At 53.5% G+C, this 56503-nt stretch carries 60 protein-coding genes; 24 read left to right on the forward strand and 36 right to left on the reverse strand.

Features of this window, described 5'->3' with window-relative positions; genetic code table 11:
* Nucleotides 1-145: 145 nt before the first annotated feature.
* On the reverse strand, nucleotides 146-487 hold the full coding sequence (locus MELB17_RS03550; RefSeq protein WP_007348762.1) for a DUF86 domain-containing protein: 342 nt from the start codon (nucleotides 485-487) through the stop codon (nucleotides 146-148).
* On the reverse strand, nucleotides 477-800 hold the full coding sequence (locus MELB17_RS03555; protein WP_007348763.1) for a nucleotidyltransferase family protein: 324 nt from the start codon (nucleotides 798-800) through the stop codon (nucleotides 477-479). Before MELB17_RS03555 ends, MELB17_RS03550 begins: the two co-directional genes overlap by 11 nt.
* A gap of 170 nt (nucleotides 801-970) precedes the next feature.
* On the opposite strand from MELB17_RS03555, the gene MELB17_RS03560 reads away from it, so the two are divergent.
* Both MELB17_RS03560 and MELB17_RS03565 read left to right on the forward strand, forming a co-directional pair.
* Complete coding sequence (locus MELB17_RS03560; protein ID WP_007348764.1) at nucleotides 971-1252, forward strand: type II toxin-antitoxin system ParD family antitoxin; 282 nt, start codon at nucleotides 971-973, stop codon at nucleotides 1250-1252.
* A 5-nt stretch (nucleotides 1253-1257) separates the two neighbouring features.
* Nucleotides 1258-1596: a type II toxin-antitoxin system RelE/ParE family toxin gene (locus MELB17_RS03565; protein WP_007348765.1), complete on the forward strand. Its 339-nt coding sequence runs from the start codon at nucleotides 1258-1260 to the stop codon at nucleotides 1594-1596.
* A 225-nt stretch (nucleotides 1597-1821) separates the two neighbouring features.
* On the opposite strand, the gene MELB17_RS03570 is transcribed toward MELB17_RS03565, so the two are convergent.
* The 5 genes from MELB17_RS03570 to MELB17_RS03585 all read right to left on the reverse strand — a co-directional run bounded on the left by MELB17_RS03570 (nucleotide 1822) and on the right by MELB17_RS03585 (nucleotide 4459).
* Nucleotides 1822-3231: a plasmid pRiA4b ORF-3 family protein gene (locus tag MELB17_RS03570; RefSeq protein ID WP_007348766.1), complete on the reverse strand. Its 1410-nt coding sequence runs from the start codon at nucleotides 3229-3231 to the stop codon at nucleotides 1822-1824.
* A gap of 81 nt (nucleotides 3232-3312) precedes the next feature.
* On the reverse strand, nucleotides 3313-3441 hold the full coding sequence (locus tag MELB17_RS26050; protein ID WP_007348767.1) for a hypothetical protein: 129 nt from the start codon (nucleotides 3439-3441) through the stop codon (nucleotides 3313-3315).
* Nucleotides 3438-3662, reverse strand: a complete 225-nt coding sequence (locus MELB17_RS03575; protein ID WP_007348768.1) for an addiction module protein — start codon at nucleotides 3660-3662, stop codon at nucleotides 3438-3440. Before MELB17_RS03575 ends, MELB17_RS26050 begins: the two co-directional genes overlap by 4 nt.
* A 186-nt stretch (nucleotides 3663-3848) precedes the next feature.
* Nucleotides 3849-4139 (reverse strand): helix-turn-helix domain-containing protein, encoded by a 291-nt coding sequence (locus MELB17_RS03580; protein ID WP_007348769.1) that lies wholly within the window; start codon nucleotides 4137-4139, stop codon nucleotides 3849-3851.
* Nucleotides 4136-4459, reverse strand: a complete 324-nt coding sequence (locus MELB17_RS03585) for a type II toxin-antitoxin system RelE/ParE family toxin (RefSeq protein ID WP_007348770.1) — start codon at nucleotides 4457-4459, stop codon at nucleotides 4136-4138. Before MELB17_RS03585 ends, MELB17_RS03580 begins: the two co-directional genes overlap by 4 nt.
* Nucleotides 4460-4649: 190 nt before the next feature.
* Here MELB17_RS03585 and MELB17_RS03590 point away from each other — a divergent pair, with 190 nt between their 5' ends.
* Nucleotides 4650-4883 (forward strand): DUF2281 domain-containing protein, encoded by a 234-nt coding sequence (locus tag MELB17_RS03590; RefSeq protein WP_007348771.1) that lies wholly within the window; start codon nucleotides 4650-4652, stop codon nucleotides 4881-4883.
* Nucleotides 4880-5212 carry a type II toxin-antitoxin system PemK/MazF family toxin gene (locus tag MELB17_RS03595; protein WP_007348772.1) on the forward strand — a complete coding sequence of 111 codons (333 nt, stop codon included), beginning with the start codon at nucleotides 4880-4882 and terminating at the stop codon, nucleotides 5210-5212. The genes MELB17_RS03590 and MELB17_RS03595 overlap by 4 nt, the downstream gene beginning before the upstream one ends.
* A 186-nt stretch (nucleotides 5213-5398) precedes the next feature.
* On the opposite strand, the gene MELB17_RS03600 is transcribed toward MELB17_RS03595, so the two are convergent.
* From MELB17_RS03600 to ffh, 12 genes are all read right to left on the reverse strand, one after another.
* Nucleotides 5399-5653 (reverse strand): Txe/YoeB family addiction module toxin, encoded by a 255-nt coding sequence (locus MELB17_RS03600; RefSeq protein WP_007348773.1) that lies wholly within the window; start codon nucleotides 5651-5653, stop codon nucleotides 5399-5401.
* On the reverse strand, nucleotides 5650-5901 hold the full coding sequence (locus tag MELB17_RS03605; protein ID WP_007348774.1) for a type II toxin-antitoxin system Phd/YefM family antitoxin: 252 nt from the start codon (nucleotides 5899-5901) through the stop codon (nucleotides 5650-5652). The genes MELB17_RS03600 and MELB17_RS03605 overlap by 4 nt, the downstream gene beginning before the upstream one ends.
* Nucleotides 5902-6060: 159 nt before the next feature.
* Nucleotides 6061-7791 carry a single-stranded-DNA-specific exonuclease RecJ gene (gene recJ, locus MELB17_RS03610; protein WP_036183419.1) on the reverse strand — a complete coding sequence of 577 codons (1731 nt, stop codon included), beginning with the start codon at nucleotides 7789-7791 and terminating at the stop codon, nucleotides 6061-6063.
* Nucleotides 7792-7796: 5 nt separating this feature from the next.
* Nucleotides 7797-9197 (reverse strand): threonine synthase, encoded by a 1401-nt coding sequence (gene thrC, locus MELB17_RS03615; protein WP_007348776.1) that lies wholly within the window; start codon nucleotides 9195-9197, stop codon nucleotides 7797-7799.
* A 26-nt stretch (nucleotides 9198-9223) separates the two neighbouring features.
* Nucleotides 9224-10525, reverse strand: a complete 1302-nt coding sequence (locus MELB17_RS03620; RefSeq protein ID WP_007348777.1) for a homoserine dehydrogenase — start codon at nucleotides 10523-10525, stop codon at nucleotides 9224-9226.
* Between the two features lie 120 nt (nucleotides 10526-10645).
* Nucleotides 10646-11395, reverse strand: a complete 750-nt coding sequence (locus MELB17_RS03625) for a thioredoxin fold domain-containing protein (protein WP_007348778.1) — start codon at nucleotides 11393-11395, stop codon at nucleotides 10646-10648.
* A 142-nt stretch (nucleotides 11396-11537) separates the two neighbouring features.
* Nucleotides 11538-12482: a site-specific tyrosine recombinase XerD gene (gene xerD, locus MELB17_RS03630; RefSeq protein ID WP_007348779.1), complete on the reverse strand. Its 945-nt coding sequence runs from the start codon at nucleotides 12480-12482 to the stop codon at nucleotides 11538-11540.
* Between the two features lie 13 nt (nucleotides 12483-12495).
* On the reverse strand, nucleotides 12496-12852 hold the full coding sequence (gene rplS, locus MELB17_RS03635; RefSeq protein WP_007348780.1) for a 50S ribosomal protein L19: 357 nt from the start codon (nucleotides 12850-12852) through the stop codon (nucleotides 12496-12498).
* 25 nt (nucleotides 12853-12877) lie between these two features.
* The gene (gene trmD / locus MELB17_RS03640) at nucleotides 12878-13636 is read right to left on the reverse strand and encodes a tRNA (guanosine(37)-N1)-methyltransferase TrmD (RefSeq protein ID WP_007348781.1); all 759 of its coding nucleotides are present in this window, start codon (nucleotides 13634-13636) and stop codon (nucleotides 12878-12880) included.
* A gap of 1 nt (nucleotide 13637) precedes the next feature.
* Complete coding sequence (gene rimM / locus MELB17_RS03645; RefSeq protein WP_007348782.1) at nucleotides 13638-14165, reverse strand: ribosome maturation factor RimM; 528 nt, start codon at nucleotides 14163-14165, stop codon at nucleotides 13638-13640.
* Between the two features lie 50 nt (nucleotides 14166-14215).
* Complete coding sequence (gene rpsP / locus MELB17_RS03650; protein ID WP_007348783.1) at nucleotides 14216-14455, reverse strand: 30S ribosomal protein S16; 240 nt, start codon at nucleotides 14453-14455, stop codon at nucleotides 14216-14218.
* A 162-nt stretch (nucleotides 14456-14617) separates the two neighbouring features.
* Nucleotides 14618-16003, reverse strand: coding sequence for a signal recognition particle protein (gene ffh, locus MELB17_RS03655; protein ID WP_007348784.1), 1386 nt, complete (start codon nucleotides 16001-16003; stop codon nucleotides 14618-14620).
* A gap of 192 nt (nucleotides 16004-16195) precedes the next feature.
* On the opposite strand from ffh, the gene MELB17_RS03660 reads away from it, so the two are divergent.
* From MELB17_RS03660 to MELB17_RS03670, 3 genes are all read left to right on the forward strand, one after another.
* A complete protein-coding gene (locus MELB17_RS03660; protein WP_007348785.1) occupies nucleotides 16196-17002 on the forward strand; it encodes an inner membrane protein YpjD in 807 nt (268 codons plus the stop codon).
* A gap of 47 nt (nucleotides 17003-17049) precedes the next feature.
* Nucleotides 17050-18330 (forward strand): HlyC/CorC family transporter, encoded by a 1281-nt coding sequence (locus tag MELB17_RS03665; RefSeq protein WP_007348786.1) that lies wholly within the window; start codon nucleotides 17050-17052, stop codon nucleotides 18328-18330.
* A gap of 177 nt (nucleotides 18331-18507) precedes the next feature.
* Nucleotides 18508-20709, forward strand: a complete 2202-nt coding sequence (locus MELB17_RS03670) for a DUF1631 domain-containing protein (protein WP_007348787.1) — start codon at nucleotides 18508-18510, stop codon at nucleotides 20707-20709.
* Nucleotides 20710-20855: 146 nt separating this feature from the next.
* Here MELB17_RS03670 and grxD read toward each other — a convergent pair whose 3' ends face one another.
* On the reverse strand, nucleotides 20856-21182 hold the full coding sequence (gene grxD, locus MELB17_RS03675; protein WP_007348788.1) for a Grx4 family monothiol glutaredoxin: 327 nt from the start codon (nucleotides 21180-21182) through the stop codon (nucleotides 20856-20858).
* Between the two features lie 350 nt (nucleotides 21183-21532).
* Here grxD and argF point away from each other — a divergent pair, with 350 nt between their 5' ends.
* The gene (gene argF, locus MELB17_RS03680) at nucleotides 21533-22447 is read left to right on the forward strand and encodes an ornithine carbamoyltransferase (RefSeq protein WP_007348789.1); all 915 of its coding nucleotides are present in this window, start codon (nucleotides 21533-21535) and stop codon (nucleotides 22445-22447) included.
* A 2-nt stretch (nucleotides 22448-22449) separates the two neighbouring features.
* Nucleotides 22450-23529: an ABC transporter ATP-binding protein gene (locus tag MELB17_RS03685; protein ID WP_007348790.1), complete on the forward strand. Its 1080-nt coding sequence runs from the start codon at nucleotides 22450-22452 to the stop codon at nucleotides 23527-23529.
* On the opposite strand, the gene MELB17_RS03690 is transcribed toward MELB17_RS03685, so the two are convergent.
* The 6 genes from MELB17_RS03690 to dinB all read right to left on the reverse strand — a co-directional run bounded on the left by MELB17_RS03690 (nucleotide 23450) and on the right by dinB (nucleotide 30220).
* On the reverse strand, nucleotides 23450-25057 hold the full coding sequence (locus MELB17_RS03690; protein ID WP_007348792.1) for an ATP-binding protein: 1608 nt from the start codon (nucleotides 25055-25057) through the stop codon (nucleotides 23450-23452). The genes MELB17_RS03685 and MELB17_RS03690 overlap by 80 nt on opposite strands.
* Before the next feature lie 63 nt (nucleotides 25058-25120).
* Nucleotides 25121-25852 (reverse strand): response regulator, encoded by a 732-nt coding sequence (locus MELB17_RS03695; RefSeq protein ID WP_007348793.1) that lies wholly within the window; start codon nucleotides 25850-25852, stop codon nucleotides 25121-25123.
* 22 nt (nucleotides 25853-25874) lie between these two features.
* The gene (locus MELB17_RS03700; protein WP_007348794.1) at nucleotides 25875-26345 is read right to left on the reverse strand and encodes an FKBP-type peptidyl-prolyl cis-trans isomerase; all 471 of its coding nucleotides are present in this window, start codon (nucleotides 26343-26345) and stop codon (nucleotides 25875-25877) included.
* Between the two features lie 17 nt (nucleotides 26346-26362).
* On the reverse strand, nucleotides 26363-28555 hold the full coding sequence (locus MELB17_RS03705; RefSeq protein WP_007348795.1) for an acetyl-CoA hydrolase/transferase C-terminal domain-containing protein: 2193 nt from the start codon (nucleotides 28553-28555) through the stop codon (nucleotides 26363-26365).
* A gap of 131 nt (nucleotides 28556-28686) precedes the next feature.
* A complete protein-coding gene (locus MELB17_RS03710; RefSeq protein ID WP_007348796.1) occupies nucleotides 28687-29037 on the reverse strand; it encodes a hypothetical protein in 351 nt (116 codons plus the stop codon).
* Between the two features lie 118 nt (nucleotides 29038-29155).
* Complete coding sequence (gene dinB / locus MELB17_RS03715) at nucleotides 29156-30220, reverse strand: DNA polymerase IV (RefSeq protein ID WP_036183522.1); 1065 nt, start codon at nucleotides 30218-30220, stop codon at nucleotides 29156-29158.
* 158 nt (nucleotides 30221-30378) lie between these two features.
* Here dinB and MELB17_RS03720 point away from each other — a divergent pair, with 158 nt between their 5' ends.
* From MELB17_RS03720 to proX, 7 genes are all read left to right on the forward strand, one after another.
* On the forward strand, nucleotides 30379-30657 hold the full coding sequence (locus MELB17_RS03720) for a DUF1244 domain-containing protein (RefSeq protein ID WP_007348798.1): 279 nt from the start codon (nucleotides 30379-30381) through the stop codon (nucleotides 30655-30657).
* Entirely contained in the window at nucleotides 30657-31415 is a 759-nt protein-coding gene (minC, locus tag MELB17_RS03725; protein ID WP_007348799.1) for a septum site-determining protein MinC, read from the forward strand. Before MELB17_RS03720 ends, minC begins: the two co-directional genes overlap by 1 nt.
* A gap of 76 nt (nucleotides 31416-31491) precedes the next feature.
* Entirely contained in the window at nucleotides 31492-32304 is an 813-nt protein-coding gene (gene minD, locus MELB17_RS03730) for a septum site-determining protein MinD (RefSeq protein WP_007348800.1), read from the forward strand.
* A gap of 3 nt (nucleotides 32305-32307) precedes the next feature.
* Nucleotides 32308-32559 (forward strand): cell division topological specificity factor MinE, encoded by a 252-nt coding sequence (gene minE / locus MELB17_RS03735; protein WP_007348801.1) that lies wholly within the window; start codon nucleotides 32308-32310, stop codon nucleotides 32557-32559.
* A 58-nt stretch (nucleotides 32560-32617) separates the two neighbouring features.
* Nucleotides 32618-33109: an HPP family protein gene (locus tag MELB17_RS03740; protein WP_007348802.1), complete on the forward strand. Its 492-nt coding sequence runs from the start codon at nucleotides 32618-32620 to the stop codon at nucleotides 33107-33109.
* Between the two features lie 85 nt (nucleotides 33110-33194).
* Complete coding sequence (locus tag MELB17_RS03745; protein WP_007348803.1) at nucleotides 33195-34550, forward strand: PhoH family protein; 1356 nt, start codon at nucleotides 33195-33197, stop codon at nucleotides 34548-34550.
* 35 nt (nucleotides 34551-34585) lie between these two features.
* The gene (proX, locus tag MELB17_RS03750) at nucleotides 34586-35599 is read left to right on the forward strand and encodes a glycine betaine/L-proline ABC transporter substrate-binding protein ProX (RefSeq protein WP_050774895.1); all 1014 of its coding nucleotides are present in this window, start codon (nucleotides 34586-34588) and stop codon (nucleotides 35597-35599) included.
* Between the two features lie 70 nt (nucleotides 35600-35669).
* Here proX and MELB17_RS03755 read toward each other — a convergent pair whose 3' ends face one another.
* On the reverse strand, nucleotides 35670-36419 hold the full coding sequence (locus MELB17_RS03755) for a ZIP family metal transporter (RefSeq protein ID WP_007348805.1): 750 nt from the start codon (nucleotides 36417-36419) through the stop codon (nucleotides 35670-35672).
* Nucleotides 36420-36595: 176 nt separating this feature from the next.
* On the opposite strand from MELB17_RS03755, the gene MELB17_RS03760 reads away from it, so the two are divergent.
* A complete protein-coding gene (locus tag MELB17_RS03760; protein WP_007348806.1) occupies nucleotides 36596-36817 on the forward strand; it encodes a hypothetical protein in 222 nt (73 codons plus the stop codon).
* 88 nt (nucleotides 36818-36905) lie between these two features.
* On the opposite strand, the gene MELB17_RS24930 is transcribed toward MELB17_RS03760, so the two are convergent.
* From MELB17_RS24930 to MELB17_RS03780, 5 genes are all read right to left on the reverse strand, one after another.
* On the reverse strand, nucleotides 36906-37349 hold the full coding sequence (locus MELB17_RS24930; protein ID WP_083796339.1) for an anion permease: 444 nt from the start codon (nucleotides 37347-37349) through the stop codon (nucleotides 36906-36908).
* A gap of 46 nt (nucleotides 37350-37395) precedes the next feature.
* Nucleotides 37396-37650 (reverse strand): anion permease, encoded by a 255-nt coding sequence (locus tag MELB17_RS24935; protein ID WP_007348808.1) that lies wholly within the window; start codon nucleotides 37648-37650, stop codon nucleotides 37396-37398.
* Between the two features lie 88 nt (nucleotides 37651-37738).
* A complete protein-coding gene (locus tag MELB17_RS03770; RefSeq protein WP_007348809.1) occupies nucleotides 37739-38347 on the reverse strand; it encodes a Yip1 family protein in 609 nt (202 codons plus the stop codon).
* A 210-nt stretch (nucleotides 38348-38557) separates the two neighbouring features.
* Nucleotides 38558-40234, reverse strand: a complete 1677-nt coding sequence (locus tag MELB17_RS03775; RefSeq protein ID WP_036183432.1) for a methyl-accepting chemotaxis protein — start codon at nucleotides 40232-40234, stop codon at nucleotides 38558-38560.
* Nucleotides 40235-40656: 422 nt separating this feature from the next.
* Nucleotides 40657-42036, reverse strand: a complete 1380-nt coding sequence (locus MELB17_RS03780) for an NAD-dependent succinate-semialdehyde dehydrogenase (protein WP_007348812.1) — start codon at nucleotides 42034-42036, stop codon at nucleotides 40657-40659.
* A 321-nt stretch (nucleotides 42037-42357) separates the two neighbouring features.
* Here MELB17_RS03780 and MELB17_RS26055 point away from each other — a divergent pair, with 321 nt between their 5' ends.
* The 3 genes from MELB17_RS26055 to MELB17_RS03790 all read left to right on the forward strand — a co-directional run bounded on the left by MELB17_RS26055 (nucleotide 42358) and on the right by MELB17_RS03790 (nucleotide 46705).
* A complete protein-coding gene (locus MELB17_RS26055; protein ID WP_264673208.1) occupies nucleotides 42358-42489 on the forward strand; it encodes a hypothetical protein in 132 nt (43 codons plus the stop codon).
* 311 nt (nucleotides 42490-42800) lie between these two features.
* The gene (locus MELB17_RS03785) at nucleotides 42801-45479 is read left to right on the forward strand and encodes a mechanosensitive ion channel domain-containing protein (protein WP_007348814.1); all 2679 of its coding nucleotides are present in this window, start codon (nucleotides 42801-42803) and stop codon (nucleotides 45477-45479) included.
* A 212-nt stretch (nucleotides 45480-45691) separates the two neighbouring features.
* Nucleotides 45692-46705: a class I fructose-bisphosphate aldolase gene (locus MELB17_RS03790; RefSeq protein ID WP_007348815.1), complete on the forward strand. Its 1014-nt coding sequence runs from the start codon at nucleotides 45692-45694 to the stop codon at nucleotides 46703-46705.
* A 120-nt stretch (nucleotides 46706-46825) separates the two neighbouring features.
* Here the strand turns inward: MELB17_RS03790 and MELB17_RS03795 are convergent, their stop codons facing one another.
* On the reverse strand, nucleotides 46826-47005 hold the full coding sequence (locus tag MELB17_RS03795) for a hypothetical protein (RefSeq protein ID WP_007348816.1): 180 nt from the start codon (nucleotides 47003-47005) through the stop codon (nucleotides 46826-46828).
* A 100-nt stretch (nucleotides 47006-47105) separates the two neighbouring features.
* Here MELB17_RS03795 and nspC point away from each other — a divergent pair, with 100 nt between their 5' ends.
* From nspC to MELB17_RS03810, 3 genes are all read left to right on the forward strand, one after another.
* Entirely contained in the window at nucleotides 47106-48203 is a 1098-nt protein-coding gene (nspC, locus tag MELB17_RS03800) for a carboxynorspermidine decarboxylase (RefSeq protein WP_007348817.1), read from the forward strand.
* 83 nt (nucleotides 48204-48286) lie between these two features.
* A complete protein-coding gene (locus tag MELB17_RS03805; RefSeq protein WP_007348818.1) occupies nucleotides 48287-49528 on the forward strand; it encodes a saccharopine dehydrogenase family protein in 1242 nt (413 codons plus the stop codon).
* Nucleotides 49529-49699: 171 nt separating this feature from the next.
* Nucleotides 49700-50752, forward strand: coding sequence for a hypothetical protein (locus MELB17_RS03810; RefSeq protein ID WP_007348819.1), 1053 nt, complete (start codon nucleotides 49700-49702; stop codon nucleotides 50750-50752).
* 94 nt (nucleotides 50753-50846) lie between these two features.
* On the opposite strand, the gene MELB17_RS03815 is transcribed toward MELB17_RS03810, so the two are convergent.
* From MELB17_RS03815 to MELB17_RS03825, 3 genes are all read right to left on the reverse strand, one after another.
* Nucleotides 50847-51182: a c-type cytochrome gene (locus MELB17_RS03815; RefSeq protein ID WP_007348820.1), complete on the reverse strand. Its 336-nt coding sequence runs from the start codon at nucleotides 51180-51182 to the stop codon at nucleotides 50847-50849.
* Nucleotides 51183-51263: 81 nt separating this feature from the next.
* The gene (locus MELB17_RS03820) at nucleotides 51264-52523 is read right to left on the reverse strand and encodes a PQQ-dependent sugar dehydrogenase (RefSeq protein ID WP_007348821.1); all 1260 of its coding nucleotides are present in this window, start codon (nucleotides 52521-52523) and stop codon (nucleotides 51264-51266) included.
* Nucleotides 52524-52671: 148 nt separating this feature from the next.
* Nucleotides 52672-54531, reverse strand: coding sequence for a methyl-accepting chemotaxis protein (locus MELB17_RS03825; RefSeq protein WP_007348822.1), 1860 nt, complete (start codon nucleotides 54529-54531; stop codon nucleotides 52672-52674).
* Between the two features lie 467 nt (nucleotides 54532-54998).
* Between MELB17_RS03825 and MELB17_RS03830 the strand changes: the two genes are divergently transcribed.
* Nucleotides 54999-56312, forward strand: a complete 1314-nt coding sequence (locus tag MELB17_RS03830) for an MATE family efflux transporter (RefSeq protein WP_050774896.1) — start codon at nucleotides 54999-55001, stop codon at nucleotides 56310-56312.
* Nucleotides 56313-56503 lie beyond the last annotated feature (191 nt).

The raw sequence follows: 56503 nt of genomic DNA on the forward strand, positions 1-56503 counted from the left end.
CGAGGGATAAGAGCAGGGACAGATTTGAAATCTGTCCCGAAGGGTACGCAGAGTTGGGCGATCAGAGCGGGGACAGATTTCAAATCTGTCCCCCTTGTTTCAGCGCTTAGTAACCTGACTCTCCATGTAGTGCCTCTGAAAGAACTCATACGTCATCAAGAATCGCAGTCGTCTGCTTGATCAGGTTTTCAAGATTGCTCTCAATTACACCCCATACAATCAGCGGGTCGATAGTCGCATAGCCGTGAATCAACACATTACGGAATGCGATCATCTTCTTGTAATCGGCAATACTCTCAGCCACACCCGGATCCGCTTTATGCAATGTCCCCATTGCCTCACCAATGACTTCGAACTGTCGTTCTACGGCTGATTGCAAGAGTTCGCTGGCAAGATATTCAGCTTCTGACTTGTCGGCAATGAATCGTTGGATCTTTTCTGCAGCAGCTTTCATATCGTAAACATACTTCAAAGCTTTACGCTGCATAGAGTGGCTGCCTTTCTTCCATTACCGCGCTGCGGAAATACGGATTGGTTAATGAAGACGCAGTAACCAAATCTACTGGCAGAGAAAACATGGATTCCAAATCTTCTTTGAGACCGAAAAAAGCAGAGGCTCTTCTTGTTGCTGTAAGTGATGATTCAAACTCTACGAGAAAATCCAAATCGCTGTGAGCAGTGAATTTCCCAGTAGCTGCTGACCCGAATATGGCCAAATCACTGACGCTGTGCTTTTCGCAAAGCAGGCGAATTTCATCTTGCTTGCTACGCAGCACCTGCAGCATATCTAAGTCAGGCATGGTGTTCTCGCTTTACCGATTCAATAGCTGAAGTTTACCCCAATCTGACACACAATAGATAAATTCGGAATCACGCCCGCACCCCGCTCAAATCACACCGATTAGTGCAGGCTTGGCGAGCAGGCAAGCAAATGGCATTATATGCCAGTGGACACACTGGAGACTTGCGCATGGCAACAAGGAATATTGTTCTAACCAATCACCAAGAGCAGCTGCTTGGCACTCTTATCAAGGTCGGTCGCTATCAGAATGCCAGTGAGGTTCTTCGGGAAGGGCTTCGCTTGGTTGAAGAAAAGGAACTGCAATATCAGCAAAAGCTTCTAGCTTTACGGGATGCCGTGGCTGAAGGTCTTCAAGATATCGAAGCAGGCCGCACGGTCAGCCTCGGCGTTGGCGAGGAGATTACCGATTACCTCTATCGTCGGGCCGCTGAACTCACTAAAAAGGACTGACTTTTATGCATCCACTATGGAAGGTGGAATTTTCGCAAAAAGCATCTTCTGATTTCGACGATATTATTCTTCATACCGCTGAAAACTTTGGCCAGCATCAGGCCGAGCGTTACAGCCGATTAATCGCGAATTGCATCAAGGAATTATCTGAGTATGGCCCACTTCATCCTCTGGCAAGGAATCGTCCTGAATTAATCGCTTGCGCTCAAAGCATGCGTATTCAAAGACAGGGACAGAGGGCTAAGCATATTGTTTTCTTCACAGCAGTTACCGCCCCCACAACTCAAAAAATCTTGATTCTGCGGTTACTTCACGAATCCATGGATTTTGGTGAGCATCTATAACCCCACAAAGTCATTGATCATGGACAGGCACACCAGAAAAGCCGAGACGGAAAAGCCGGGACAGATTTGAAATCTGTCCCGTAAGCGAAACGCGGAGTTCGGCGATCATAGCGGACAGACAAGAGTCAGAGCGGACAGACCGGGGACGGATTTGAAATCCGTCCCGGGGGATATGCAGAGTTGGGCAATCAGAGCGGGGACGGATTTCAAATCCGTCCCCTTTTTTTATGCCCGCGCAAACAGCATTTCAAACAACGCCGTTCGTCGCATCGTTTGTTTATCTGCTTCCTGGAACTCGGCCTGCTCCGGGTTTCGCTCTATAAGGCCGAGTATTCGGTAAAGGGTCAGCATTCTGGCGTCTAGCGCCCAGTTGGCCTGCTTTTCCTCGCTTATGTAAGCGAGAGGCTGGGCACCTTGGGGCAACTGCGGAAAGGCTCGAAGCATGTCAGTCAGGTATTCTTGCACCGGCTGCCACTGGCTACCTTTTTCTGACAGCAACCAGAAACAGAACGGGGCCACGTATTGAACTCCTTCCATGCCTTCACGGTTATCTATCCAGGCCCAATTCAACTGTGACAGCGCTGTGGAGAAGATGTCCCGATAAAGTGTCAGCCAGCCTTTTTTCGCCAAGCGGGTTTGCGCTGTTTTTTTCAGCAGCAGGTGGCCTTTTTGGGTTTTGGTAAAACCGGCAAGTTCCAGCAACACGCGGGTAAGGTGGACGGCCAGAACGTGTTCCTCTGAACGTGCTTTACGAAACCTGGCCATGGGAAAAACAATCTCTTCGCCGCCGGCCTGAATCATGGCTTGAACTTGCTTCAAAGGCAGGTTGCCTTTGCTGGTCAGGCGAATGCCTTTTCCTTCCATCGCGGCCACCAGAACCTTGGCCATGCGGATTATCGGGGCGGTATCGAGCACCTGGTTCACGGCTTCTGCATTGAAAAGAGGTTTGAATACTGAGGGGCAGTTAAAAGGGCTCTGCAATAATTCATGCATCTGGTTAGGGCTAAGGCCGCAGAAATCGATGGCGGCCATCGGCAGTTCGTCATTCGCGTATTCGGCAAACAGGGCATGGCGTTCAAGCAGGTCTTCGTTGATCTGATCCAGATTCACATACTCGGGGTCAAACCACTCGCCGCCACGCCATTCCCGCGCCGTATCATGCTCTGGGTGGGCAGCATCTTCCATGGCTTCGAGAAAATTATAGAAGCCAGGCAGCCCGCCTACATCCTCTGGTGGGCATTGCTCCACGGCTTTTATACAGCGGGGCAGCGGCTGTTCTTGGTTGCCCGGCAGGATTTTTTCCAGCTTTACTTCATGCTCCCAACTGTCGCCAAAGTCATACTCGTACTTCAGCACCTGCCCTTCTTTGATTAGCAGGCTCGATACCGCTACAGCGGATTCGTCCTCAACGTTCAGCATGCTGTCTTCGTCTTCGGCCAGGTCGCCTAACAGCCTGCCATCTTGGGCCTGGAATAAATGCAGGTGCGAAACCTGCCAGCCCATGGCCATCTGGATGATGCGGTGGAGGTCTTGAAAGGTTGTGTCTGGTTCGATCAGTAATCGGCGCCAGATGGGAGGCTTTGCGCCGATGAGTGATACTTTGATTTGGTAGGGATTGTTACTTGTTTTCGTCATGAAACCTCCACAGTGATGGAAAGAAAGCCGGGACAGATTTGCAATCTGTCCCCCTGCCTCAGCGCGGTATAACTGTAGTGATCAACTAAATTCGGCCAGGGCCTCAAATTCCGCTATAAAAGCACCACCCAATCCTGGAACCTTCGATTCGTAATAACCGACTGATTCCAAAAACTCGGCTTCCGCTGCCGGGTGAAAAAAATAGTTCATTTGATCAGTGCCCGAGCCTTTGTCATAACATCGGCACCGGGTACCGCTTGAACCGACCCATTATCGAGCTCTTCCGCTCTCCTGCGAGCCTCAAGCAACCAGTCAGATTTAAGCTCTTCCTCCGACGGAGATTCCAGACTCAAGACCAATCGCTGGATCAGCTGAGCTCGTTCCTCTTTCGGCAGGTGGAGTGCCTCATCTTCAATTCTTTGGAGATTCATGGGTGAGACCTCTCGTTCATGTACCCGTCAATTTTGACACGGATGGGTAACGGCTACCATGCCTCGGTTTTTACCGGAACAAGATATTCAGGAGCACTGGCTGGTGAAAACGGGGATATAACGGGGACATAACGGGGACAGATTTGAAATCTGTCCCCTTTGTATCAGCCTCATGTAACCTGACGATCACGCAGACAAGAGCTTGTCCAAAACAGCTTGCAGCTTCACTTGATAGCCGCAGGCGTTGGCATACTTTTCCAGTGTCGCCCAACTAGGGTTTCCTTTACCGCGTTCGAGCCTTGAAATGTTGCCTTTTGCAGTCCCAATTCGCTTGGCCAACTGTTCTTGAGTTAAGCCGGCGCTGGTTCGCATGGTGATTAATTGATTCATAAGATCAAACTCACCCGCCAGCTTTTCATATTCAGTGCGAACCAATTCGTTCTGGAGCGCTTTCTGTTTCAGTGCTTTTAAGCTCATGATTGTTTAACCTCCCGCAATCTATCCAGTGCTAGCTTCAACTCTTTTTTCGGGATTTTCTGATCCTTCTTCACAAAGGCATGCAAAACGGTTACTGCCTCATTGTCCATATGACAGAAAATCCCTCGGCCAATACCCTCCTTGGCCTTGGCGCGTATCTCGAAGAGCCCAGCTCCTATTGATTTGGTGTGCGGTTCCCCAAGATTGGCACCGTGCATTTCAATCATTTCCAGGAGCCTGATCATCCGCGCCTGTATCTTCGGTGGCATTGCAAGAATGCCGCCCTGCACTCCCGCGTAGAATTGAATTTCCCAAGTCATACTATTGCCCTTCCTTAGCAAAGGTTATCATAATTGATAACTAAAGCCCTTTCAAGCAGAGGGGAGCAGTGGCTGATGGTCCGAAAATGCTACCCGCTTTGGTCCATCACCACAGAGTTCGAATCGCTTCAGGGAAAACGTTGGTTGTGTGATAACTTAATTCAAAATAGATGGAAAAGGCCCTTCTAAAATGCAACTCGAAAAGCTTATTCACGTGGTCAGCCGCTTGTCGCCGGCTAGACAACAAGAAGTGATGGATTTTGCCGCTTTCTTAGAACATCGCTATGGTGAAAAAAAGCAAACGGCGTTGGCTGGCTGGACAGACCATGAGTTCCAGTCGATGAGCGTTGAGCAGGCTATGCGTGGCATCGAAGACGAGCCCGAGCTCTATTCAGAAACAGATGTCCAGGAGCACTGGCGGTGAAGAATGCAGGCGATGTCGTTTTAATGCCGTTCCCTTTCACGAATCTGGAAAGCAGTAAAAAGCGACCTGTTTTGCTCTTGCGAAAATTGGATAATAGCCATGATGACTGGCTCGTCTGCATGATTTCTTCGCAGTTACGTCAACTCGATCCAGATTTGGATTGGGTGTTGTCAGACTCCGATCCAGAGTTCAATAACTCAGGCTTAAAGACGTCCAGCGTATTTCGCCTATCAAGAATTGCGGTTCTGGATGGTTCCCTGCTTATCGGCAAGCTTGGCGAAATACCTGAAAATCAGCTTAGCAGTCTGCGACATCGTATTGCAGACTGAATCACTGGGGCTTGAATAAACTGGCAAGCCGGGGAGTTTGGGCGGACTCGGGACGGATTGGGGACAGATTTCAAATCTGTCCCCTCGAGCGGAGTTTGGGCGGACTCGGGACGGACTGGGGACAGATTTCAAATCTGTCCCCTCGGAGCAGAAAGCGGGGACAGGCACACCGGCTCCCACGCTAAATCAGTAATGATACCGGAGCTGAATGATAAGCAGAGCGTCATCCGTGACTTTGTAGACCATGCGATCTTCTTCATTGATTCGACGCGACCAGTAGCCAGCCAAACTATGCTTTAGGGGTTCTGGTTTACCAATGCCTTCGAACGGTTCGCGTTTGGTTTCTTTAATCAACTTGTTGATTCGGGTGAGAACCTTTTTGTCGGTTTTTTGCCAATACAGATAATCTTCCCAGGCGTTCTCGGAGAAGATGAGTTTCATTCAAGAAGTTCCTTTTCCTGCCCGCCGCCTTGCTCCAATTCGGCAACGGATTCCAATAAGCGGCGGGCATTCTTTGGCGAACGCAGAAGGTAGGCGGTCTCTTGCAGCGCTTCGTAGTCTTCAAGAGAAATCATTACCACGGATTGCGATTTGCTCCGGGTGATAATGATTGGCGAGCGGTCTTCACAGACCTGATCCATCGTTTTCGCTAAATTGGTTCTGGCCGCTGTGTAGCTGATTGCATCCATAATATTGCTCCTGTACAGGATGTTGTTACTGTACAGGATATCGTACGCAAAAAAAATTGACAATCAGGCGCATAGCGATCGATTTTAGAAACCGGGGAGTTTGAACGGATCGGGGACGGGATCGGGGACGGATTTGAAATCCGTCCCCGGTCTTACTTCTCAGCGCGGTTCCAGGTAATCGATCATCAGTTGCAAGTTGGTTCTGCCGCGGAAGGTATTGGCGTCTGGTTTGTACACCACCCTCACACCTGTGTGGGTGTAGTCAGGCACTTCGGAGCCGGTATTGAAGGCGATGCCGTCGATGATATTGCCACCTTCGGTAGGCTGCAGAACCAGCTTCAGGTGGTTCTGGCCAACGATGCGCTGGCTGACTACGCTGAATTCGCCGTCAAAAAGCGGTTCGGGGAAGTGCTGGCCCCAGGGGCCGGCGCGTTTTAACAGGGCTGCGGTGTCCAGGTTGAGTTCGCTGGCGCTTAGGGGGCCGTCGGTGGTGATGGCGGCTTCCAGGTCTGCGGCTGTTAGTTTGTCACGCACGGCTTTGTCGAAGGCGTTGGAAAAGGCCTCCAGGTCGCCGGCGGCCAGAGTCATGCCGGCGGCCATGGCGTGGCCACCGTATTTTTTCAGCAGGCCGGGGTGGCGGGCGTCGACGACGGCCAGAGCATCACGAATGTGCAGGCCGGGAATGGAGCGGGCGGAGCCTTTTATGTCTTCGCCGTTTTCATCTGACGCGAAAGCCACCGTGGGGCGATTGGTTTGCTCACGGATGCGGGCGGCCAGTATGCCGATCACGCCTTGGTGCCAGTCCGGGTCGAACAGCGCCAGGCCCCAGGGCAAGCCTTCCAAATCCAGTGACATAGACGCCAGCAAATCCTGGGCCTGGACTTTCATGTCTTTTTCGATGGTGCGGCGTTCGCGGTTGAAGGTGTCCAACTCTTGCGCCAAACGGCGGGCTTCGTCTGGGCTTGACGCCAGCAGGCAGGCGATGCCCACGCTCATATCATCCAGGCGGCCGGCGGCGTTCAGGCGCGGGCCTACTACGAAGCCTAAATCGGTGCTGCTGATGGCCGTGTGGTCGCGGCCCGCTACTTCCAGCAGCGCCAGTATACCGGGGCGAGTTTTGCCCTGACGTATGCGGCGCAAGCCCTGTTCTACAAATATGCGGTTGTTGTGGTCTAGCGGCACTACGTCGGCCACGGTTCCCAGCGCCACCAAGTCCAGCAAGGTGCCAAGGTTGGGTTCGGGGTCTGGCAACCGGCCCTGTTCGCGCAGGTGTTTGCGCAGGGCGGTTAGCACGTAGAACATCACGCCTACGCCGGCGGCGTTTTTGCTGATGAACTCACAACCTGGCTGATTGGGATTCACAATGGCGTCGGCCTGGGGCAGTTCGTCGCCCGCCAGGTGGTGGTCGGTGACGACCACCAGCATGCCCAGTTCGCGGGCGGCGCGCACGCCTTCCACGGCGGCTATGCCGTTATCCACCGTCACTATCAAATCTGGCAGCGGGCCGTCTTCTTGCAAGCGGTAAATAATGCCGGGGGTTAACCCGTAACCGTCCGAAAACCGGCTTGGAACTTTAAAATCCACGTGCTTTAAGCCCAGCATGCCCAGGCCCAATAGGGCGACGGCGGTGCTGGTGGCGCCGTCGGCGTCAAAATCCCCGAGTATCAGCACCCGCTGCTGTTTTTCGATGGCTTCGGCAAGCAATTCTACGGCACGGTCTATGCCCCGTAACTGAAGCGGCGATGCAAGGTGGCGCAGAGTGTAGCTGAGTTGGTCGTCAGAGGTAACACCGCGGGCGGCGTACAGGCGGCGTAATATGGGCGGTAAATCTTGCCCCCAGCCGGGCACATTGGCTGGCTGGGGGCGACGCAGGATTTTTTTGGGGGTCATGCCGCTCAGGTGTTTTTCCAATGTTTGGCAATAAAGGCCTGAACGTCAGCGATGTTGTTGTCCAGCACGGTGTATTTCTCTTCCCGCTCGAACAGGTCGGCCAGGTGCGCCGGCAGTTCGGGCCTGGCGCTCACGCCGGATTCGGCTATGGCATCAGGGAATTTCGCCGGGTGGGCGGTGCCCAGGGTAATCATCGGTATGCTGGCATCGCGGCGGCAGTTGCGGGCGGCGCGCACGCCAATGGCGGTGTGCGGGTCTAGCAGATATGCGTTCTGCTGGAACACGTCGCGGATGGTGTCGCAGGTGTCTTTGTCGTCTACAGCACTGCTGTCAAACAGACTGCGGGCCTGCTTCCAACGGAAGTCGTCGATGCTGACCGGGCCTTTGGAGGCGTCTTCCAACAGCGTTTTCACGGCATGGCCATCACGGCCGTGCAGATCAAACAGCAGGCGCTCGAAGTTGCTGGACACCATAATGTCCATACTTGGCGAAAGGGTATGCTCCAGATGGTGCTGTTCGTATTTGTTGCCGCTCATAAAGCGATGCAGTATGTCGTTGCGGTTGGTGGCAATCACCAGCTGGGAAATGGGCAGGCCCATTTTCCGCGCCAGGTAACCGGCGAAGATATCGCCAAAGTTGCCGGTGGGCACCGAGAACGCCATGCTGCGATCTGGCCCACCCAGGGCCAGAGAGGCATGAAAATAATACACAATCTGGGCCATGATGCGGGCCCAGTTGATGGAGTTCACCGCCGCCAGCTGAGTTTTGCCACCCAGGAATGACTGGTCGCCAAAGCTGGCTTTGACCATGCGCTGGCAGTCATCAAAATTGCCTTTCACGGCAATGTTGTAAATATTGTCGCCTTGCACCGTGGTCATCTGCCGGCGCTGTACTTCAGACACGCGCTGGTAGGGGTGCAGTATAAAAATATCCACGTGCTCACAGCGGCGGCAGCCTTCGATAGCGGCCGAACCGGTATCGCCAGAGGTAGCTCCCATAATCACCACGTGCTGCTTACGCCGTTCCAGCACGTAATCCAGCAGGCGGCCCAGCAGTTGCAGTGCGAAGTCTTTGAACGCCAGGGTCGGCCCGCGAAACAGCTCCAACACCCATTCGTTGCTGTCGATCTGTACCAGCGGGGCGATGGCCTTGTGAGCGAACACGCCGTAGGTGTCGTCCAGCATGGTGCGGAAATCGTCGGCGGGAATGGCGCCTTCCACAAACGGGTACATCACCTTAAACGCCAGTTCGCTATAGCTTATGCCGCGCCAGCTGCGAATTTCTTCCAGATTGAACTGGGGCAGGCTTTCGGGCACGTACAAACCGCCGTCTGGCGCCAGGCCGGTCAGCAGAACGTCTTCAAAACCCAGTGCGGGCGCTTCACCCCGCGTGCTGATGTATTTCACGTGCGACTACCTGTTAGTGAAAGCTGTTAGTTAAAGTTTTCAGCGCGAATACGAACAACCTGGCCGTCTATGTCCGGCAGGTTTTCCAATTCTGCAATGGCGCCGTTCATCTGCCGTTCCTGCACTGTGTGAGTCAGGATAATCACCGGGATGCGGCCGTCTTTCACTTCGAATTCTTTTTGCATGATGGATTCTATGTTGATGCCGCTGTCGCTCAAAATAGCCGCGATGTTGGCCAGCACACCTGGGCGATCAAACGCGGTGATACGCAGATAATACGCCGACTGCACGTCTTCCATTTCCAATACGGGTAGATTTTCCATCGCTTCTGGTGCAAAACCCAGAAAGGGTACGCGCAAGCTGCTGCCGCTCGCGACGATGCGGGCAACGTCGATAATGTCGGCAACCACGGCGGAACCGGTGGCTTCGTCGCCGGCACCGGGGCCGTAGTACATGGTTTGGCCAACGGCGTCGCCGTCTACCAGAATGGCGTTCAGCACGCCGTCTACCCGTGCAATCAGGTGGTTCTCGGGCACAAGCGTGGGGTGAACTCGCAGCTCTATGCCGTTTTCGCGGCGGCGGGCAATGCCCAGATGCTTGATGCGATAACCCAACTGTTCGGCGTGGGCGATGTCGTAAGGGGTAATTTTGGAGATACCTTCGGTGTAGGCTTTGTTGAACTGCAGCGGCACACCGAAGCCGGCCGAGGCCAGAATGGTGAGCTTGTGGGCCGCATCTATGCCTTCCACGTCAAAGGTCGGGTCTGCTTCGGCGTAGCCCAGAGCCTGGGCTTCTTTCAACACGCCGGCAAATTCACGGCCGGCGCGCATTTCGGTCAGAATGTAGTTACCGGTGCCGTTGATGATGCCGGCAATCCAGTCAATGCGGTTGCCCGCCAGGCCTTCACGAATGGCTTTTATAACCGGAATACCACCGGCCACGCCAGCTTCATAAGCCACGATTACGCCGGCTTTTTCAGCTGCGGCGAAAATTTCGGTGCCGTGCTCTGCAATCAGCGCTTTGTTGGCGGTGACCACGTGCTTGCCGTTTTTGATCGCGGTCAGCACCAGCTCTTTAGCGGCATCGTAGCCGCCAATCACTTCCACCACAATATCAATGGCGGGATCGTTCACCACGTCATAGATGTCAGTGCTGAAGGGAACCCCGCCCAGGTCAATGTCTGAGCGGGGGGTTCGGCTGGCAATGCGGGTAATCTGGATGTTGCACCCTGACCTGCCGGCAATGATCGCCGCGTTGCGAGTGAGTACCTTGAAGGTTCCGCTGCCCACGGTTCCGAGTCCGCAAATTCCGACACTGACCTGTTTCAAACTTTCACCTCTGATGACAATGGCTGCTGATAGCTGATGATTAAGGCCGCACAGTATACCCACTCACAGCCTGCGGAATAAGACCTGGCAGCGGCTGATTACCTAAAGAATGCACATTTTCTAAAGAATACCCAAACCGCGCGCCAGGGTTTTGGCGGGCACGTAGCCCGGCATTAATGTTCCATCTTCCAATACGATAGCGGGGGTGCCGGTTACGCCGACCAGTCGGCCCAGGTTATATTGCTCAGCCACCGGGTTGGCGCAGTCAGCGAACTTGACGACGCCGCCGCTTTTGGCCTTGTTCATAGCCGCTTGCGGGTCTTCTGCGCACCACACGGACACGTATTTGCGGAAGGATTCGGTACCCGGGCCGGAACGGGGAAAGCCGTAGTAATTCACGGTAATGCCCAGTTCGTTAAGTTCATCCATTTCGCTGTGTAATTTGCGGCAGTAACCGCAATCGATGTCGGTAAACACGTCAATCACCGCTTTTTGTTCGCCTTTGGAGGCGTACTGGATCAAGCCTCCATTTTTGGCGTGCTCGTTGATAGTTTGCCGGCGCTGGCTGGTGCGTGCCTGTTCGGTAAGGTTAACGTAGCCGGCGTTTTCAAGTTTGACCAGGTCGCCAATAAACAGATATTCCGCATCTTCGGTGGCGTACACAATCTGACCGCTGTTGGTGCGCACCTCGTATATGCCCGGCGCTTTTGCCGGCGCCATGCTTTCTACCTGCAGGCCAGGTACGGCGGTTTGTAGGCGCTGGGTGATGCGTTCTTCAATGTCCGCTGCCGCGGCGAATGCTGGCAGCAGTAAGCCACCCAACAGGGCAGTAGCAATAAGGCGGGAAATAACAGGCAAAGAAAAAGACATATGGGTGTCCGCAACGTGGGTAAAAAAACAGACTGAGTTAACTCAGCACGGGCTTAGGGTAGCAAACAATCGACGTAGAAGAGCAGCAAAACAAACATCCTCATTCTCGCGCTCTGTCTCACCCACACTCTCACCCGCATTCTCACCCTCGAGGGTGATGTTGCCGATGCAGTTCCTGCAGGCGCTGGCGCGCCACGTGGGTGTATATCTGGGTAGTGGATAAATCCGCATGGCCCAGCAGCATTTGCACCACCCGTAAATCCGCACCGTGATTGAGCAAGTGGGTTGCGAAAGCGTGCCGTAGGGTGTGCGGCGACAGGTGCTTTTGAATACCGGTGCGCGCAGCGTAATGCTTGATGCGGTGCCAGAACGTTTGGCGCGTCATGGCTTTTGGGCGGTTACCGGGGAATAGGTCGTCACAGGCGTGGCCTTTTAGCAATTCCGGCCGCGCTTCTTTTATATAGCGCTGCAGCCAGTCTATAGCCTCTTCGCCTAAGGGCACCAGGCGGTCTTTATCGCCTTTACCGGTAATGCGCACCACGCCTTGGCGCAAGTTTACCTGGTCCAACCGCAATGACGTTAATTCGGTCACCCGTAAGCCGCAGCCGTACAGAATTTCCAGCATGGCTTTGTCGCGCAGCTCTATAGGCACTTCGGGGTCTGGCTCGGTCAGCAGCGCGTTTACTTCAGCTTCGGTGAGGGTGTCTGGAAGCGGCCGCGTTAGCTTAGGGCTTTCTATGCGCAGGGTTGGGTCTTCGGGTATCAAACCTTCGCGGAGCAAATAGCGGTAAAAGCGGCGAATGCCCGACAACCGGCGTGCTGCCGTAGAGGCTTTCACGCCGCCTGCCAGTCCGCCGGATAGCCAAGTCAGCAAATCACTACGCTGGGTGGCTATCAGCAACGGTGTGCCGGGCTGGCCCTGAAGCCACTGCGCCAGCCCGCCCAGATCGCTGCGGTAGGCTTCGCGGGTTTTTTCGCTCAAGCCGTCTTCCAGCCAGATGGCGTCGCAGAAGCGTGCGATGATGGCGTCGTCTTCTGCCGAAACGCAGAAAAGACAGCCGTGGCTGCCTTTTTTAACACTGAGCATGGCGAGAGGCCAATCAGCCCAGCTTTTCCTTGATACGAGCTTTCTTACCAGACAGGTCGCGCAGGTAGTACAGCTTGGCCTGGCGCACAACGCCACGACGCTTCACTGTTACGCTTTCAATCAGCTTCGAGAAACTCTGGAATGTACGTTCTACGCCCACGCCGTAAGAAATCTTACGTACGATGAAGGAAGAGTTCATGCCACGGTTGCGCTTACCAATTACAACGCCTTCAAACGCCTGCAAACGCTCACGGGTGCCTTCAGTTACGCGAACCTGAACGACCACGGTATCACCCGGCGCGAACGGCGGAATTTCCTTGGTCATCTGTTCTGTTTCAATTTGATTGATGATGTTGTTCTTGCCGCTCATCGTTATGCTCCTGATTCCCAATCTTTTAATGCCCTGAAGATTCAGAGGCACACGGTTCGTTTAAAATTTCTGCCAGCAGCTTGCGCTCTTCTTCCGAAAACTCCCGCTGTTCAAGCAGGTCGGGGCGTCGCTCGCTGGTTCGCCTCAGCGACTGTTTAAGCCGCCAACGCCGGATCTGATCATGGTGACCGCCCAACAAAACATCCGGCACCGCCTGACCTTCATACACTTCGGGCCGGGTATAGTGCGGACAATCCAGTAAACCGTCGGCGAACGAATCCTGCTCTGCCGACTGCGCATGACCCAGCACTCCGGGGATGAGGCGCGTAACCGCATCAATCACAGCCATAGCTGCCAATTCGCCACCGGAAAGCACAAAGTCTCCCAGCGACACTTCACGATCTACTTCCGCCGTAATCAGGCGCTCATCCACGCCCTCATAACGGCCCGCCACCAGTATTAGCCGCTGCTCTGCTGCCAGAGATTCCACGACTGCCTGATTCAGGGTTTCACCCTGAGGCGATAAATACACCACACAGGCCGGGCCCGGAGCCGCTTGCCGTGCAGCGTGAATAGCATCCCGTAGCGGCTGAATTTTCATCAGCATACCGGGGCCGCCACCGTAGGGGCGGTCGTCTACCGTGCGATGACGATCATGGGTAAAATCCCGCGGGTTCCAGCTGTGAAAGGTTATTAACCCGTCACGTACGGCCCTGCTGGTGATGCCATAATCGGTTACCGCTGCAAACATTTCCGGAAACAGACTGACAGCGCCAATCCACACCCTAAAACTCCGGATCCCAGTCAACCACCATGCGTTTGTTGGCTAGATCCACCTGCATAACGATTTCGTCAGGCAGGTAAGGGATGAGCCGTTCGCGCTGATCAATAGAAGCAGGGCTTGCCTGCACTACCAATACGTCGTTGGCGCCGGTTTCCAGCATATGATGCATTGTTCCCAGGCATTCATCTTCAACCGTGAACACTTCAAGGCCTTCCAACTGATACCAGTAATAGTCGCCCTTAGGCAGCTCTGCTAACTGTTCGGTTGGCACATGAATGTCAGCCCCGCAGTAACGCTGGGCAACATCACGGTCATCAACACCCTTCAACCTGATGACGATCCCCTGCCCTTGGCGACGACCCTCTTCAAGCTTGGCAGGAATACGCTTGCCGTCCTGAACCAGTGTCCAGTTGCGGTAGTGCAGTACTCCGTCTCTGGGATCGGTGAAAGAATAGACTTTGAGCCAACCCTTGATCCCAAACACCGCGGTAATACGGCCGATAACAGTTTCCTGCGAGGATTCTGCCATGTGTGTCACCCCGGTGTGTGTCAGGCTAACCTTCAGATTGCTCTGATAGATTAGTCTGCGGTTTTCAGCAGTTGGGCAACACGATCGCTAGGCTGTGCGCCTTGGCTGATCCAGTGCGCAACACGCTCACGATCAACGCGCAGACGCTCTTCCTGTCCACGGGCGATCGGGTTGAAGAAGCCGACACGTTCGATAAAACGACTGTCGCGTGCTTTGCGGCTGTCGGTCACTGTCAGATGGTAGAACGGGCGCTTCTTGGAGCCGCCGCGAGCCAAACGGATTTTTACCATTTAACCAATATCCTGTTCTGTTGTACGAACTTTGTACGATTCAATGCAGCCAGGAGCGGCTGATATGAAGACCCATACTCGAAAGGGGCGCTATTCTATGCTAAAAGAGCGCCAAAGAAAACAGCGAAACCGGTTGTTTCCCTGTTTTAGGCGTAAGGCATTTTACATACGACCAAAGGGAGGCTGACCGCCTCCACCGCCGGGCGGCATCATACCACCCAAACCGCGCATCATGTTGGCCATTCCGCCTTTCTTACTGAATTTTTTCATCATCTTCTGCATTTGCTTGTGCTGCTTCAGCAGCCGGTTCACATCTTGAATCTGCGAACCGGAACCGTTGGCAATACGGCGCTTGCGGGAGTTGTTGACGGTGTCCGGGTAACGGCGCTCTTTGGACGTCATGGAACAGATGATCGCTTCCATTTGCCCCATAGACTTATCGTTCACCTGCTGCTGGGCTACTTTGGCCATCTGGCCCATGCCCGGCAGCTTGTCCATCAGGCCACCAATGCCGCCCATGCTTTTCATTTGCTGGAGCTGGTCGCGGAAGTCTTCAAGATCAAAACTTTTGCCTTTCTTGATCTTTTTGGTGAGCTTCTCGGCTTTGCTCTGGTCCAGCTTGCGCTCGGCTTCCTCTATCAGGGAAAGCACATCGCCCATACCCAGAATGCGTGACGCCACGCGGTCTGGATGGAACGGCTCCAAAGCGTCAGATTTTTCACCCACACCCAGGAACTTGATTGGCTTGCCGGTAATGTGGCGTACCGACAGGGCCGCACCACCGCGGGCATCACCGTCGGTTTTGGTGAGCACCACGCCGGTCAGCGGCAGGGCTTCGTTAAAAGCCTTGGCGGTGTTGGCGGCGTCTTGCCCGGTCATGGCGTCTACCACGAACAGGGTTTCTATCGGTTTTACCGCGGCGTGCAGGCGGCTGATTTCGCCCATCATCATTTCATCAATGGCAAGGCGGCCGGCGGTATCCAGTATCACCACATCAATGTGCTTTTTACGCGCTGCGCTGATGGCGCCTTCAGCAATGGCTACCGGGTCTTGATCGGCGGAGCTGGGAAAGAACTCTACGCCTACCTCGTTAGCCAGGGTTTCCAGCTGTTTGATAGCGGCCGGGCGGTAAATGTCGGCACTGACCACCATCACGCTTTTCTTTTGGCGCTCTTTCAGGAATCGCGCCAGCTTGGCAACGGTGGTGGTTTTACCCGCACCCTGTAGGCCCGCCATCATGATGACTGCAGGCGGGGTAACCGACAGGTTCAGGCCGGTGTTGGCCTCGCCCATCACTCGCTCCAGCTCCTGCTGCACCACTTTTACAAATACTTGGCCGGGTGTCAGGCTACGCTGAACCTCTTGGCCAATGGCACGCTGGCGAACACTCTCTACGAAGTCCTTAACCACCGGTAAAGCAACGTCGGCTTCAAGCAGCGCCATGCGAACTTCACGCAGCGTATCTTTGATATTGTCTTCGGTAAGCCGCGCCTGGCCCGTGATTTTGCGCAAACTGCCGGAGAGTCGGTCCTGTAGATTTTCAAACATGCGGTTCTTCCGTACCCGGATAAGAGTATTCAGGAATAATCAGGCCCCGGGGCCTGTTGATTCCGGTTGCATAATTGGCACATTATAACCAAACTATCTTCCCGAAACGACCAGCTCAGTGAAATCACTTTTAATGCGCCGTAAACCTCAGCCTGAACAGTGGCATATAGGGCAGCTCAGGATTAACACTTTATGGGAACGCTGATTCTCGCGGTTACCTCACTTCTGTTATACAGCATTGGCACGGCCCTGCAGGCTCTTCATTTCCGCGGCCGGGTGCAAAGCAGCTTGGCAATGACCACTTTGGTGGGCATGCTTGCCTTGGTGGGCCACGCACTGCTGATCACTCAGATTGTGCATCATGACGGCGGCTTCGATTTCAGTATTGTGCGCAGCTCGCTGATTATCTCCTGGCTGATCACATTCTTGCTATTGGGCCTGAATCTTACCAAACCCCTGCAAAACCTTCTATTAGGCGTATACCCCCTGGCCGGCATGACGATAATTGTTGCGCTGGCAGCGCCCACTCCGACGCGGCTGGTGCCAGATCACAGCTACGGCATGCTTACCCACATCGCCCTGTCAGTAACCGCTTACAGTCTGTTCAGCCTGGCAGCCATTCAAGCCGTGCTGTTGTCTGTCCAGAACCGCCAACTTAAAAGCAACTACAACAGCCGCCTGTTGCGCAACCTGCCCCCCCTGCAAACCATGGAGTCGGTGCTGTTCGAACTGGTGTGGGCCGGTGTTGTGCTACTGATTCTAGCCATTGTTACCGGCGCTCTTTTTGTGGAAGACCTGTTCGCCCAGGACATTGCCCACAAAACTCTGTTTTCGGTACTCTCGCTGCTGGTGTTTGTGGCTTTGCTGATTGGCCGCCACACCAAAGGCTGGCGCGGAGTGACCGCTAGCCGCTGGACACTGGCAGGCTGCGCGCTATTAATGGTAGCGTTCTATGGCAGCAAGCTGGTGCTGGAACTGATTTTCCATCGCGGCCTGTAAAACGGTAGCGCTTTCCACGCTTTTCACAAATAAAGAGGACACCTCGCTTGAACGAAACATCGCTGACCGCGCTGTTTATTACGCTAGCCGGACTTATTCTACTATCGGCCTTCTTTTCCAGCTCTGAAACCGGAATGATGTCGCTGAACCGGTATCGCCTGAAGCACATGGCGCAAACCGGTCACAAAGGTGCCAAGCGCGCCCACAGACTTCTGCAACGAACCGATCAGCTGATCGGCATTATCCTGATCGGCAACAACTTCGTTAACATCTTTGCCTCGGCCATTGCCACAGTCATCGCCATACGCATCTGGGGCGACGCCGGTATTGCCATAGCCACCGTGCTACTGACCATTGTCATCCTGATTTTTGCGGAGGTGACGCCTAAAACGTTGGCCGCACTGTTTCCGGAAAAAATCGCCTTTCCTGCCAGTTATGTTTTAGCTCCGCTGCTAAAAATACTCTACCCGGTGGTATGGGCGGTGAATCTATTTACCGGCGGCATTTTGAAACTGCTGCGGGTATCGCCGGAAGACATCGCCAACGACCACCTCAGCCGCGAGGAGCTGCGCACCCTGGTGAACGAAGCCGGCGCGCTGATTCCAGCCAAACACAAAGATATGCTGGTAAGCATACTGGACCTGGAAAAAGTGACCGTGACGGACATTATGGTGCCCCGTAACGAAGTCGTCGGGATTGACCTGGATGACGATCTGGACAGCATCCTGCGCCTGTTACGCAACAGCCAGCACACCCGCTTACCGGTTTATAAAGGCGATATCAATGACATTCAGGGCATTCTGCATTTGCGCAATACCACCAAACTGCTGCAAAAAGATGACTTAAACAAAGACATGATTGTACAGCTGTGTACCGAGCCTTACTTTGTTCCGGAAAGCACACCATTGAACACCCAGCTAATTAACTTTCAGAAGGGCCGCCGTCGCTTTGGCATTGTAGTAGACGAATACGGCGAAGTGCTGGGCCTGGCAACGCTGGAAGACATTCTTGAAGAAATTGTGGGCGAATTCACCACCGACTATGCATCCACCAGCCCAGACATTATTCCCCAGGATAATGGCACCTATATTATTGACGGCACAGCTTCGCTGCGGGTAATTAACAAAAGTTTGTCCTGGAAATTGCCAATAGATGGCCCTAAAACCCTGAATGGATTGATTACCGAAACTCTGGAGAACATTCCCGACAGCAACGTGTGCCTGAGAGTTGGCGGGCATCGAGTTGAAGTGCTACAGATTAAAGATAATGTTGTGAAGGCGGCCATTGTGCATCCAAAAAAACGCAAGAAACGCGGGCTTGGCCGCTGAATAGCACGCCAGCCTTAGTGACCGTTGATGCGTGATTTTGTGAGTTCGTCGCGAAAACTAAAAAGCAAACGTATAAAAAAAGACTCAGATGGGTTAACTTTGAAGCACAAGTATAATTCCAGTTGTTATACCAGCCTATAAAAGGCCCAGGCGGCGCGAGACAGACAGGAGCCTGCCATGAACGAACAGTCCGGCATTCATTATATCCACCAGCGCCAGAAGGTCGCTAATGGGGAAGCCGAGCCTGTTCCACCCGAAGTGGTACGCGTTCAGGAAACCGTTGTTGCCGGCTTGAGCGACCTGTTACAGGGCGCACTGGACGCTGTCGACGATTCGCTGTTTGAACTCGCCAACAACTGCCGCAACAATAACGAACAAAACCGCTACTTTGAAGCCATGCGGGAAATTCGCATTAAGCGCAAAGGTGTTGAACGCCAGTTCAACGAGGCTATTAGTTCATTTTTTGTGTCGCCCCCCAGCCAGAGCGGTCCCGATAACCGGCCCCAGGCGATAGACCCAGACAGCCTCGCGCTTGTAAGTAATGATGACCTGGAAGAACAGGTTGCGCTGAATGCCATGGCCGCAAAAGCCAAAGCGCACTTTCAAGGTCAGTTGGTTCAGCTGAACGCGCGATTCAGCCATGTGTACAAAGCCGCAGACGACGTTATCGTCAATCCTTTGGCACCAGAGCATTTAGGCCAGGCGTTTATACACGCCATACAGCCCATGGAAATCCAGATTCGTGAGCGCCTGATTCTGCTAAAGCAGTTTGACCGCTACGTTATGTCGAATCTTGGCATGCTATTAGACGAAGCCAACCGCATTTTGGTGAAGGCCGGGGTTATCCCTCACTTCCGCCATCAGGGTAAAAATGGCTCAAAAAATCAGGGCAGCGGCGGCAAGGCAGCCGACAGCCCGGATTCAATGGGCGCCTCGCAGGGGGATGCCGCAAGTGAAAGCGCGGTATTCGAACAGATACGCAGTATGCTTGCGCACCAGCGTAGCAACGCCGGTATGCCGCAGCAGCGTTCCGATAGCCGCCCGGTACACCGGGTGTCTGCCGTTGAGCTTGGAGAACTTCTTAACGCTTTACCGGCGCAGAACGCATTTGACGGCGCTAGCTACACAGGCTTCGACGAAGACCTAAGCCAGGGCGAGCCGCTAACCATAGATTTACTGGAGTTGATGCACCAACTTCTAGCGCAGGTAAAGCGCAAAGACGGCCGCAAAGCCGCTATAACCGAGGCCGATGAAGACCTCATTAATCTGGTGTCTATGCTGTTCGATTTCATTCTCGACGACGATAACCTGTCAGCACCCATTCAGGTGCTGGTCAGCCGCTTGCAAATACCCATATTAAAAGTAGTGATGCGCGATAAAACCTTCTTCAGTCACGGCGGCCATCCCGCCCGGCGCCTGCTCAACAACCTTGCCCGCGCCGGCATTGGCTGGAGCAACAGCGACGAAAAGTCGCGAGACAAACTGTATAACCAGATTCACACCATCGTGCAGCGCATTCTTGAAGAGTTTGACGGCAACGTGTCTTTGTTTGTTGCCCTGAATGACGAATTCGACGCCTTTCTGGAGCGCGAAAACAAACGTTCAACTCTGGTGGAACAGCGCACCCGCGAATCTGAGCGTGGCCGCATAAAATCCCAAAAAGCGCAGCAAACCGTAGACACGATATTGAAAGAGAAGCTGGCCCGTTACAAGCTGCCGCAAACCATTCACACCATCGTTGTTAATGGCTGGAGCCGGGTTATGTTCCTGACCTACCTCAGGGACGAGATGGAGCACCGCTGGAACGAGTCGGTAAAAGTGCTGGACGACCTGATCTGGTGCCTGCATCCCCATCACGAGGAAGCCGAGCGCGACCAATGGGTTCGTGTGGTGCCGGGATTGCTGAAAACCCTGCGCGCCGGGCTTGAAGAAGTATCGTTCAATTCGTCCAAACTCGACGAAATGATGGCCCAGCTAAAATATGAATTGGCCGAAGCTTTCCGCACCAATGCCGCTATAGAAACCCGCACAGAGCCTTTAGTAGTGGCGCCAGATTCTGAAAAAGCGGACATCGGCGAAGAACTGCAAGACAACGCCATTTCTGAATATATGGCGCAGATTGATCAGATTGAAACCGGTAGCTGGGTGGAGTTTAGCTTGGTAAACGGCGCTAGCTTCCGTTGCAAACTGTCGGCTATTATTGAAGAAGCCGACTGCTTTGTATTCGTTAACCGCATGGGCCTGAAAGTGATTGAAAAAACCCGTACCGAGCTTGCCCAAGAAATGTGCCGGGGCAGGCTAACGCTGCTTGAGCAAGGAGCGCTGATTGACCGCGCACTGAACGCTGTGGTGGGGTCTCTTCGAAGCAAAGCAGGTTAAGATCCCAGCACCTCAAACGAAAAATGCCGGCGTTTAGCCGGCATTTTCTATTTTCACTGCACATTTTTTCTATTGCGCGAGTTTTATTCCAACTGCGCAGGTTTCATTCGCACTGCGCAGCTTTTCTTGGCACTGAGAATTTCGCTTCAGGCTTCTGTCTTCTTACACGCAGCTTTTACAGCTGTGGCCAGTTCGCCGTTTTCCGACATTTCCATAATGATGTCGCAGCCGCCAACCAATTCGCCACTAATATACAGCTGCGGGTAAGTAGGCCAGCTAGAGTGCACTTTCAGCGCTTCACGCAGTTCCGGGTTGTCCAGAATGTTCACAAAAGCAAATTTCTCGCCGCAGGCCATTAAGGCCTGAACTGTTTTTGCCGAAAAACCGCACTCTGGCGCCTGAGGAGAACCCTTCATGTACAGAATAACCGAGTTTTCTTCGAGTTGGCTTTTAATGGTGTCGTTCATATCCATGTTATCTACCTCTGTGCTGGAAGCTAAAATGAAAAAGGAAAGTTTGCCTTAAGGCAATCTATTTTAACCATTGTACACGGCCCCGGCAGACCTACCAACCGTCGCCGACCGCCGCGCTTTCGAAAACCAGGGACAGATTTGAAATCTGTCCCTTATCTGAGATTTCTAAACCGGGGACAGATTTCAAATCTGTCCCCTAGCGCTAAAGACGGGGCACCGGCTGGCCCTGATCGTTGTCATGCCACCGCAGAGCGGCTAGACTGACTGCCCCTATTTTTTCACTCTACATCCACAATCATCCGGCTAGAAGCCCCGGCAACCCGGGCCTCCAGCGAGGTAAGGGCCATTCCATGGCAGTACGACATTTTTTAACACTGAACGACCTAACTCCCGATGAACTGGAAGCGCTGCTGGACCACGGCTCACGCCTGCGTCGTGAATGGCACCAGGGCGTTACCCGCGACACCTTGAAAAATCGTGTCCTGGCGATGATTTTCGAAAAGTCATCTACCCGCACCCGGGTATCCTTCGAAGCAGGCATGATGCAGCTTGGCGGCTCGGCGTTGTTTTTGTCGCCCCGCGACACCCAGTTGGGCCGTGGCGAACCGATTGAAGATTCGGCCATTGTTATCTCCAGCATGGTCGACGCTGTGATGATTCGCACCTTCGCCCACAATACCGTGGAGCGCTTTGCGGCTGCCTCCTCAGCGCCCGTAATCAACGCACTGACTGACGACTTCCACCCCTGCCAGCTGCTGGCCGATATGCAAACCTATCGCGAAAACCGCGGCAGCATTCGCGGCGCCACAGTGGCCTGGATCGGCGATGGTAACAATATGTGCCATTCCTACATCAACGCTGCAGTCATGTTCGGCTTTCATCTGAACGTGGCCTGCCCGAAAGGCTATGAGCCTGACGCCGCCGTATTTGAAGCACACAAAGAACATGTCACGGTAATGCACGAGCCCGCAGACGCTGCCCGCGACGCCAACTTGCTGGTAACCGATGTGTGGGCTTCCATGGGCCAGGAAAGCGAGCAGAAAGCCCGTGAACTGGCGTTTTCGAGCTACCAGATTAATCCGCAGTTGATGTCATTGGCCGCTAAAGACGCTCTGTTTATGCACTGCCTGCCGGCACATCGCGGCGAAGAAATCTCGCAAGACATGATGGAGCATTCGGGCTCGGTAGTGTGGCAGGAAGCGGAAAACCGCTTACACGCTCAAAAAGCCCTGCTGGAATTCCTGATTCTTAAACGTCTGGATTGATTATGAACAAGCCCGCAATCGCGTCTGACTGGTTGCTTGAAGTCAACAATCTGTGCTGCGGCTATGGCGGCGAAGCTGTGGTGAAGAACGTCAGTTTTGCCCTGCACCAAGGCGACATTGGCTGTCTGCTGGGCCCAAGCGGCTGTGGCAAAAGCACTATTTTACGCGCGCTGGCCGGCTTTTTGCCACTTAGCGATGGCAAAATCAGCCTTCAGGGCCAAGCTATCAGCCTGCCCGGCCGCGCTCTGCCGCCGGAAAAACGCCGTATTGGCATGGTGTTTCAGGATTACGCACTCTTTCCGCACCTGAGCATTGCCGACAACGTTGGTTTTGGTTTGAACCGCCTGAGCAAAGCCGAGCGCCAACGCAAGGTCACTGAATTACTGGAACTGGTGCAACTGCAGGATCTTGCCAACTGCTACCCTCACGAATTGTCGGGCGGGCAGCAACAGCGGGTTGCGCTGGCTCGCGCGCTGGCGCCAGAACCCACGCTGATTTTGCTAGACGAACCGTTTTCAAATCTGGACGCAGATTTGCGCCGGCGGCTGAGCCTGGATGTGCGTGACATTCTAAAAACCTTGGGCATCAGCGCCATTCTGGTTACCCACGACCAGCAAGAAGCCTTTGCAATGTGCGATCAGGTGGCGGTGCTGCAAAAAGGCCGAATTCAGCAATGGGACGTGCCGTTTAACCTGTATCACGAGCCGACCAATCGTTTTGTTGCCAGCTTTGTGGGCCAAGGTAGCTTTGTACTTGGCAGCACTCTGGGGCCGGACGCCATACAGTCAGAACTCGGCGTTATTCACGGTAACCGGGCTTACAAATGGGAAGCGGGCACACCGGTCGATGTGCTGATTCGGCCCGATGACATTGTTTACGATGAACATTCGCCTTTACGGCCCAAGGTGATTGAAAAAACCTTTGCTGGTACATCCACGCTCTATCGCTTTCGCTGTTCCGAATCCACCGAGTTCGAGGCGCTGTTCCGCAGCCACCTGGATTTCAATGTGGGTGATTTTGTTCCTGTGCGGGTCGATGCAGACCACCTGATTGCATTTGAACGCGAGGCCATACAAGGCTAAAGCAAGCGCCGCCAAGGTTGGCGCTTGCGCCGACGAACGCCTGGCCACCGTGCCAGTACATAATGCGCCGCACAATCGACAGTCCTAGCCCGTACCCGCCCGAAGTGCGGGTACGGCTGTCATCCAGCCTTGAAAATGCAATAAATACCCGGTCCCAGTCAGAGCGCGGTATACCTTGGCCGTCGTCTTCCACATCAATGCGGCAATTGTCGCTGTCTAGCCGACAGCGCACGCGCACCTGGCGGCTGGCGTAGCGTGCGGCGTTACCCACCAGATTCTGGATAGCGCGGTGTAAACAACGCGGTTCTACCTCAGCCATGGCCAGTGCCTCACTGGCGCCATCCACATCCAGCTCCATAACGACGGTTGGGTGCAAGAGCTGCTGCTGGGCAATGACCTGGCGCAGAAGATCAGGCACAGATGTCTGCTGCAGGAGGAACTTGGCCTCGCTCTGCTCCAGCCGCGCGTAGGTCAGTATTTCGTCTATCAAGTCGTCCAGTTCCTGAATGTCGCCGTCTATGCCCTGCAACTGCTCCTCGCTGCGCTGCGACTTATCGCTGTCGGCCAACATCTGCACGCCAAAACGAATGCGCGCCACCGGGGTGCGTAGCTCGTGGGACACCGCATGGATCATGTCGTGCTGCACCTGCACAAGGCGCTGAATATGCTCGGCCATGCTATTGAAAGCTTTCGCCAAGCGCTGTTGCAGCAGGCTGGAACCAGGTTCTACCCGCGCCGCCAGATCACCCCGGGCAATGCGCAGCGCTGCGGATTCAACCTTGAGCAAACGCCCATCCCAAGTGCGTGCCGCAAAGCCGAGCAGCAGTGCCAGCGCCGCTGCAAGCAGCAGGCACAGTGGCAAAATAATCACCAGACTCCAGGGTTTGAACGGCGGTGGTGGCACCAGCACCACCATCTCGCCGTCAGCTAGCTGCAACGCCACGCGGGGGCCCTCTCCGGATTGCGCGGTATACAGAACCAGGCCGTCACGGACTAATTGCTGCAAAACATCGGTGGGTGGCAGGCGCTCGCTGGTGTCAATGGAATAAGCGCCAAGGCCTAATGATGCGCTCAAATAACGCAGGATTTCGGGGCGACGTTCAACCGGTGAGCTGTCTAGATGCCAGCGGAAAACCAACGCGCTGGCACGCACAATGTCGCTATAAGGCGTGGCCAGGTTGAGGACGAGGATCTGGCCGTCTTCACGGGCGATTAACAGACGCCGGCCCAAGCTGGACGGCAATACCACAACCTGGCCGTAACCCAGGCGTTCGCGAATAACCGCGGTATCTGCCAACTGCGTGGCCGGGCCTACTTCAAGATTATAAGCCGGCATCAGCCAAGCGTAATGACCAACAGGATCTGCAGACTTCGCCAGCCATTGCATCAGCGCTGTGCCGTGTTGTTCCAGCCACATTTGCTGGCGAATACTGTTCAAACCTTGGAACAGCAACAGACAGAGCACTGCGATCAACAGCACAAAACCCGCTAGGCGGGCATAAAGTTTTAGAAAGTAGATCAGGGGCATGGGGCGCACTCTGGCTCAAACAAAAACTCGGGCTTAAGCAGCTATTCAGGCTTTCGCAACTACTCAGGCTTCTTTTACGAACAGATAGCCTTTGCTACGCACGGTTTTTATGCGCCGTGGGTGAATGGGGTCGTCACCAATTTTTGGCCTTATACGGGACACACGCACGTCAATCGAGCGGTCCTGGCCGTCGTATTCTATGCCACGCAAAGCGGTAAAGATTTCTTCACGGCTGAGCACCCTGCCCGCGTTGCTCGCCAGCAACCACAGCAAGTCAAACTCGGCGCTGGTTAAATCCACTGTAACGCCAGACAGCCAGGCTTCGCGCATTGATCTGTCTATCACCAACTCGTTGAACTTCACCCGCACCGGGCCTTCGCTCACGGGATCGCTGCCGACCAAGGGCTGGTTTTTTTCGGCAACGCGGCGCATCAATGCACGAATGCGCGCGAGTAACACCCGCGGTTGTACCGGTTTGCCAATGTAGTCATCGGCGCCCATTTCCAGGCCCAGTATCTGGTCCATGTCATCGGTTCTGGCGGTTAGCATCAGTATCGGGCCGCTGTATCGCGGCCGCACCCGGCGGCAGATAGACAAGCCGTCTTCGCCAGGCAGCATCAAATCAAGCACCACAAGGTCTGGCTTTTCGTTTCGAATACGCTCTACAGCGGCCCCACCGTGGGACTCAATAGACACCGTAAGCCCGTTATTCTGCAGGTAATCGCGGGTCAGGCTGGCCAGCCGTTCGTCGTCTTCTACAATCAGGATTCGCCAGTTGTCAGTCGTCAGTTCCATAACAGTCTTTCCTAACTTCAGGCTATGACAAGGGCCGGCCCTGGGCAATTTCCTCTGCACTAGCGCTGCGGCGGCCAACAATTTCCAAATCAAAATACAAGGTTAGACCAGCCAGCGGGTGATTGGCATCAATACGCACCAAATTGCCGTCAAAACCCATCACCTGGACAATCTGCGCCTCGGTGCCCGTGTTGGTCTGAAACTTCATGCCCGCTTGTAAGTTCTCTACGCCTTCGAACATCGAGCGCGGTACTTTACGCACCAGGTCGGCCCGGTGTTCGCCGTAGGCCATCGCTGGCGGTACGGTGACTTCAAGGCAGTCACCCACGCGGCGGTCTTTCACGGCACGCTGAATGCCCTCAACAATGTCCGGGCTGCCGTACACAAAATGCAGCGGCTCGCTACCCTCAGAGGTATCGACCAGCTCACCAACGGCGTTTTTAAGTACATAGTGAACGGTGAACACGTCAATTGTAGAAGAAGAATCTTGCATAGTTTGCGTCATTGCTCTTATTGGGGTGTATTGGTCAGTTGCAGGCCGTAAATCAATAACCGCTGGTCCAGCTTCTGGCGCACCCCTTTCGGCGCGGCCAGTTGCATGCGTTCTAGCAGCGATTGGAAGCGACTTTGGTCGTCGCGGGTACGGGCAGCCCGCACCAGGGTCATAAGTTTACCACGACCTGTGGCAGTTTCAGCCTGTATCCGTTTCAGTGCTTTAGCAATCGCCAACTCTTCAGCGGTAAAGTCACAGCCAAAGGGAAACGCTGGAAAACGGTTGTTGCCCGGCACCGCTGCCAAGGCTTTGTGGATGTGTGCCGGCGTATTATCGGCCCAAGCTTTTGGCGGTTTGAAACTCTTCGCCACCTTGCCTGCCTTTTTCGCCTGCTGCAAAAGGCCGGCCTGGAAGCGGGCGTCGGCAATCGCGATCATCCGCAGGTATACCTGCTCGTCAGACTGGCCCCGCAAATCGGCAATGCCATATTCGGTGATCACAATGTCCCGCAGGTGGCGAGGTATGGTGCAATGGCCGTAGCTGAACACAATATTCGACAATACTTTGCCAGCCGCTTTGCGAGTGCCGCGTAAACACAAAATGGAACGCGCACCCGCTAATTCCATACCCATGGCCACAAAGTTGTACTGACCGCCTACGCCGCTGACCACGCGGCCGTCTTCCAGGCCGTCAGACACCGCCGCGCCCGCCAGGGTGTGCATCATGGTGGTGTTTATAAAGCGACCGTGCTGGCGCTGGGCGGCTTTCAACGCCTGATTGCCAAAGCGGTGGTCGTACAGGTCATTGATGTAGTTCACGCTGGTCATGCAGATGCGCTGGCGCTGCTGCGGCGACAGGTCACGCAGTGCCTGATAGAAAGATTCGGGGCCAATGTAGAAGCCGCCGTGCATCACCACGCCTTCGCTCAGCTTGTCGCCCAAGCCGCCGTCTTGCAGCAGTCGGCGGGTGTCGGGGTGGTTGATGTCGGCAGACACCGTGCGCTGCTGCAGGCTAAGCTGGCCATCCTGCAAACACAGTTCAGAATGCACAATCCCGAATCGCTGCAGGAACTCCAGATCCTGCGGCCTCAGCGGCGAGGCAATGATGTGTTCACGCAATAACACATCAAGTGTATTCAGGTTGATCTGCGCGCTAATGTCACCGCGGTTCAGCAACTCCTGCAGCCCTTGGTGAGCAAACACTTCACGCTTTAACACCCCGGCTTCCACCAGGTGCATAAAGCCGTCAATGATCATTTCGCTGCAACCGTAAAGGCCCTGGTCAAACGTGCCGGTGCCCCCAATACCATCGACAGCCGGATAGCGGGCGGCGATGTCCAGGTGCTGATATAAGCGCTTCCAGGCGTCGTTATGGCGGTGGCGCAAAAGGGTGCTGTTGATCAGTGCATCCCCCAGGGAACCGATACCCACCTGCAACGTGCCACCGTCTTTTACCAAGGTGCTGGCATAGAAACCAATCAGATGGTCCGGCGGGCTGATGGCCATTTGTGGCGCCGGAAACATCGGGTAATCGCTTTGCGGTTGCGCCAAAACCACGTCTATATCGGCTTCGGCCATTTGGGCATCACGGCCTAGCCAGGGCAAATGCCGGTTCAGCTCACCCACCAATACGGTGGGCACGCCCTCTTCGCGCTGGCGCGCACGCAAAAGCGGGATAATGTCCAGGGTCAGGTCCGGATTGCAGCTCAGGCTCACCTGACCCGGCTCACCGTTTTGATCACCTGGCGCCACCATTTGAGCCACCACGTTGATACCCATAGCCATCAAATCGCGCACCGCATGAGTGTAGTTCAGGCTGATATAGTGGCGCTGCTGCGACGAATTGTGCATAAAACTGCCGGCCTTGAAAAAGAACTCCGACACTTTCACATTCGACGGCAGTTTGTTGGCCCGCAAATCCAGAGCGTATTCCAGATCCGGGATCGCGCCGTACAAGCGCTCTGAAAAAGGTTCGAGGAAGCGCTTTTCCAGGGCCGAACGGCCACTGGGTTTCACCAGCGACAAGGCCGTGAAAATGTGCAGTTCGATTTGGGGGTCGCGCTTGGCGCGCCGATAGAGCGCATTTACAAAGCGCAGGGGCTTGCCCAAACCCAGAGGCAAACCAAGAGTAATCTTGTTGCCAACACGGCGGATTACATCTTCAACACAGGCGTCTGCGTCGTCCATTCGCATCGTGCAATCTTCGGCCATTTTCCGGTTCCCGTTAACCCATAGTGAATTCTGTTAGCAGAATCATCACATGGGCAGCACGGCCAAACAATGCGTCAGATCAGTAATCGGGTGTCCCGCCAGGCTGATTCAGCGGTTTCAGAAGGTCCACTTCAGAAGGTCCACTTCAGATTCAGGCAGGCGCCTTCGTCAATCAGGGAAAAGCCGTGGTCGGCCCGCATCGTTTCGTAGGCATAGCGGCGGGAAGTGTCGCGGCGGGTCAACGACAGGGTCAGCAGACGTGAGCCCACTTCGGCCAGAATATCGGCACTGCCTTCCGTTTGGTCAATGGTGGCGTAACTCCGCCCCGCCATGACAGCTTGCAGCTGTTTTACATCGGCCATAGTGACAGATTCTTTCACCGTGCCACGATCACTACTGCCTATTTGCTCAGACGCATCTGCACCGGCCGCAAAGATGGCAATATTGATAACGAGCAATATGAAAAATAGTCGAAGAATCATAATGGGCAACGATTATTTAGCTGACTTAAAATTATACAAACTGGATAAGCCTAAGTCTAATACACTTCAACATCCGCGCTGTGTTTCAACGCACATTGTCGCATCGTTTATTGCCTGATCAGTCAAACAGCCGCAGTTGTGTGACCGGTGCCTCATCATTCCGAAACCTTACTCCCATTCCCAGCAGCCGCACCGGCCGCCGAGTGTTGGTCATCAGTTCATTCAACAATTGTTGGTAGTCTGCAATAACGGGCAGCGCCGCGGATTCACGCACCCGTTCCAAGGTGTGCGTGGAAAAATCGCTATAACGGATTTTTACAAACAGTTTGTGTAAGGGCTTTTGCTCTGCCTTGCGGGCAAGGCGCGCGTGTAAGTCATCCAGAAGGTCCACTAGTACGGCGTCACAAGCGGCTTTGTCTGGCAAATCCTGCGCAAAGGTGCGCTCAACACTCAGGGATTTAGCGGTGCGCGACACCACCACCGGGCGTTCGTCGCGGCCGTGGGCCATTTCGTGCAGGCGGTAACCCTGTTTGCCAAAACGCTCTATTAGAATTTCCGCGCCCAGCTGCTGAAGGTCACCACAGGTTTGGGCTCCCATGGAGTGGAGCTTGCCTGCTGTTACCTGGCCCACACCAAACAACTTTTGCACCGGCAGTTTGGCCACAAACCCGGCAATGTCCTGCGGCCGAATCACGAACAAGCCGTCGGGTTTTTCCCAATCGCTGGCAATTTTGGCCAAAAATTTATTGGGCGCCACCCCGGCGGAAATAACAATGCCCGTTTGCTGCTTCACCCGCTCGCGCAGGTGGCGGGCAATCAGCGTGGCGCTGCCCTGGTGTTCAGTAACGTCAGACACATCCAAAAAAGCTTCATCCAGCGACAGCGGCTCTACCAAATCGGTCACCTCGCGCAATATGGCCATCACCTGCTGCGACACCGCCCGGTAACGCGGCATATCCACCGGCACGGTCACTAGGTCCGGGCACAGGCGCCGAGCCTCGCCGCCCGGCATGGCCGAACGCACGCCGTAAGCGCGGGCCTGGTAGTTGCAGGTGGTTACTACGCCGCGCCCACCCTGCCCGCCCACCGCCAGAGGAACATTCCGCAAGGAAGGGTCATCACGCATTTCCACGGCGGCGTAGAAGCAATCGCAATCTACGTGAATTATCTTGCGTTGAGACATAAAACCCCACTTAACCACACGCGCTGTATATGCATACAGCCTTGCATCTTACCTCCAGTTGCTCAGAATGTCAGGATTGTCCATGGCAAGCCTCTTACAAAGCCGTATTGCATGACTTTCTATCCATCTTTCTTACATCACAAAAGGCCATCTATATCATGAGCCAAACCATTTCAGACGCCCAGCGCACCGAACTGGAGGCGGCCGCTTTTCGTCGCCTTGTTAGTCACTTGCGTGAACATACCGAGGTGCAGAATATAGACCTGATGAACCTGGCCGATTTTTGTCGCAACTGTCTGTCAAAATGGTATCTTGCCGCAGCACAGGAGCAGGGTGTAAGTATGACTGACCCCCAAGCGCGCGAAGCCATTTACGGCATGCCCTACGATGAATGGAAACAACGCTATCAGAGCGGCCCAAAGCAGGATCACCATTAATGACCGACACCCCAACCACCGGCGCTAAACAGGGCTTTCAGCTGAAAAGCGCCAGTGTGTCGATGACAGCTCTGGAGCTTTATCATTTCGAGAGCAAAGAGTTTGAAGCCACGCTGCGGGACAAAATCAGCCAGGCGCCCGGCTTTTTCAAAGACGTCCCACTGATTATAAGTCTTGAAAAGTACGAAGGCATGGACAGTGATCTGGATTTTTTCAGCATTATTGGCACCTGCCGGCGCCACAATATTCATGTAGTGGGCGTGCGTGGTGGCAGTGAAAACCACCGCCGCATGGCCCGCGGTGCGTCGCTGGCATTAATACCCGGCACCAACGCGCGCGATAAAGATCACGCCAGCGAGCCGACCACCGAGGCGCCTACCCCCGAACCCATCGCGAAACCAATACCTGCGCCAGCGGTGGCGGTGCCCGCCAGAATCATCAGCCAGCCAGTACGTTCAGGTCAGCAGGTTTGTGCGGCAGAGGGTGACCTGGTGATTCTGGCGCCGGTGCAGCCCGGTGCTGAAGTGATGGCAGCGGGCAGTATTCATGTCTATGGCCCGCTGCGCGGTCGCGCACTAGCGGGTGTAAACGGCGACAAAAATGCGCGTATTTTTTGCCAGTTATTAGAAGCAGAGCTTGTGTCTATCGCCGGACATTATAAGATATCTGAAGACTTGCAGGGCAGCGGCTGGAAAAGCGCTGTGCAACTTCAGCTCAGGGACGATCTGATGGTGGTAACGCCACTGGAAAAGGCCTGATCAAGCTTAAATTTGCCAGCAGTAACCGGTTTACTAGGCCTCGACAACCACGACATCGCAATGCGAGAACTAAATTTTGGCTAGAATTATTGTAGTAACCTCAGGAAAAGGCGGCGTTGGCAAAACCACCACCAGCGCTTCGATCAGCACCGGCATAGCCAAACGTGGCCACAAAACCGTGGTCATAGATTTTGACGTTGGCCTGCGTAATCTGGACCTGATCATGAACTGCGAGCGCCGGGTGGTGTACGACTTCGTTAACGTCATTCAAGGCGAAGCTTCACTGAACCAGGCACTGATCCGCGACAAGCGGGTAAACACCCTGTTCATCCTGCCGGCCTCGCAAACCCGGGAAAAAGAAGCGCTGACCAAAGAAGGCGTAGAAAGGGTCATCAACGAGCTGGCACAAACCTTTGATTACATCATTTGTGACTCGCCAGCCGGTATTGAGCACGGTGCCCAGATGGCCCTGTACTTTGCTGATGAAGCCATTGTAGTCACCAACCCGGAAGTGTCCTCCGTGCGCGACTCTGATCGCATTCTGGGCATTCTGCAAAGCAAGTCGCGCCGCGCCGAAAAGGGCCAGGATCCGGTAAAAGAACACCTCTTGGTTACCCGTTACAACCCAGTACGGGTAGAGCGTGGCGAGATGCTGTCGGTGGCCGACATAGAAGAAATTCTGGCGATACCGCTGATGGGTGTTATTCCCGAAAGCCAAATAGTGCTGAACTCCTCTAACCAAGGCCTTCCGGTTATTTTAGAGACCGAAAGCGACGCTGGCCAGGCTTATGATGATGCCGTGGCGCGCCTGCTAGGAGAAGAACGGGAACACCGTTTTATGACAGCCCAGAAGAAGGGCTTCTTTTCACGGATGTTCAAGGGAGGCTAGCAAATGAGTTTTCTGGACTATTTCAGGAGCAAAAAAACCAATACCGCCAATGTTGCCAAGGAGCGGCTTCAAATCATTGTGGCCCACGAGCGGGGCCACCGCAAACAACCGGATTACCTGCCGGCGCTGCAGCAGGAACTGCTGGCGGTTATCCGCAAGTATGTGGACATCAGCGATGACATGGTACAAGTAGAGATAGACCGCACCGACACTTGTTCGGTGCTTGAACTGAACGTAACGCTGCCCGAGAAGTGACGCCGGCAAGGGTTCGGGCTAAGCTTTTACCCACTTTTAAAAATAGGCTGCCTGAACCATGCTGTTGCTTGCACGCGAGATAATGACCCCGAGTATCAAAGCGGTGCCCCAGTCTTGGACGATGGACAGGCTGGCACGCTTTCTGACCGACAACGAAATCGCTGGTAGCCCGGTTACCGACGATAGCGGCGACATCATCGGCATTGTTACCCTGAAAGATATTACCGAATTTCGCTGGAACGCCAGCCGCCCGGAAACGGAGGCCCGGTTGACGGAAGACGAAGCCCGCGAGGCCCGTCGCTTGCGCATGGTTATTTACGAGGGTATGGGCAAACTGCCGGTGGAGGTCAGAGACATAATGACCCCCATTCTGCTATCTGTTGACGAAGACACGCCGGTACGCGAAATTGCCAAAACCATGATGGCCGAGCATCTGCACCGTATATTTGTCACCCTTGGTGGAAAAATTACCGGAATCATAACCACTTATGATCTTCTTAAGATCATTGCCGACCGCGATATGACCCAGCGCTGCGCGATGCAAGACTGAACCGGCCAGCCCGTATCCGCCATCCGATTCGCCCGTTGTAGAGGTACTGCCCCTTATGCCCGCAGCATCGCAAGACCGACTCAAGATGTACGTACTAGACACCAATGTTCTGATTCACGACCCTAACGCCCTGCTGAATTTTGAAGAGCACCAGGTCATCATTCCGATGACCGTGCTGGAAGAACTCGACAGCCTGAAATTGGGCAAGCAGACGGTAGCGGCCGATTGTCGCCAGGCCATTCGCACCATCGACCGGCTGTTAGGCGACGCCAGCCCGAAGCAGATTGAAAGCGGTGTGCCTATTGCACGGGGCGAAAAAGCAGAGCCCATGGGAACTCTGTCGATCCTGATGAGTTCGGAAACGGTAAGCGGCCACGCCCTGCCCGAGCACTTGAACGATAACAAAATTATCAACAGCCTGGCCGCCCTGCAGAAACACCACACCAACCGCGACATCATTCTGGTTAGCAACGACATCAACATGCGGCTGAAAGCCCGCGGCTTTGGCGTAGAAGCCCAGGCTTACCACAACGACCAACTGGTAGACGACATAGGCCTGCTGCCCCGGGGCTATATCGAGTTCCCCGGTTCGTTCTGGGACACCATCAGCAAAGTGGAAACCAAGCAACGCGATGGCGCCACCGAGCACAGATTCAAGCGCGAAGGCGAACTGGCGCGGCTGAACATCAACGAGTTTGTGCTGGACCAGCAGGGCTTTGTGGGCAAAGTGTGCGAACTGGGCGACGACTACCTTGTCATTCGCGACCTGCACCAGCACGACCTGATGAACGAAGAAGTCTGGGGGCTGATTCCCCGCGATATCTATCAAGCCATTGCCCTGAACCTGCTGCTAGACCCAGACATTCACTTGGTGAATCTGACCGGCGCCGCGGGCTCTGGAAAAACCATTCTTGCGCTGGCGGCCTGCATTGAGCTGACCGTGGCCAGCAAACTCTACAAACGTATTATTGCTACCCGCAGCACCCAAGGGTTAGACGAAGACATCGGTTTTCTGCCCGGCACCGAAGCGGAAAAAATGGAACCCTGGCTCGGCGCCATTGTGGACAACCTGGAGGCGCTGCACGAAGACGACGAGAACATGACCGCCAGCGTGGATTACATTCTCAGCAAAGTGCCCCTGCACTTTAAATCCCTGAACTACATTCGGGGCCGCAGCTTCCAGCACAGCCTGATCATTATTGACGAATCCCAGAACCTGACCCCGCACCAGATTAAAACCATCATCACCCGCGCCGGTAACGGCTCCAAGGTGATCTGCCTGGGTAATCTGGCGCAGATTGACACCCCTTACCTGAGCGCTCTGAGCTCTGGCCTGACCTACATGACCGAACGCTTCAAAACGTTTCGCCACGGTGGCCACATACACCTGCAAGGCGTGCCCCGTTCGGCATTGGCGGAATTTGCGGAAGCCAACCTGTAAACTATGAAGACAATACTATTGAACAGGAAAGCAACATGAACTCATCATGGATGAAGAAAGCCGGACAAGGCTTGCTGGCCGTAGCATTAGCCTCCAGCTTAAGCGTTCAAGCTAATGACACGCCGGGTGAAGGCGTAACCGTTATTCCCGTGAAAAGCTCCATTGCCGAAGTAACCTTTCAAACGCTGCTGATCAGCCGCGCGCTAACAGACCTGGGATTCAACGTGGAAAAAATCCGCGAATTGGAATACCCGGCAGCCCACGTTGCGATTGCTAACGGCGATGGCACCTTTATAGCCGACCACTGGTACCCCATGCACACGGATTTCTATGAAAAGGCCGGCGGCGGCGACAAGCTGTTCCGTTCTAACGTGTATTCCGGAGGCGCTTTGAGCGGTTATCTCATCGACAAGAAAACCGCAGACGAGTACAGCATTACCAACATCGCTCAGCTAAAAGACCCGGAAATCGCCAAACTGTTCGACACCAATGGCAACGGCAAAGCCGACTTGACCGGCTGCCCTAAGGGCTGGGGCTGCGAACAGATCATTGAGCACCACATGGATGCCTATGGTCTGCGAGATACCGTTGATCACAACCAGGGGCCCCACTCGGCTCTGATGGCCAGCACCATTGCCCGGTTCAACAAAGGCGAACCGGTGCTGTATTACAGCTGGGTGCCCTACTGGGTGAGCGCGGTGATGAAGCCAAGTAAAGATGTGGTGTGGATGGAAGTGCCCTTCTCTTCCCTGCCGGGCGAAGGCGGTAATGAAGTCAACACCAAATTGCCAGACGGTTCCAACTACGGCTTCCGTGTTAATACCCAGCGCATTGTGGCCAACAAAACATTCACCGATAACAATCCGGCCGCCAAAGCGCTGTTCCAGGCCATGAACATATCCGGCGAGCACATCTCCGCGCAAAATCTGGCGATGCGTAACGGCCAAGACACCGATGAAGACATAGCGCGTCACACCGACCAGTGGATCGAAGCCAACCAAGACATTTATAACAGCTGGCTTAAAACCGCACGGGCAGCAGCCAAGTAAATACTGCCTACCAAGTGGTTAAAACCTGAATAAAAAAGCCCGGTCAGCTCCTTTGCTGACCGGGCTTTTCTCAACCTACCGCCAATTGGCCCAACACACCGAACAAAAACCCTAGAACTGCGCCCATCGGCGGCAGCCAGTGTTTTTCTAACTTTGCCTGCGGAGCAATGTCCTGAAACACCAGATACAAAATACCGCCAGACGCAAACAGCATAATAAAGTCCAGAACCTCATCGTATTGTGCCAGCCAGACGTGCCCGACAACACCTGCCGCCGGCCCCAAAGGCACCAGACAGCAGAATATTAGCAACACCTTTTTACCTTCGACACCCTGGGCTTTGCGGCTGCGATGAATGGTGAGCGGATTTTCCGCCGCGGTCATCTCACGATAGGCATTGAAGCCTTCCGGTAAATTCTGCACCGCAATCAACAGCGCCAGCAGCATGCCACCCTGCCCGCCCACCGCAAACATAGCCCCCAGCGCCAGCGCTTCCGGTATGAAATCCGCCAGCATCGCGATCAACTGCGACACCGAGCCCTGAGCCTTCGCCAGCAACACATCCAGCAAGCCAAATCCCAGCCCGCCCATAATCATGGCGAGCGCAACCCACCAGCCACTTAGCAGGTCAACACTTTCTGGCACCAGCACCAGCGCTACCGCCGACAGTAATGCACCGCCACCAAATGCAATCACAGCGTGGCGGAACTCGCTGTCTAGCCAACTGGGGCCAATATGTTCAATTCTGCCTAGCAAAGCGCCTATCGGAATCGCTGCGCCAGCTGCCGTAGCCAATACAATGGTCGTCCATAACGAAGTCATAACTGCGCGTATCTCCCCTCTTTTCGATCAATTCCAAGTCAGCAGCCTACACACTACCCAGCGCCACCATTGTTGCCAATCAGTCATGTTGTATCGCCAATCGGCTGCCAAGGTTCAATTAGATGCGCATCGCTTTAATTCTGCATCCTTTGCATTTCCTTGATAGGAGATTACGCATGAGAAAACATAGCTCAATAACAATTCGCTCAGGCAAAGTTGCATTGCTAGCGGGCCTCGCAATCGCTCTGGGCGGCTGTGCCAGCTCCGGTGAACGCCCGGGTGCCGATCTGCAAAGTGCCGAATCGGTACGCAACGCGCTGGAAAATCAGGGCATATCGTCCCGTCGGGTTGAAAGCAAAGGCTACGACGAGCAATACCCGGGAAGACTGAGAAACTAAATTCGTAAAAGAGCAGCTCAGGGAAGGCCAGTACTAACAATGCAATCCTGAATCGCGCCAGAAAACCACTCAATCACCCCCCAACTCGTTAAGCTGGGTTGGCCATCATCACCAGCGCGCCAAACCAAACCAGCGTATCCCAGGCGCTTTTCTCGCCGAGTACGTCTTTCCAGTTCAGTACACCGGTGACCGGAAGAATCGACAAGCCGACAAAAGCGGTGGTGGTCGAATTCAGTTTGAACGTATCCCCAAAAATCCACGCCGGCACACCGGCCCACAGCAGCAACAGCACGACAAATACGTCCAGCATAATGCCCTCATCGCGGCTCAACTTGCCCAGTTTTCCCAGGCGTTCACGGACGAAATCGACCGCGTTGGGAGTGGCTTTGATCTCTGGTGGATACATCAGATAAATCACCAGCGGCATCAGCGCGATGGCAACCAGGCCCGGCAGTAACATGGCCAAGGCCCAGGTTGTCCAGCTTCGAGTAATGGCCGACCCGGTAGCGTCGGCAATCAGCTTGACCGTCAGCGGGTTGGGCGCCGTCGCGGAAAAACATAATGGCCACGGCTATCAGTCAAATCAACGAGTTATTAAAGCTGCCCAGTGCATCACGAGTGGCGGTGCCAGGGTTATCGCTGGTGACGCCGCTTACGGCAACTACGGTAATCGCGACAATGGAAATGGCACCGATGGGCATAGCCTTGCTAATAATCGCGGCAATGGTTGCCACAAAAATAGCCAACATTAGCCAGCCTTGGGCAGAAACGCCTTCCGGCGTGGGGATAAACCAGATCGCGAATCCGATGGCGATCGCGATAAGCGCGGGCAAAGGGCGGAACCTTAACGCACTGAGCCCCGAAACTACCAGTTTCGAGGCTCAGTGCAATCATGACAAACTCACTTAATAGCGAGTCGTATTACCCGACAAAAACAGGGGACGCAACAAAATTCCAGATAATAACGGAACCCACACGGGTGGCGACCAGAATAACGAGAGCCACTGTTAGCAGGGCGCCGCCATAAAATACGGCTCTGTCCTGATCAATACCCATCACGATGGGAAGCCCGTCGTACATCAACCATGCGCCGTAGCAGGCGGCCGCCAAAAATACCATCGCATTGAACCAGGGCACCGGGTACAGCAGAGCGAAGCCTGCCAGAAACATCGGCGTGCAGGAATAAGCCGCCAGTGCAATGCCGTTAGACGGCGTTATCTCTTCTTTAGCCCCGTAGGTTTTAGCCATCCAGTTCACGGCATAACCCAGTGCAAAAACGCCCACCAACATGGCAACATACGTTAGCACACTGAGTTGGGCCGCGCTGATTTCGGTCAGCTTAACAATTCTTTCGCTGCCCACTTTCCAACCAAAAATAGCTGTTGATATATAAGCACAAATCGGTGCTATCGCCGCCAGAATCACGACGTAGGCAACGTAAAGCCGGCCGGGCGTTTCGTGCTCGTTACGAATGGCAGCCCATTCGGCGCCCGGTTTCGTGAATAATCCAAAAGCGTGTGAAAGAAGCATGAGCACCACCTGTTATTGTCGTTGTTGTTGTCGCGTATAAGAGTATATACGACACTTCCGATTCCGCCAGATCAGCGGCGATTGAAATAGTAGATTAAAATTTGACCACCTACGCCTGAATTGAAACATAAAGCGTCCCACCCTTGGGGCTAAACCGAGAACTGCCCAAGTTGAATGCACTTTCAGGGCCATCAGCTCACCCAGCGCCGTTCACGCTTTAATTTGAAACTTTTTCAGAATAGTGTCCAGCAACTCCGCCTGCTCGTTCAGTTTTAGCGCCGTATTGGCCGTTTCTTTTGCGGTATGGTTACTCGCTTGAGTAATCGTTTCGATTCCCGTAACGCTTTCGGTAATGTATTCGGCAGCCTTCGCTTGTTCACTGCAGGCGTGAGCTATTTGGGCCACCAGGTTGGATGCTTCGTTCACGTTAGCGAATATATTTTTTAATGACTCCGTTGTTTGGCCCGCAATATCGATACCGTTTTTAGCTTTTTCAGTCGATTTCTCAATCAATGCGGACGTCTCTTGGGCCGTATTCGCACTTCGTCTAGCCAAACTTCTTACTTCGTCAGCAACCACCGCAAAACCACGCCCTTGCTCTCCTGCTCGAGCCGCTTCAATCGCGGCGTTTAAAGCCAACAAATTTGTTTGGGATGCAATTTCATCAATTGTTTTAATAAAAGACTCAACATTTTTGCTTGAACTGTTAATTTCTTCCATCGCTACCATCATACGCGCCATTTCTTTACTGCCTGCTTGCGCTGCTTGCTGTGCATTGGCTGTTAACTTCTGAGCTTGCAAAGCGCTATCGGCATTTTCATTAGTTTGAGACGTTAGTTCAAATAACGACGATGAAATACTCTCTAAATTCGACGCTTGTTTATTTGCACCATCAGCAACTTTTTTACTGGCCCCCGATAACTGACCACTCCCCGCAGAAATCGCATTGCTCGCTTCCTGAACCTTTCCAAAAAACTCATTTAGGTTAGCCACCATTTTCTGCATCGAACGGCCTAGTACATCACGCTCCGACGCTAAGGAAACCTCAACGGTTAGATCTCCTTGCGCAATGCGCTCTAATACTTCGGCTTTTTCCTGCAGGTTTTCAGCCATATTCTGTAAAGTCGCAAAAACCCCAATTGAACCCTTGCGCGACATTGCCTCAGCGTTGGCTTGCAAATCACCTGCCGCTACATTCGTTGCGATTTTTTCGATGTATGCCGGCTCTCCGCCTAGTTGGCGCATGATGCTTTTCGCAAAAAATGCAGCCAAAGCAAAACCGCAAATAATCGCAATCAGTGTGCCAAACACCGTTATATTAATCACAAAAGCCGAATCGGAATCCAAAGAGTTCATTCGTGTCACCATAAGTGACTCTTCTCTTTCTTTGAACGTAGCAACTTGTTTTCGAAATTTATCAAAATGCTCCTTGCCTTTTGCCTGCCCTACTACGTTCGCGACGTCATAGAGAGTTCTTATAACGCCCACCTGCCGACGCAGAGCAATGTTCGGCTCACCAATTTCTCGCTTCCATGTTGCAACGGTCTCTCTGATTTCAGACAACAACAGTACTTGCGGAGGGTCTTTTTTAACCGTTACTGACAGCTCATCAATTAATGCGTTTATCCGTTTTTCACCTAACTTGTAAGGCTCGAGAAACGGTTCTTGTCCCGTCAACAAAAACCCTCGCATACCCGTTTGCATATCGACAGCCGCTGATTCAATAGAAGAAGCTTTGGCCAACACCTTATGAGTGTGGTCTACCCAGTTAAAGTTATAGAGCAAAGACTTAATGCCCATATAAGCGATTGTCGATATGACAATTAAAAACAATAAGATTAGCCCGTTTACCAAGAATAATTTGGTGCGTAATCTCATGTTTTCCATGCTTCGTCCTCAAAAAGTAGACGCAGATCGCCTAGAAACTGGATTTATTGACGACCTATACGCTTATCGTAAAATTTCTGAAAAACTTTAGGGGAAATTAAGCCCAGCAGCTTATTTGCCACCCACTTCCAGCATAATTCTGCCTTTCGCGCTGCTTGTGAAATGTTGCCATGCCGGCATCCGTGAGCGACTTTTTTACTAAACCAAGCTTGGAAATATTGAAAAGTCGAAATCTTTCTCACTGTAACTGTAGCGCAGCGCAACATACAACTTAAGTGCTGACCCGTCTAATTGAGCCATGCCCTGCTGTGACCAAGGTCACACTGGGGGGGAGGCTTCAGATGCAGAGAGAGCAAAAAAGGGGGGACAGATTTTAAATCTGTCCCCCCTTTTTTGTTAAGGCTTACGGCGATTCACTTCAATCAACCATCACTGATCATAACGCCTTTCACATTCACGAACTCAATCATGCCAAAACCACCATGCTCACGGCCATAGCCGCTTTCTTTTACCCCGCCAAAGGGCATGTTTGGCAGCGCCAGGTTGTAGCCATTAATGTTCACCATACCGGTGTCCAGTTCGTCACGGGCAATGCGGATCGCTTCTGCTTCATCTGCAGAAAAAATACCACCACCCAGGCCATACACAGAATCGTTGGCAACCGCGATCGCTTCGGTTTTGTCTTTTACCCGAATCAGCGCGGCCACGGGGCCGAACAGCTCGGCGTCGTAAGCGGGCTGGCCTGGGGTGACATTTTCCAAGACTGTGGGAGGGTAATAGTAGCCCTTACCCTCTGGAATTTCGCCACCCAGCAGGCAGGTGGCACCGGCGTCAATCGACTTGCGCACCTGATCGTGCAGTCCATCCCGCAGATCCTTTCGTGCCATGGGGCCGATATCGGTTTGCGGGTCAGTCGGGTCACCAAATGTAATGTTTTTCATCGCGGCAACGTAAGCATCACGGAACTGATCGTAAACCGCATCTTCAATAATAAAACGTTTGGCGGCAACACAGGTTTGGCCGGCGTTATACACCCGGCCCTGCACAGAAAACTTCACGGCCTTTTCAATGTCGGCATCGGCCAGCACCAAATAGGCATCGTTACTGCCCAACTCCATCACTGTTTTCTTTAACGCTTTGCCCGCTTTTTCGGCAACAACGCGGCCCGCACCCGGGCTGCCCGTTAGCGTAACGCCGCGAACACGTTTGTGTTCGATCACCGCGTCCGACACGTCATGGCTGATCAGCAGCGTGCGAAAGGCGTTTTGGGGCAAGCCGGCATCGCGATACAGCTGCTCAACCTCAACGGCCATACCCCACACGTTGGCTGCGTGCTTCAGCAGTACGGTATTACCGGCCATCAGGTTAGCGGCGCTGTAACGGATAACCTGATACAGCGGGAAATTCCACGGCTGAATGCCGTAAATGACGCCCTGGGGCTGATAGGTCACCAAGCCGCGGCCACCGTCAATGTCGCGGGTTTCGTCAGCCAATACCTGCGCGCCCTGATCTGCGGTGTACTCACAAATGGCCGCACATAAATCGCATTCCTGCTTGCCCTGCGCCAGGGTTTTACCCATTTCACGGGTCATCAGCGCTGCGTACTCGTTCTTACGCTCGCGAATCAGTTCAGCGGTTTTGCGCAGCACATTCGCGCGATCCAAAAGCCGCGTTTCCCGCCAGCCCAGAAAGGCCTCGTGGCACTGATCGACAATGCCTTCGGCCTCTTCCCGGGATATCAAAGAATAGGTTTCAATCACTTCTTCCGTTGCCGGATTGATTGTCTGGTTTGAATCTGACATCGCTATGCCTCCTTCAGGTGGAATTGCGTTTTAGAACCATCGCCCGATCAATCCGACCGAAAGCAATCCACAGAAGTTAACACACCGACAAAGCGCCAACGGCGAGGTTACAAGATCGTATAACGGCGGCCATCAATAACGGGGGCGTTCCTTGAACAGGGCCCTACTTGCCCGGCTCTGGCACATCCTGCTTGCTAACGCCTTCCTCAGCAGCAGGAAATAATCAGACCCAATGTATGGCAAACGACGAATGTCTTTCACCGTTAAATGCTCACTGTGAAAGAGGTGGTCTAACAGCCAGCGCATGAAAGGGTATTTCGCGTGGAACGTACTGAACATGCTCGGCCAACCCGCGGATCCCGCAGCCCGCTGGCTTTACGCCACAGCGGCGTATACGGCGAAACCCGCCATAACTGGCTGGCCAGGCACAGCCCTGTGGCAGCAGCCAGCTAAAGATGCTGCTCCAGTCTAGAAGCGCCGGCTGAAAAACAATAACGAGCAATGCCGCCACGGCGATCTGCAACCGCGGAAAATCGAACCCACGAACGCTCCAGTGCGGGTTCCGCGATAACGGCAATGGCGTTGCCAGCACGATAAAAGCGATACAAAAAACAAGAGTCAGAGTCAGTAGGCTACAATTTTAAATGGAATAGAGTTATTTATATCCTGCCCGCCTATGCTGTACCTTTCCATGCTCAACTTTGCCAAACAGGGGACAGATTTGAAATCTGTCCCCTGCCTTATAACGCGAGGATCGAACGTCCATGAAGCAACGCTTTTCCCGACACGCATTTTTGACAGCATGGCTGGCCGGGATTTTTCTGCTCTGCTTTTCGACGTCATCCGTTCTTGCCGCAGACGCCGAAAAAGCCCCTGAGCCAGCCTCAAAGCAAGCGGAAGATGCGCCTCAGAAGCCAGAACAAGCCCGCCCGGCCGTACAACCTCAGCTGCAGACCGGCTCAGATGCAACTCCCGAGATTGAACTACCCGACGCCGTTAACGCCGACATTCAGCAGCAAGTCCGGGCGTTGGGCCTCTCGCTGGAACAGCGCCGCATTGCCGTCGCATCCAGCCGCCAACGGCTGATTTATGCCGAATCTTTACTCAGCCGCCTGCAAGACGAATACGAAAGCTTCGAACTGAGGCTTGAAACCGCAGGGCTGAACCTGACATCTAACTATGCCAGCCTTTTAAAACAGCGGCTTGAAAGGCTTCAGCGGCAGAGTGTTGCCAGCGACCTGATTGAAGGCATACAAGACAAACTCTCCGCGGCACGGGAGGAACAACTCAAGCTTGAGGAGTTCGAGGCCATTACCGGGCCCGGCGACGATGTTCGTGGCCAACTGCGCAGCCGCCGATCGGACTTACTGCGAGCACTCCACAAATCGGTTACCGAGCATATCGACGTTCTGAATGATTATTACGGCACCGTGACAGCACTTCAGGACCAGGTGCTGGAATACCAGACGCTTTTGCAGCAAAGGCTGTTCTGGCTTCCGAGTGCCTCGCGAGTGGGCATCGAAACCTTCAGTGAGCTTTATCAGGCAATACAGTGGCTGCACTCAGAGCTCAAATATGCCCCGTTGAAAGAAGCCATTTCTACGTCGCTGGCTGAACGTGCCGGCCGCATTGGGCTGATCGTGTTACTGCTCATCGTACTGACCTTCAAACGACATGCGATCATAGATAACCTGGCCGCCAACAGCCAGTTTATTGGCAATGTAGGGCACGACCGTACAGCCTCTACACTGTTGGCGCTGATGAACAGCGTTCTGCTGGCGCTGCCTGGCGTTTTTGTATTCTCCCTGGCGGCGCTTGTACTTATGGAAGGCACCGCGTTCTTTTCAGCGTTGTCCAAAGGCTTTACTGCGGCCGCTTTTATTATGTTCTCGCTGGCGTTTATTCGTAACGTTGCCCGTAAACAGGGGCTTGGAGAAAGCCACTTCCACTGGAACACCAGCTCCCTGCAGGCAATTCGCCAGGCACTTCCCATTCTTATGGCGTTTGTTATACCCGTTGCCATTGTGACCACCGCTTACAGCTCAACTCCCGAAGGCGCACAGTTTGATGACAGCCTCGGCCGCCTGCTGTTTACGGTGGTATCTGTTGTGCTGGCAGTATTCGCTCAGCGCATTATGGCCTCCGTAAGAGCGCACAAACCCCACAGCCGGTTTTTGTATTTCCTCCATTTCATCGCCGTTGCTACACCGCTCGCGTTGGCCATGGCATCGCTGGTGGGCTACCACTACACCGCACTTCAGCTCGAACGCAGCCTGTTCATCTCTATCTGCTGGCTGGCGTTTAATGCACTGCTTTACTATCTCGGTTTAAGAGCGCTTTCCGTGCGTGAACGCAGAATCACCCTTGAACGCCTAAAAGAACAGCGCGCGGCCGAACACAAAATAGCGGAGGCTAAAAGAGGAATGGAAGACGCACCCGGCGAGGCTCTTCCCCTGACCCCGGATATGCCAGAAATGGACCTTGCAGACATCAGCCAGCAGAGCTCTTCCCTGCTCCGGGTTATGGTTTCCGTGCTAGCCCTGACCGGCCTTACGTTTCTGTGGGCCGATGTTATTCCCGCCCTACAACTGTTTAACGACATCACCCTGTGGACGATTACAACGGACTTGAACGGTAGTGACCCACTGCCGATCACCCTAGCCGATGCGCTGCTGGCGGTGCTGATTGCTGCGGGTACCGTTATTGCCGCAAAAAACCTGCCTGGAACGCTGGAAGTCACCATTCTGAGCAGAATGCACCTTCAACCTGGGTCCGGTTATGCCATCACAACCATCACCACCTATGTGGTGGTACTTCTGGGCGTGGTGTTCTGCCTTGGGGTAATTGGTGTTCAGTGGTCCAAGTTGCAGTGGTTAATCGCGGCTCTCGGGGTTGGCCTTGGGTTCGGGCTTCAGGAAATCGTCGCCAATTTTGTGTCGGGCATCATCCTGCTTTTCGAGCGCCCTATTCGGGTGGGTGACACCGTCACCATTGGCGGCATTACCGGCACTGTGTCACGCATACGCATTCGCGCAACGACGTTGGTCGACTGGGACCGCAAAGAGCAGATCATTCCTAACAAAACTTTTGTGACCCAAGATCTTACAAACTGGACATTGTCAGACCCGATTACCCGAATCGTCGTGAAGGTGGGTGTCGCCTATGACTGTGACGTAGACCAGGTTCAGGCCATACTTACCGAGGTGGCCCAAAATAACGAGCGTGTCGTGGATGACCCTGCCCCGGCTGTTTTCTGTGTCGGATTTGGCGACAGCTGTATTAATTTCGAGGTTTGGATGTTTGTAAAAGACCTGCTGACAGACATGATGCCGCTGTCTCACGAAATTCACGCGTCCATCACAAAAGCCTTAACTAAAGCGAACATAGACATTCCGTTCCCGCAGCGTGACATTCACGTGCACACCCGGCCGGAACCGAGCTGAGCTTTGAATCCGGGGACAGATTTGAAATCTGTCCCCTAGCTTGCGGACGTTGCCGAACCGGGGACATGTGCCAAACCGGGGACAGATTTCAAATCTGTCCCCTACCTTGAATGTGAGCGACACTTCAGCACCCATGGGCAATGGGCGGACTATACTGTTGAGCAAAGAGAGCCGAAAAAGATTACAACATTCAATAAGGCATGGGAGCGGGCATGGATATTCACGCGGAATTACTTTCAACGATTCAGGGTCTTGTTCAGCCAGGCAAGGGTGTTCTTGCAGCGGACGAAAGCCTCCCGACTATCTCGAAACGCTTCGATGCAGTGGGTGTTGCATCCACAGAAGATAAACGCCGGGAGTACCGCAGCCTGGTCTTTTCCACACCCGGGCTTGGAGAATTCGTCAGCGGTGTGATTCTTTTTGAGGAAACCTTGGGTCAGAACAGCCTGGATAATGTACCGATCGCCAAGCTGCTGGAAAGCCAGGGAATTGTGCCGGGCATCAAGGTAGATACGGGGAAAAAGCCCCTGATCAATGCTCCGGGCGATGAAATAACCTATGGCCTCGACGGCCTGGATGACCGATTGGAAATCTACAAAAACCAGGGTGCCCGTTTTGCCAAGTGGCGTGCTGTGTACAACGTCTCCGACACACTGCCCTCACGCCAGGCGGTGGAAGCCAACGCTGAAATGCTGGCCCGGTATGCCGCATTATGCCAGTCAAAAGGTATTGTGCCCATTGTAGAGCCAGAGGTGCTGATTGATGGCAACCACACCATCAAGCGATCTGCAGAAGTGAATGAAGCCGTGATTGCGGAGGTTTTCAACGCCCTGCGCCGCCACCGCGTGCAACTGGAAACGATAATTCTAAAGCCCAGCATGGTAACGCCCGGCAAAGCGTGTGCAAAGGCATCTCCGGCAGCCGTAGCAGAAGCTACTTTGCGGGTATTACGCAGGGTTGTTCCGGCGGCCGTTCCGGGTATCAATTTCCTCTCCGGCGGACAGGCTCCCGAAGAAGCTACCCTCAACCTGAACGCGATGAACAGCCTTGGCCAGCAACCCTGGAACCTGAGCTTTTCTTATGGACGCGCTCTGCAGGAACCGGCACAGAGGGCTTGGGCCGGAAAACTGGATAACGCCCACGCTGCCCAAACGGCCATACTCAAACGGGCCAGGCTCAACGGCGCGGCCAGCTCTGGGGCGTATAAAACGGATATGGAAGGCTAAATCAGTCACATCCTGCCCTACAAGCACCCTAGCCGTTGAACAACGCAGTTCGTGTGTCTGCTTCAAACTATGCTGTGCCCGTCCATATTCAAAGCGCTGATGATTATCCAGCCCTGAGGCTCAGAAAAAGAAATGCCGAATCATTTGCGCCAAAATCAACACGGCCATCAGCGGGAAAATGAATCGCGTGAGGTTGCCATAATCACGCGATTCACCTTTCGGCGCATATTTCTCAACCAGCGGCAGAATAACGATCAGCGCCACAAACAGCACCGCCAGTATGATCAATAGTGTTTCCATAATAAAAGTCCTTGAATACCGGATGTTGGTGGAGACAGATGTCAAAAGTAATGACCAAGAATGTTTATCGTATATAATCGCGCATTTTTGAGGAAAGAAAATGCTCAAAACGCCCTATTATCTGATCGATAAAAGCAAACTTCTGCGTAACCTGGAAATCATTGCCAGGGTGCGGGAAGAGTCTGGTGCCAAATCCTTGCTGGCGCTCAAGTGCTTTGCCACCTGGGGTGTCTTTGACTTGATGCAGGCGTACATGGATGGCACAACGTCTTCTTCTCTGAATGAAGTCAAACTGGGTAAGCAGAAATTTGCAGGGGAAACACACGCCTACAGTGTCGCCTACGCTGATGATGAGATTGAAGACATTCTGGCTCACAGCGATAAAATCATCTTTAACTCCATCAGCCAGCTACAGCGCTTCTCTGAGGCATCTGCCAACCAAACCCGGGGGCTGAGAGTCAATCCCGGTGTCAGCTCCTCGGGTTTCGCCCTTGCCGATCCGGCCCGCCCGCACAGCCGCCTGGGTGAGCACGACCCGGAAAAAATCGCGGGCATTCTGGATCAGGTCTCAGGCTTCATGTTTCACAACAACTGTGAAAATGCCTCCTTCGAGCGCTTTGATGAACTTCTGCAGGTAATCGAAACACGTTTTGGGCACCTGCTGGAAAATGTCAACTGGGTCAGTCTGGGTGGTGGCATTCACTTTACCGGAGAAGGCTACCCTCTGGAGCGCTTCTGCCAGAGGCTGAAGGCCTTTGCTGAGCGTTATGCTGTGCAGGTTTATCTGGAGCCCGGCGAAGCCGCCATCACCCATTCTACCAGCCTCGAAGTTACTGTTCTTGACCTGCTCAACAACGACAAAGACCTGGCGATTGTTGATTCGTCCATTGAAGCCCATATGCCAGATCTATTGATCTACCGGGAAAGCGCAAAACTTGAGCCCAACCGTGGTAATTACACGTATCAGATTTGTGGAACATCTTGCCTGGCCGGTGATATTTTCGGCGAATTTCAATTTGAGAAGCCTTTGCAGATCGGTGACTGTCTCTCTTTTCAAGATGCAGCTGGCTATACGATGGTCAAGAAAAGCTGGTTTAACGGCGTGAAGATGCCGTCTATTGCGGTTAAACAGCTGGATGGGCGTATTGAACTCGTCAAGTCGTTTGGCTATGACGATTTTGTGCAGGCATTGTCGTAGAGATTGCCGTGGGCGGCCTGACCTGACAACATCTCGCCCTCAACGAATGAACAGCGGTTTTAAAATTGGAGTTTTGTCTGGAAATGAAAAAAAATGTCTTGATTATCGGAGGTGGGGGCGTTGCTCAGGTGGTCGCCCATAAATGCGCTCAGAATAATGACGTTCTGGGCCAAATCACTTTGGCTTCACGTACTCAATCCAAGTGTGATGCCATTGTTAAAAGTGTGGAAGAAAAAGGCAGCATGAAGGTGCCGGGCAAAATTCAAACCTTTGCGCTGGATGCCTTGGATATTCCTGCCACTGAAGAATTGATCTATAAAACGGAAGCCCAGATTGTTATCAATGTTGGCTCGGCTTTTATCAATATGTCGGTGATGACCGCCTGCATCAATACCGGTGCTGCTTATCTGGATACCGCCATTCACGAAGAGCCGGATAAGATTTGCGAAGAGCCACCCTGGTACGGTAACTATGAATGGACGCGCAAGGATGAATTTGCAAAGGCCAAGACCACGGCTATTCTAGGTGTGGGCTTTGATCCGGGTGTCGTTAATGCTTATGCCAGGTTGGCGGTTGATGAATATTTTGACACGGTTGATTCCATCGACATTATCGACATCAATGCCGGGGATCATGACCGTTATTTTGCCACCAACTTTGATCCCGAGATCAACTTCCGTGAATTTACCGGGCGCGTTTGGTCCTGGCAGAATCGCCAGTGGACCAAAAACAAGATGTTCGAGAATAAGCGCACAGATAATCTGCCTGTGGTGGGTGAACATACCAGCTACATGACCGGGCATGATGAAATTCATTCACTGTCCAAAAACCTGGATGTGCCCAACATTCGTTTCTGGATGGGTTTTGGCGAGCACTACATCACGGTGTTTACGGTACTCAATAGTCTGGGTTTACTTTCTGAGCAACCCGTGAAAACGGCAGAAGGCCTGGAGGTGGTTCCCTTGAAGTTGGTGAAAGCAATTTTGCCCGACCCTTCTTCCCTGGCACCGAATTACACGGGTAAGACGTGTATTGGTGACCTGATCAAAGGTCAAAAAGATGGCAAGGAAAGGGAGATCTTTATTTTCAATGTGGCCGATCATAAAGACGCTTACGAAGAAGTGGGCAGCCAGGGCATTTCCTATACGGCAGGTGTTCCACCAGTGGCTGCCGCCCTTTTGATCGCTGATGGCACCTGGGATATAGGAACCATGGCCAATGTGGAAGAACTGCCACCCCGACCTTTTCTGAACCTGCTTAACCAAATGGGCTTGCCCACCTGTATTCGTGATGAACAAGGTGAAAGGCCACTGACCTTTTTCTGAGTTATTTTTCAATAAAGACAAAAAGCCAGCTATTGCTGGCTTTTTACTGTTTAAGCTTCCAATAAATAGGCCCGTGCCTGTCCGTGATCTACCCTGGTTTAAATAAGGGACAGATTTGAAATCTGTCCCTGGTTCGCACTTTTTAATCGCATCAACAAGGCCGCCAACACCATGCCCACCCACAACAACGATACAGCCAGCCAACTGCTTGAATTGCACGTGAAGCATGAGGTTGCCTCACTGAAAGGCGCAAAGCTTCGCAAGTTTTTGAAGCAGGAGGTTAATGAGCTTCTTGATCACGCGGGCAATATCACACTGAATCGTATCGCCTCGGAAAACCAGGTAGCAGAAACCCTTCAGCGCGTTGTTGTGAATATGGAGCTAGACGCAGGCGTTCCGGAGCTGGCGGCTGAGATGGCAACCGAGGTTCTAAACGCACCGATTCAGGAAACGACCGCATTGGGGCAAATTGTCACCCAAGACCAAGTGACCGGCTTTCTGGATGCGGCGCTAGAACTAAGGCACCAACGTGAGCAGATAATCAGTGAGATTATTGAACACCCGATCTACCAGGAACTGATTTCAAACATGGTGTACCACGGTGTGGTCAATTATCTGTATGAAGACAACCTGATTACCAAGTCGGTGCCCGGCATTGGTTCGATGATGAAATTTGGCAAGCGCATGGCGAACAAAGCTGTGCCAGGACTTGATGAAACATTTGAGCGCCGTTTGAAAGCGTGGCTTGCAGAGAGCCTGCCCGGGCTGATCAGCCGTAGCGAGCAGTTTTTGCAGGGCGCGATATCGGATGATGAAGTGCGCAAAACGGTTATGGCTGCATGGGAAAACGTGGAGAATAAAACGCTTGCCGAGCTTCAAGGAGGACTGGGCGCTGTTCAGCTAACGGAGTTTGTGGCGCTGGGCTATGAGTTCTGGCTGCAGTTCCGAAAAACCGACTATTTTGACGGCTGCGCCCGAGCCGTGGTTGCGCACTTGTTTGTAAAATATGGTGACCGACCACTGACCGATCTGCTTGACGATCTGGGCGTTACCCGTGAAGTCATCATGGCAGAGGCGGACGCCTGGGCCATTCCGGTTTTAGGCGTGCTTCAGGAAGAGGGGTATATCGAGGCCCTGGTGCGGCGGCGGCTGTCAGCTTTCTATAAATCCGCAGCAGCACGAAAAATTCTTGAGCCGGAGTCTAACGATAAGGGACAGATTTGAAATCTGTCCCTGGTTGAATTGACTGTGCCTGTCCATGAAAATGGGTGATGGTTGCGTAACCGGGCTTTGAATATCACAGCCCCGTCGCAGCGCTCTATTCCGGTAGTGTCGCCGTTACCTGAATGGACTCATACCAGGTGGCCAGATCCTCAATTTCGGTATCCGTAAGATTCTTGGCAACTACGGTCATCATTTCATGCTCGCGCTGACCGTCACGAAAGCGCTTGAGCTGGAGTTCAAGGTAGATCTGACTTTCGCCGGCGATGTTCGGTGCAATGGGAATTTTGGCAATACCATCAAGTCCGTGGCAGGTCTGACATTGTCTTGCCAAAACCTTGCCTTTAACGGGGTCACCCGCATGACTGGCGGGAGTGGCGAGGACCATAATGACAGTCAGACCGAGAGTAAACAGCGGTGCCGAATAGCGCATAAAATATCAGTCCTGGGAATAGGCCAGGGGCATTACCGCCCCTGGCATCGATACGAACCGGGCTAACTTAACCGGCCGCTGTTACTCGCCAGTGTAGGCAATCCGATAAATAGCACCTGCCAGGTCATCTGACACCAGCAAAGAGCCGTCTTTCAGTTGTGCAACATCCACTGGACGCCCCAGATACTCGCCATTATCCGTGAGCCAGCCTTCGGCGAAGGGACGGGTCTCACCGGTCATGTTGCCCTCAGCGTCTACCGGAGTGAACATCACCCGTGCACCGACCGCTTCGGTGCGGTTCCAGGACCCATGCTGGGCCGAGAAAATACCACCCTGATATTCTTTCGGAAACATATTGCCGGTATAGAACATCATCCCCAGGTCTGCTGCATGCGCAACGGTCGTGCTAACCGGATAAGCCACATCGGCTGGTGGCTCATCGCCCTTGTATTCAGCAGTGCGAACCGCCCCACCACCGTAGTAGGGAAAGCCGAAGTTCTGACCCTGCTGGGTCTGCCGGTTGATTTCACCCGGTGGTATATCATCTCCCATACCGTCTACCTGATTGTCGGTAAACCAGAGATCGCCGGTTGCAGGGTTGAAGTCCTGGCCTACGGAGTTACGGACACCCAGAGTGTAAACTTCCCGGCCTGTGCCATCCTGGTTTATGCGAATAATGCCGCCGAGCCCCTGGGACTGATAGTCATCCCACAGATTTTGGGGTGGCACATTGTGGGGCTGCCCCAAAGAGATATAGACCTTGCCGTCCGGCCCCACATCACAAACGCGCGCGGTATGGTTGTAGCTAACGTATTCCTCTGGAATCAGCTGACCACCGGCAATCAGCTCTGCGGCGACGACATCCGTGCCCTCATAAAAGAACTCTGCTGCGGGGTAGGCCAGAACGCGGTTTTGCTCCGCAATGTACAAGACACCTTGGGGGGAGAAGCAAGGCCCGTTGGGGACTTTCTTCGAAACGGATGGCGCAAAATTTTTCACCTCGTCGGCCACCCGATCTTTGTCGCGATCAGTAACCACCCAGACTTCTGTTTTGCGCGTACCCACAAACGTCGCCACCCCCTGAGGACCCACTGCCATATGACGGGCGTCAGGCACCAGAGCATAAAGGGTGATCTCAAAGCCTTTGGGTACTGAAACATTTTTCAGTAAGTTGCGGATAGCGTCCGCGCTGCTGCTATTCTGGTCAATGGTGGTGAACTCAGAATCGCCAGTGACCTTGAATTGCCCCAGTGTCTTCAGCGTCTCGTCGGTTGTTCCCTGCGCCTGAACCTGTGTGGCGACAAGCAAGGTCGTAAGAATCACTAATGGTTTTTTTATCATTGTAAGTGCTTCCGCTGTGTGGTTTTTAACCAGTCTCCGAGATCTGAGTTAAGGCGTCAGCAACATGGGTGTCAAGAATCAACGGTGAATAACTGGTAGGACCAGCTGTGAAGCCTTAGTCCGGAAATTAATTGTGCCTACCCATTCACTACCCCATCCTGAACCGTGCAACCTGGGTTTGCAGGCCCTCACCAAATCGCGCCAGCTCGTGGCTTGCAGCGGCAACTTCCGTTGAGTCATTGGCGGATTGTTCACTGACATCCCGAATCAACGTAACGTTCTGGTTGATGTCCTCGGCAACGGCGGTTTGTTGTTCGGCAGCGGTAGCAATCTGGCTATTCAGACGGCTGATGTCCTCCACAGCCCGAGTAATTTCCATAATTTGCTCACCGGTAGATTGAGCTTTCTCCAAAGTTCGGTGCGCAAGTTCAGAGCCTTGCCTCATGGTCACAACCGATCTCTCCGCACTGTTCACCAAACTGTTGACTAAACCTTCAATTTCGGTGGCCGAGGTTTGGGTACGTTTTGCCAGCGATCGAACTTCATCTGCCACCACCGCAAAGCCGCGGCCCTGTTCACCGGCCCGGGCTGCCTCAATAGCTGCGTTTAGTGCCAGCAAGTTGGTTTGATCCGCGACGGATTTGATCACATCAAGTACCGACACAATGTTCTGGGTATCGGCCTGTAGGGCTTGCAGGCGCTGGGTGACTTCCAGCACTTTGTCGTTCAGTTCTGTCACATGGCTCAGGGTTTCATTAACCGCTGCCTCGCCCGCCGCCGCTTTCTGATTAGCCAGATTGGCCGCAGTGAAGGCAGCGCTGGCATTGGTGGCGACATCGTTTGCCGTAGCCACCATTTCATTCATGGCCGTGGCAACTTGGTCGGTCTGGTCACGCTGCTGGGCAATGCCTGAGCTGGTACGTTCGGTCACCACCGAGAGCTGGTTGGCGGAAGTGGTGATCAGGCCAGAATTCGTATTGATACTGCGCACCAGATCCCGCAAGTTAACCACCATGGTGCCCAGCGCTGACAACAATTGCCCGAATTCATCACCGCGATCACTGCGGATATCTGCACTCAAATCACCGGAAGCAACCCGGGTCGCCAGGCTGACGGCTTCACGGATTGGTCGGGTAATACTACGGGTGAGCAGCCAACCCGAAAATGCGCCAAGTACAAGCACGCTGAACATTGCGACTACGATCAAAGTGACTGCTTGCTGACGTTCGGAGACCATGATTTCGAGCTGCAACTTTTGTAGGGTGACGGCATCGCTGATGGTCGCGCCCGCCCCCTTGACCATGCTTTTCTCTAGTTCCTGGGCGGTCAGAGTGGAGGCGAGGGCAACGTCGAACGCTTCGATGTAATCCTGGAATAGCCGTTCTACTTCTTCTTTAATGTTCAAGGCGGCGTAGCTGTTCCTGACCAATTCAAGTGCCATCGAACCCATCTTGATGAATCGGTCGGCCGCGTCGGCGTTGTTTTCCACCAGGAATCTGCGCTCTTGTCGGCGCATTTGCTTAACCATGTTTTCCGCCTCAAACAATAATTTTTCGGTGCTGAGACGACTTTCAACCAAACGTGAACTCTTCTCTAATGTCTGAATCGCCTCACTGCGTTGATTAATGGTATTGGCAAGGGCACTCAGATTTTGCTGATATTGCCGAATACCCGCTTGCATGGCGTTGAGCCTATCAATATGTGCGGGTGCAACAAGGCGGGTTTTAAGATCTTCCATTTGCAGGGACGCCGCGTCGGTCAGCGTGGTAACCCGCTCAAGATATTGGTCTTGTTTTCGCAACAGGTAATTTTTTTCAGCGGTACGGGCTTCCAACAGAGCCGACTCGACACTGCCCACATCCGCCACTACGAGTGAACGCTCGCCGTAGTTGTTCAGGGTGAAAAGCCCTATGGCCCCAATGACCACCGACAGCAGAATCAGAAGGGTAATACCCGCGGCTAACTTGCCGCCAATCGACCAGTTAGAAAACATGTTTGGGAAAGGCATTCTCGGGTTCCTGGGTAGGTAAGATGACGGGTTATTGCCATGCGTCTTATATATGACATGGTAACGGCTGGAGCGAAAATAAGTTGAGGATTTTGAGGAATTGATTGTGCTGTCCAGTCGCTAGACACCCGTTTTTCCAGATAGGTTTTTTAACTTATCGGAACCGTGGCTGTGTAGGGTACTGATCACACCGTGGGTCAGCCTTGGGTACGTGCCCGAAGGCACGGTGGCACGAAAATCAGGTTTTCATGTATTATTCCAGAAATGGCGACCGAGGTATTTAGCGTTCCCAATAGCGACAGGCCCAATATGAAAGTGAAGATCACGGTTAAAAAGACGCTGCAAAACTTATCAGCTTCGTTCACATTTATTATTCAAAGTTCGCCTTGAAAAGCACTCAGTCTTCACCCTCCCTGACGAGTGGCTCAGTCTTAGCCCACATGATAAGGCTGTCCATCCCGGCATCAATGGGTATGGTGTTCAACACTTTGTACAACCTCACAGACATTTGGTTCGCGGGCTACCTCGGTGACGATGCGCTTGCGGGCCTATCAATAGCTGGCAGCGTGTTTTTCTTGTTGCTCTCCATTGGTCTTGGAATACAGGCGGGTGCGTCAGCCATGATTGCGCCGGAGGTTGGACGGGGTGCCGTAAAAGGTGCCATAAAAGGTGCCATAAAAGGTGCCATAAAAGGTGGCACCAGTCAGGTCAAGTATTGGATCAACAACGTCACTGGAATGGCAATTGGATTCAGTGTTTTATCCTTTTTGCTCGGCGCTTTCACAGCGCGACCCTTGGTCGTTTTACTGGGAGCAGAGCCGCATATTGAACCATTAGCCATGGAGTATTTGTGGGTAACCTTGGCAGGTTCTATCGGCTTCATGCTCTCTTTTGGCGCCGCTGGGGCTTTAATGGCTCTGGGTGATACTAAGTCCAACCGCAACGCACTGGCCATTGGCTTTTTTGTGAACTTTGCATTAAACCCACTTTTCACGTTCGGCCTTGGGCTTGGCGTGACTGGTATAGCATTAGCGACCGTTATTATTAAAATAGCGACTGCATTTTACTTGTTACGAGTGCTTTCTAAACGGCTCGACATACGGATAAGACCAGCGTTCGACTGGCCACGGTGGCAAGCTTTGCTCAAACAAGTTCTGCCCGCTAGCTTCAATACACTCACCATCGTTCTGGGTGGCTTCATTACCGTGGCTCTCATCGGACAATTTGGCAGTCATCACGTGGCTGGTTACACAGTGGGTTTAAGACTCGAACAACTTCTGTTATTGCCTGCACTGGGTTTAAACAGTGCGGTTATGGCTATTGCCGGTCAGAACCTAGGTGCCGGCAACAGCTCGCGAGTGGCCGAGACCTATCAGAAGAGTTTGGTAATTGGACTGGCTATGGCACTGTTTTCAATACCTATTATGTACTTTTTGTCTCCGCTTATGATGGGCTTTTTTACCAACACTGATGCTATTAAGAACACCGGCGTAACCTATCTCAGGATCGATGCTTTAGCGTTCTATGCGTATGTGGTTTTATTTCAAAGTGTGGCGGTGCTGCAGGCAATGCGTAAGCCCATGTTCCCGATGTACCTCGGTATCGCACGGCAGCTGGTGATACCTGCGATCATTAACTATGTGCTGATTGTGCTTTGGGACTATCCCATGGTGTCAATGTTCTACACCATCGTGATTGTGGTGGTGGTCAGTTCGGTGATCGCGCACTTTTATACCAAGCGAGAAATTAGCAGGCTGCCTCCGGCTGGTGCACTCGAGTGATTAGATTTTGGTAGCCTTTGGGGTTTGGTGGATTGATCGCGGTGGCGGGGAATGTTTTTTCTTGGAAATGGAACTCGCTGCGCTCAAACACCCATTTCCGGCGAAAAAAATTCCCCACCACCCCGCTCTGTTTGGCGAAGTTGATATCGCTTTACCGACTTGATTCAAACAAAAAAGCCAGCTGGAAAAAC

The sequence above is a fragment of the Marinobacter sp. ELB17 genome, assembly GCF_000169375.1.
GTDB lineage: Bacteria > Pseudomonadota > Gammaproteobacteria > Pseudomonadales > Oleiphilaceae > Marinobacter.

Coding starts and splice junctions, on each gene's coding strand:
- MELB17_RS03550 (WP_007348762.1), bottom strand. CDS start 487: ATGCAGCGTAAAGCTTTGAAGTATGTTTACGATATGAAAGCTGCTGCA.
- MELB17_RS03555 (WP_007348763.1), bottom strand. CDS start 800: ATGCCTGACTTAGATATGCTGCAGGTGCTGCGTAGCAAGCAAGATGAA.
- MELB17_RS03560 (WP_007348764.1), top strand. CDS start 971: ATGGCAACAAGGAATATTGTTCTAACCAATCACCAAGAGCAGCTGCTT.
- MELB17_RS03565 (WP_007348765.1), top strand. CDS start 1,258: ATGCATCCACTATGGAAGGTGGAATTTTCGCAAAAAGCATCTTCTGAT.
- MELB17_RS03570 (WP_007348766.1), bottom strand. CDS start 3,231: ATGACGAAAACAAGTAACAATCCCTACCAAATCAAAGTATCACTCATC.
- MELB17_RS26050 (WP_007348767.1), bottom strand. CDS start 3,441: ATGAACTATTTTTTTCACCCGGCAGCGGAAGCCGAGTTTTTGGAATCA.
- MELB17_RS03575 (WP_007348768.1), bottom strand. CDS start 3,662: ATGAATCTCCAAAGAATTGAAGATGAGGCACTCCACCTGCCGAAAGAG.
- MELB17_RS03580 (WP_007348769.1), bottom strand. CDS start 4,139: ATGAGCTTAAAAGCACTGAAACAGAAAGCGCTCCAGAACGAATTGGTT.
- MELB17_RS03585 (WP_007348770.1), bottom strand. CDS start 4,459: ATGACTTGGGAAATTCAATTCTACGCGGGAGTGCAGGGCGGCATTCTT.
- MELB17_RS03590 (WP_007348771.1), top strand. CDS start 4,650: ATGCAACTCGAAAAGCTTATTCACGTGGTCAGCCGCTTGTCGCCGGCT.
- MELB17_RS03600 (WP_007348773.1), bottom strand. CDS start 5,653: ATGAAACTCATCTTCTCCGAGAACGCCTGGGAAGATTATCTGTATTGG.
- MELB17_RS03605 (WP_007348774.1), bottom strand. CDS start 5,901: ATGGATGCAATCAGCTACACAGCGGCCAGAACCAATTTAGCGAAAACG.
- recJ (WP_036183419.1), bottom strand. CDS start 7,791: ATGACCCCCAAAAAAATCCTGCGTCGCCCCCAGCCAGCCAATGTGCCC.
- MELB17_RS03625 (WP_007348778.1), bottom strand. CDS start 11,395: ATGTCTTTTTCTTTGCCTGTTATTTCCCGCCTTATTGCTACTGCCCTG.
- xerD (WP_007348779.1), bottom strand. CDS start 12,482: ATGCTCAGTGTTAAAAAAGGCAGCCACGGCTGTCTTTTCTGCGTTTCG.
- rplS (WP_007348780.1), bottom strand. CDS start 12,852: ATGAGCGGCAAGAACAACATCATCAATCAAATTGAAACAGAACAGATG.
- rimM (WP_007348782.1), bottom strand. CDS start 14,165: ATGGCAGAATCCTCGCAGGAAACTGTTATCGGCCGTATTACCGCGGTG.
- rpsP (WP_007348783.1), bottom strand. CDS start 14,455: ATGGTAAAAATCCGTTTGGCTCGCGGCGGCTCCAAGAAGCGCCCGTTC.
- ffh (WP_007348784.1), bottom strand. CDS start 16,003: ATGTTTGAAAATCTACAGGACCGACTCTCCGGCAGTTTGCGCAAAATC.
- MELB17_RS03660 (WP_007348785.1), top strand. CDS start 16,196: ATGGGAACGCTGATTCTCGCGGTTACCTCACTTCTGTTATACAGCATT.
- MELB17_RS03670 (WP_007348787.1), top strand. CDS start 18,508: ATGAACGAACAGTCCGGCATTCATTATATCCACCAGCGCCAGAAGGTC.
- grxD (WP_007348788.1), bottom strand. CDS start 21,182: ATGGATATGAACGACACCATTAAAAGCCAACTCGAAGAAAACTCGGTT.
- argF (WP_007348789.1), top strand. CDS start 21,533: ATGGCAGTACGACATTTTTTAACACTGAACGACCTAACTCCCGATGAA.
- MELB17_RS03685 (WP_007348790.1), top strand. CDS start 22,450: ATGAACAAGCCCGCAATCGCGTCTGACTGGTTGCTTGAAGTCAACAAT.
- MELB17_RS03690 (WP_007348792.1), bottom strand. CDS start 25,057: ATGCCCCTGATCTACTTTCTAAAACTTTATGCCCGCCTAGCGGGTTTT.
- MELB17_RS03695 (WP_007348793.1), bottom strand. CDS start 25,852: ATGGAACTGACGACTGACAACTGGCGAATCCTGATTGTAGAAGACGAC.
- MELB17_RS03700 (WP_007348794.1), bottom strand. CDS start 26,345: ATGCAAGATTCTTCTTCTACAATTGACGTGTTCACCGTTCACTATGTA.
- MELB17_RS03705 (WP_007348795.1), bottom strand. CDS start 28,555: ATGGCCGAAGATTGCACGATGCGAATGGACGACGCAGACGCCTGTGTT.
- MELB17_RS03710 (WP_007348796.1), bottom strand. CDS start 29,037: ATGATTCTTCGACTATTTTTCATATTGCTCGTTATCAATATTGCCATC.
- dinB (WP_036183522.1), bottom strand. CDS start 30,220: ATGTCTCAACGCAAGATAATTCACGTAGATTGCGATTGCTTCTACGCC.
- MELB17_RS03720 (WP_007348798.1), top strand. CDS start 30,379: ATGAGCCAAACCATTTCAGACGCCCAGCGCACCGAACTGGAGGCGGCC.
- minC (WP_007348799.1), top strand. CDS start 30,657: ATGACCGACACCCCAACCACCGGCGCTAAACAGGGCTTTCAGCTGAAA.
- minE (WP_007348801.1), top strand. CDS start 32,308: ATGAGTTTTCTGGACTATTTCAGGAGCAAAAAAACCAATACCGCCAAT.
- MELB17_RS03740 (WP_007348802.1), top strand. CDS start 32,618: ATGCTGTTGCTTGCACGCGAGATAATGACCCCGAGTATCAAAGCGGTG.
- MELB17_RS03745 (WP_007348803.1), top strand. CDS start 33,195: ATGTACGTACTAGACACCAATGTTCTGATTCACGACCCTAACGCCCTG.
- proX (WP_050774895.1), top strand. CDS start 34,586: ATGAACTCATCATGGATGAAGAAAGCCGGACAAGGCTTGCTGGCCGTA.
- MELB17_RS03755 (WP_007348805.1), bottom strand. CDS start 36,419: ATGACTTCGTTATGGACGACCATTGTATTGGCTACGGCAGCTGGCGCA.
- MELB17_RS03760 (WP_007348806.1), top strand. CDS start 36,596: ATGAGAAAACATAGCTCAATAACAATTCGCTCAGGCAAAGTTGCATTG.
- MELB17_RS03770 (WP_007348809.1), bottom strand. CDS start 38,347: ATGCTTCTTTCACACGCTTTTGGATTATTCACGAAACCGGGCGCCGAA.
- MELB17_RS03775 (WP_036183432.1), bottom strand. CDS start 40,234: ATGGAAAACATGAGATTACGCACCAAATTATTCTTGGTAAACGGGCTA.
- MELB17_RS03780 (WP_007348812.1), bottom strand. CDS start 42,036: ATGTCAGATTCAAACCAGACAATCAATCCGGCAACGGAAGAAGTGATT.
- MELB17_RS03785 (WP_007348814.1), top strand. CDS start 42,801: ATGAAGCAACGCTTTTCCCGACACGCATTTTTGACAGCATGGCTGGCC.
- MELB17_RS03790 (WP_007348815.1), top strand. CDS start 45,692: ATGGATATTCACGCGGAATTACTTTCAACGATTCAGGGTCTTGTTCAG.
- MELB17_RS03795 (WP_007348816.1), bottom strand. CDS start 47,005: ATGGAAACACTATTGATCATACTGGCGGTGCTGTTTGTGGCGCTGATC.
- nspC (WP_007348817.1), top strand. CDS start 47,106: ATGCTCAAAACGCCCTATTATCTGATCGATAAAAGCAAACTTCTGCGT.
- MELB17_RS03805 (WP_007348818.1), top strand. CDS start 48,287: ATGAAAAAAAATGTCTTGATTATCGGAGGTGGGGGCGTTGCTCAGGTG.
- MELB17_RS03810 (WP_007348819.1), top strand. CDS start 49,700: ATGCCCACCCACAACAACGATACAGCCAGCCAACTGCTTGAATTGCAC.
- MELB17_RS03815 (WP_007348820.1), bottom strand. CDS start 51,182: ATGCGCTATTCGGCACCGCTGTTTACTCTCGGTCTGACTGTCATTATG.
- MELB17_RS03820 (WP_007348821.1), bottom strand. CDS start 52,523: ATGATAAAAAAACCATTAGTGATTCTTACGACCTTGCTTGTCGCCACA.
- MELB17_RS03825 (WP_007348822.1), bottom strand. CDS start 54,531: ATGCCTTTCCCAAACATGTTTTCTAACTGGTCGATTGGCGGCAAGTTA.
- MELB17_RS03830 (WP_050774896.1), top strand. CDS start 54,999: ATGGGTATGGTGTTCAACACTTTGTACAACCTCACAGACATTTGGTTC.